Here is a 54375-nt window from a genome sequence, read left to right as displayed (position 1 = left end):
CGAGGTCGCGGTGCGGGGCCCCGACGACGACGAGCGCGCGGACGCCCCGATCCAAGTGAGCGTCGGCCACGGCGGCAAACACGAGTTCGCGACCGCCGTGCGGAGCGTCGCCGACGCAGTCGCCGCCGGTGACCTCGACCCCGACGCCATCGACGAGGACGTGATCGAGTCCGAACTCGTGTTCCCGGCTGAACCGGATCTCGTGATCAAGACCGGCGCCGAACGCCTCTCGGATTTCATGATCTGGCAGTCCGTCTACTCGGAGCTCTACTTCACGGACGTCAACTGGCGGGACTTCCGGAAACGCGACTACCTGCGGGCGGTGCTTGATTACCAGAACCGCCAGCGGCGGTTCGGGCGGTGAAACGTCCCCTCGGCCGCACTCAGTCCGCCGACTGCGTCTCCGCCTCGACATCCTCGGGCGGGTCCGGGAGCGCGCCCTTGAACCGGTCGAGGACTCGGCGCGCCTCACCCACCTCACTGCCGAGCGCGCGAACCAGTGCGAGCGCGCGTTTCGCTCTGGTCTGCCGCCAGGACGCCGCCCGGGATTCGTACGTGCGGATCGCGCGCAGCAGATCGACTTTCGAGAACTCCGGCCAGTACGGCGTACAGAAGAAGACGGCGGCCTCGCTGCCGTTGGCGTGCCACGGCAGGAAATTCGACGTGCGCTCGTCGCCGCCGGTGCGAATGATGAGGTCGACATCCCGGACGGGACTGGTGTGCAGCCGGGATTCGATGGCCTGGGCGTCGATGTCCGCGGGGTCGAGGTCGCCGGCGGCGACCGCGTCGGCGACACCGCGGGCGGCGGTGAGCAGCTCGTCGCGGCCGCCGTACGCCAGCGCGACGTTCAGCGTGAACCCGTCGTAGCCCGCCGTCCGGGATTCCGCGTACGTGATGGCGTCCCGGACGCGCTGGGGGAGGCGACCGGTGTCGCCGATGGCACGGATCCGCACGCGGTCGGCGTGGACGCGGTCGGCGTCCGCGAACTCCCGGAGCTTCGATTCGAGCAGGTCGAACAGGTGTTGTTGCTGGTCGGGCGGGCGCTCGAAGTTCTCCGTGGAGAACGCGTACAGCGTGAGCTCCTCGACGCCCAGGTCCGAACACCACTCCAGGACGCGCTCGGTCGTCCGCGCGCCCGACTGGTAGCCGTCGGTCGGGTCGTCGCCGTGCTCGCGGGCGTACCGCCGGTTCCCGTCCTGGATGACCGCGACGTGGGCCGGCGCGCCGTCGATCTCTCTGGTCAGGAGGCGCTCGTAGACGGCGCTGGCGGCGTCCCACAGCCGAGTTCGCATTACCAGGAGACGACAGCACTCTCACGTATGAGCCTTCTGTTCGCTGCGCCACACGCCCGGGCGTGGCGTCGCCCGACGACCACGGCGCGCGCCGGCAACCGCCACACGTAAGCCCGAGACACGGCACACGTGTGGTATGAGCGAGACGGCGAACGCAGACCTCTACCGCGACACCGTCGCGTTGCTGCAGCCCGGCGACGTGACGCTTGCAGGGGCAGTCATCCACACCACGTACGACAACGACGAGGAGAGCAAGCTCCACCAGCTCACGCTCGACGCCGGCCAGGTCGTCGCCGACCACGTCGCGGACGGCGACACGTACGTGTACTCGGGCAACGACGACAGCGACTTCGGCGTCAACCAACACCAGGGCCGCATCCTCGACGACGACGCGTTCGTCTGGGAGTGCCAGCAACTCCTCCGGGACGGGGCGTTCGCCGTCGTGTTGTACTGGGAGGCCACCGACGACCACGCTGCCATCCTGGACGGCATCCGTGACTGCGACGGCGTGACGTCCGTCGTCGCCGTCACCGAGGACGGCTTCGAGGCGTAGCCGATTCCAGCGATCCGGGATGGAGTCGGGCTGTTTATTTACCGCGACTCCTGACGTATGGGCATGGATATCGGGGATTTGGACGACCGGGATCGCGCCGTCCTGAACGCGTTTCAGGGGGGGTTCCCGGTCGTGCAGCGCCCGTTCGAACCCGCGGCCGAGGCGCTCCGGTCCCGGGGGGTTGAGTTCTCCGCGACGGAGCTCCGCGACCGGGTTCGGACACTCGACGAGAACGGGGTATTGACGCGGTTCGGCGCGCTCATCAACGCCGAGGAGATCGGCGGCGCGGCCTCGCTTGTGGCGATGCACGCGCCCGAGCACCGCTTCGACGAGATCGCGGACACCGTCAACGACATCCAGGCGGTGGCGCACAACTACGAGCGCGAACACCCGCACCTGAACATGTGGTTCGTGGTGTCGGTCGCCGACCGCGAGGTCGCGGACGTGCTCGCGGAGATCGAAGCCGAAACCGGCCAGGAGACGTACAACCTCCCGAAACAACAGGAGTTCCGCGTGGAAGCCAAGTTCCTCGTCGACGGCCCCATCCCGGACGGCGATATCGATCTCTCGCATCTCGGCACGACCTCCGAGCCGACCGGCCGGGACACGCTCACCCCCGCCGAGCGCGACCTCGTGGTGGCCGTTCAGGACGGGCTGCCGGTCGTGGAGACGCCGTACTGTGCGGTCGCCGACGACATCGGCCGCGACCCCGAGTGGGTGGTGGCGACGCTGCGCCGGTTCAACGAATCCGGGATGGTGCGCCGCGTCGGCGTGATCCCCAACCACTACGCGCTGGGGTACACGGAAAACGGCATGACCGTCTGGAACGTGCCCGATGACGCCGTCGACGACGTCGGGCCGGCGGTCGCGGGGCTGGACTTCGTGACCCACTGCTACCAGCGCCCCCGCCACGACGGCGTCTGGGAGTACAACTTCTTCGCGATGACACACGGCCGCAGCGAGGCCGAAAGCGAGGCGCGCGTCGAGCGTGTCCGGTCGGTGATGGACGACCACTGGGACGTCACTGACGACGACTGGGACACCCTCTTTTCGACGCGCATCCTGAAGAAAACCGGCATCCGGCTGGACGAGCGCGCGGACGCGAACACGGAGTGACCGCGCCATGATCCCGCTACTACACGACTTCCACGGGGCGTCGGTCCTGGTGGTCGGCGGCGGAGCCGTCGGCGCCCGGAAGGCCCGGCGGTTCGCCGCCGAAGCCGACCGGGTCGTGGTGGTGTCGCCGGCGTTCGGCGACCGCGAGTTCGGGGACGCCGACCGCATCCGGGCCGCCCCCGACCCCGATGGGGCGGCCGACTGGGTGGCCCGCGTCGACCCGGCGCTGGTGGTCGCGGCGACCAGCGACAGTGACGTGAACGCGGCGTTCGCGGCCGCGGCCCGCGACGCGGGCGCGCTCGTGAACCGCGCCGACGTCGCCGGGGATCGGGACCACAGCGGCGACGTGGTCGTCCCGGCGACGGCCGGCGATCCGCCGGTGACGATCGCCGTGTCGACCGGCGGGCGCAGCCCCGCGCTGTCCAAGCACCTGCGGGAGCGCATCGACGAGGAGTTCGCGGGGGCCGGCGGGATGGCGGTGTTGACCGGGCGCATCCGGGAGGACCTTCGGTCGACAGGGTTATCACCCGCTGAGCGACGGGACGCAGTGCGCGCCGTCGTCCGCTCGACGCCGGTTTGGAAGGCTTTACGTACGGGAGATGCCAACCCTCGAGTGAGAGCCGAGGCCGCCGTTGCGCGAGCCGTCGGCGACGTAGATTGGTCGACATGAATGGGAACACTGGTGTCGTCTCTGGCGTTCGCGTCTCGCACGAGACGGCCTCACTAGATGAACTGGCTGCCGCCAGCGCCGCGTCCACGGAGGCGGCGTTGGACGCGCTGCTGGAGCAGCCACCAGTCGAGGAAGCGTTCGTGCTCCAGACGTGCCACCGCGTGGAAGCGTACGTCGTCACCGCCGATCAGGCGTCGGGTCGCCGTGCGCTCGGTGGGGCCGGATTCAACCCCGCGGGGGGCGGGGCGATCTCGATGGGGCATGAGGACAGCCTCCGCCACCTGCTTCGCGTGGCGGCGGGTCTCGAATCGCTCGTGGTCGGGGAGGACCAGATCCTGGGACAGCTCCGAGACGCCTACGACGCCGCCAAAGACGCGGGCGGCATCGACCACGTGCTCCGGGAAGCCGTGACCAAGGCGATGCACGTCGGGGAGCGCGCGCGCACCGAAACCGCGATCAACGAGGGCGCGACCTCGCTCGGCACGGCGGCCGTGCGCCTCGCCGAGCGGAAGACGCAGCTGGCCGACGCCCGGGCTGTCGTCGTCGGTGCCGGCGAGATGGGCGCGCTCGCCGCGAAGGCGTTCGCGAGCGCGACCGTCGCGGAGATCGTGATCGCCAACCGCACGCCGGCCCGCGCCGTCCGGGTCGCGGACATGGTGTCGGTGCCCGCCGAAGCCACGACGCTGGCCGACGCCCGCGGGCGTCTCGACGCCGCGGACGTCGTGGTCACCGCCACCGGCAGCCCCGAGCACGTGCTCCCCGCCAGCGCGTTCGCGGACGCCGGTGACACCGTGGTGGTCGATCTCGCACAGCCCCGCGATGTCGCGCCGGGCGCTGGCGGCCACGACGGCGTTGCCGTCCACGACCTCGACGACCTGGAGGCGGTGACGGCGGCGACCCGCGAGCGCCGCGAGGACGCCGCCCGCGAGGTCGAGGCGATGATCGAAACCGAGTTCGAGCGGCTGCTCACCCAGTACAAGCGCAAGCGCGCCGACGAAGTGATCGCGCGCATGTACGAGAGCGCTGACCGCCTCAAAAGCCGGGAGGTACAGACCGCGGTCCACCGCCTGGAAGCCGAATCCGGGTCGCTGTCCGCCGACGAGCGCGAGGTCGTGGAGTCGATGGCGGACGCGCTGGTGAGCCAGCTGCTTGCGGCCCCGACGAAGAGCCTCCGGGACGCCGCCGCCGAGGACGACTGGTCGACGATCGCGACCGCGCTCGAACTGTTCAACCCCGAGTTCGAGGACGGCATGCCGTTCGACGCGTCGCGCGGCGGGGACGCGGCGTCCGCCGAATCCGAGGACTGACACTGTCTGGTGGGTCTCCTGTCCGCGTAGGATTATAGGGCTGGCTGGCGTTCGTCGATCCGTATGTCCGACCGACTCGACGACGACACGATCAGCGACCGGCTGCCGGACGACTGGACCCACGATGGCGACGCGATCACCCGCACGTACACGTTCGAGGAGTACCTGGACGGCGTGGCGTTCGCATCAGACGTCGGCGACCTCGCCGACGAGGCGTTCCACCACCCCGAGATCACGATCCGGTACGACGAGGTCGAAGTGCGGTTCACCGACCACGAGGCCGGCGGGGTCACGAGCCAGGACATCGAGTTGGCGCGCCGAACCGACGACCGCCGGTAGCCACAGCCGGCCCCGGAACGCTCTTCGGGCGTGGGTCCATACCCCCGGCTCCGATGGCACCGCCAGTCGACGATTACGACGTGTGGCTGTTCGATCTCGATGGGACGCTCGTCGACACGGAGTGGTCGTACACCCGGTCCGTGTTCGATCAGGTCGGCGACCGACTGGGCGTCGAGTTCACCGACCAGCACGCCGAACGCCTCTGGCACGGGATCGGCGGCACCCGCGACCACTACCTCCGGGCGTGGGGGATCGACCCCGAGGCGTTCTGGCCGGCGTTCCACGCCGTCGAGGACCCGATGGCGCGCGCCGAAGCCACGTACCTCTACGACGACGCACGCCCGCTTGGCGGCCTCGATGCGCCGACCGGCGTGGTGACCCACTGCCAGTCGTTTCTCACCGACCCCGTTCTCGATCACCTCGACATCGCGGACTGGTTCGACGTGGTGGTGAGTTGTACCGACGACACCGGCTGGAAGCCGGACCCACAGCCGCTCCGGGTAGCGCTTGGCGGCCTCGACGCGCAGCCCGACGCGGCCGGCGTGTACGCCGGTGACGCCGTCAGCGACGTTGGCGCGGCGAAAAACGCCGGCCTGGACGCGGTTCACGTCGAACGTCACTCCCCCGGGAAGCGCGGTCACTGCGTGCTCGGCGATCACCGCGTGTCGTCGTTCGCGGACGTGTTCCCGTCCGGCGATGGGGACGCCTGAGCGCCCTGCCTGGGTGGCGCGCGCACCCGCCGATACCACCGGGTTTAACGCTTCGCCGTTCTAACCGTCTGGCATGTCCCGCTTGCGCGACGCGCTGGGGAACTTGCCTGACGCCGTGTTCGTCGACGTGCACGAGGGCGCCGACGCGTACCGTTACGTCGTCGACGTTGCCGGTGTGACACCGTCGACCGTCGATGTGAGTGTGGCCGGGCGCACCGTCTCTATCGAGGCCCACCGCCGCAAATCGGTGCCGGCGGCGTTCGAGTACCGCCGCGAGGACCGGTCGCTGTTCGTCGACGCGGAGCTCCCCCTGCCGTCGGACACGACCGCCGACGGCGCAACGGCAACCGTCTCGAACGGCGTGCTCACCGTGTCGCTGCCCAAGCGCTCGTCGTCGGACCACCACGTTCCAGTCGAGGGGTGACCGGTGGCGGTACTCAGGTCCTATCGACGGTTCGTTGTCGTGGTCTGGCAGTTCCTCCCCCTGCTGTGGGGGTGGCTGCGCGACCGACGGCGGTTCGTCGCCTTCGGCGGGAGCCGCCGCGTCACCGCCGAGATGCGCCGCGAGCGCGCCCGGATCCTGCTCGACGCGCTGTTGACGCTCGGCCCGACGTTCATCAAGCTCGGGCAGCTGTTGTCGACGCGCCCGGACGTGTTGCCCACCGAGTACATCGAGGAACTCGCGGAGCTGCAGGACCGCGTGCCGCCGGCCGACTGGGCGGAGGCCCAGCGCGTCATCGAGGACGAACTCGGCCCCGTCGACGACGTCTTCGACGCGTTCAACCGGGAGTCGATCAGCGGCGCGAGCCTCGGGCAGGTGTACACCGCCGACGTGGACGACCAGCAGGTCGCGGTGAAGGTCCGCCGCCCCGGGATCGAATCGCTCGTCGAAGCCGACTTGCGCGCCATCCGGTGGTCGATCCCGATCGTCGTGCGGTTCGTCGGCCAAGGCCAGGCGTTCAGCCTGGAGAACCTAGCCGACGAGTTCGCGAAAACCATCCGCGAGGAGATGGATTACAGCCGCGAGGGCCGCATGCTCACGGAGATCCGCGCGAACTTCGCGGACGAGCCCGACATCGTGATCCCGACCGTCTACGAGGAGTACTCAAGCGACCGCGTGTTGACGATGCAGTACATCGAGGGGACGAAGATCTCGGACGTAGACACGCTTGAGCGCCGCGGCGTCGACCGCTCGCAGGTCTCGGAAACGCTCGAACGCGCGTACCTCCAGATGATCATCGAGGACGGCGTGTTCCACGCCGACCCCCACCCCGGGAACCTCGCGGTCCAGGACGACGGCAGCATCGTGTTCTACGACTTCGGGATGAGCGGGCGCGTCGACTCGTTCATCCAGGACAAGATCGTGGAGTTCTACGTGGGCGTTGCGAACCAGGACATCGACGCCATCCTGGACGCGCTCATCGACATGGGCACGCTGTCCCCGGAGGCCGACCGTGCGGTGATGGCTGATGTCATGGAGTTGGCCATCCAGGACGCCCGCGGGGAGAACATCGAGACCTACCGCGTCCAGCAGATCGTCGGGAAAGTCGAGGACACCATCTACGAGTTCCCACTGCGGCTGCCGCCGAACCTCGCGCTCGTGCTCCGTGTTGCGACCGTCGTCGAGGGCGTGTGCGTCACGCTCGACCCGGAGTTCGACTTCATCACCGTCGCCACCGACTACCTCGCCGAACAGGGCTACCGGGAGGAGTCCATCAGGCAGTTCGCCGCGGGCACCGTCGAGGAGTTCCAGGCGGCGGCCACGTCGGTGCTGCGAGTGCCCCCGAAGCTGGAGCGCGCACTCGACAAGGTCGAACGCGAAGACCTCTACGTGCGCGCCGACCTCGAGGACAGCAACCGCGTCATCGACGCGCTGGCGCGGCGGGTCGTGCTCGGACTCGTGTTGGCGACCAGCGTCCCCACGACGGCGTTTCTCTACGTGACGGCGGACGTGACCGCCGCCGCCATCTCGGGGGCGTTCACCGCCGCCGTCGGGGCCGCACTCTACAAGACGTTCCGGCGACGCAACGGCCTGCAGGCCAGCCCGCAGTTCACCCGCCAGAACCTCCGGGAGCGCGACGGCGACGGCGACGACGGCGGGACGGCGCTGGCGCGCAGCGGCAGTCAGATCGAGGCCGACGACGCCGGCACAGCGACGAACGGCGACTGATCGCCGGGAGCGCTGGATACTTGCTTCCAGCGAGCCCCGAACAACGTGTGTACCTTGCTGATGCGGCGTGGCCCGAGCTCGGTGACTACTTCGACGCGGAATCGCTGGCGCTCGTGCCCCTGGGTTCGACCGAACAGCACGGCCCCCACCTGCCGGAGTCCACCGACCACCGGATCGCGGAGGCGTTCGCCCGCACGGTCGCCGACCGCACTGGCGTTCTCTGCACGCCACCCGTGAACGTCGGGGTCAGCCCCCATCACCGACAGTTCCCGGGAACGATGTGGGTCGAGCCACCGGTGTTCCGGGACTACGTGGCGTCGTTCACGCGCAACCTGGCGTTCCACGGCATCGACCGCGTCGTTTTCGTGAACGCCCACGGTGGGAACGTCTCGCACCTCCGCGAGGTCGGTCGCCGGCTGCGCGACGAGGGCACCCTCTACGCAGTCGAGTGGATGTGGGACGAATCCATCCCCGAGCTCGTCGACGAGGTCTTCGACCAGAACGGCCCCCACGGCGGCCCCAAGGAGACGGCGCTGATGCAGTACCTCGACGGCGAGCACGTCCACGACGACCGCCTCGAAGACGCCCGGGACGGCGGCGTCGCCAGCGTCGCCGACGCCGACACGATCAAGCACGGCTCCCGGACGTTCTACGACGCCATCGACAACACCGACAACGGCGTGCTCGGCGACCAGACGGACGCCACCGCCGAGACCGGCGAACGCCTGTTCGAGGCCGCAAGCGACCAGCTCGTCCAGCTCTGCGAGTGGCTGGACGCACAGGCGTTCGCGGACCTGCTGCCCGAGCCTCACGTTTCGACGTGACCGCGGCCGGCCACCGAATCGCGTGTACCGCCTGGTAGCCGCCCGCTCCGTCGCCAGTCCGTTCCAAGAGGTTTATACTACGTAGGCGAGAATCCCGGGGCATGGCGAAAGAGCAGAAGGAAGTGCGTGACCTGCAGGAAGGCAACTACGTGATGATGGAGGACGCCGCCTGCCAGATCAACGCGTACAGCACCGCGAAACCCGGCAAGCACGGCAGCGCGAAAGCCCGCATCGAAGCCGAGGGCGTCTTCGACGGCAAGAAGCGATCGCTCAGCCAGCCCGTCGACGCGAAGATCTGGGTGCCGATCGTCAACCGAAAGCAGGGCCAGATCGTCTCCAAGGAGTCCGACACCGTCGCGCAGGTCATGGACCTCGAAACCTACGAGACGGTGACCATGCAGATCCCCGGTGAGCTCGACATTCAGGCCGACGAGAACATCGAATACCTCGAATTCGAGGGGCAGCGCAAGATCCTCCAGGAGTAGCGCATGTTCCCTGGCGCCAGCACCGCCGACGAGTCGAACCCCGGAGCCGACGCCGACTACGTCGTCGTTGGGGCGCCCCTCGACGTGTCGACGTCGTTCCAGCCGGGCACCCGTTTCGGCCCCGGTGAACTCCGGACGTACGCCGCGACCTTCGAGGACTACCACCACCGGACGGGCACGCACTTCTCCGCCCTCTCGGTCACTGACTACGGCGACGTGCGCGCGTGGAACGACGTGCCGGCGTACCTCGAATACCTCAACGGCGTCGTCACCGACATCTCGTGGAACGACGCCACGCCGCTGCTCGTCGGCGGCGAGCACACGGTGACCGTGGCGGCGGTTCGCGCCCTGAACCCGGACGTGTTCGTGGCCCTGGACGCCCACCTCGATCTGCGCGCTGCCCTCGACGGTGATCCGCTGAGCCACTCGACGGTGACGCGCCACGCCCTCGACGTGGCCGACGAAGCGATCGTCGTGGGCGCACGCGCCGGCTCCGAGGAGGAGTGGGAGCGCGCCGCCGACTCTGACGTGACCGTGATCGAGCCGAGCGCCGTCGCCGACTGGACGCCGGCGTTCGGCGACGCGGACGTGTACCTGAGCGTGGACATCGACGCCGCCGATCCGGGGTACGCGCCGGGCACCGGGACGCCGGAGCCGTTCGGGATGTCGCCACGGGAGCTCCGGGCGGCCGTGCGCGCAGTCGCCCCGCACGCTGTCGGGTTCGATGTCGTGGAGGTCAACGACCGGGACGACGGCCAGGCCCCCACCCTCGGCGCGAAGCTGCTGCGCGAGTTCGTGCACACGCACCACGCCGACGGGTAAAAGACCCCGGCGGCCGGTTGGGTTCGCATGGACGTTTCCGACGTCACCAGCCGATACAACGACCGACTGCGCGTCACCGACTACGCCGACGCCGCGACCAACGGCCTCCAGGTCGGCCCCGAGGATCGCAGTGTCGAGCGCATCGCGTTCGCCGTCGACGCCGCCGCTGCCACGATCAGCGACGCCGTCGAGTGGGGGGCGGACCTCCTGGTGGTCCACCACGGCGTCGCTTGGGGCGGCCTGGACGCGGTGACGGGCCGCGAGTACGACCGGATCGCTGCGCTCGTCGACGGCGAGTGCGCGCTGTACGCCGCCCACCTCCCCCTCGACGGACACCCGGAACTCGGGAACGCAGCCCACGTGGCCGACGTGCTCGGCCTCACACAGCGCTCGCCGTTCGGCGACCACAGCGGCGAGCAGATCGGTCTCCAGGGCCAGCTCCCGGACCCGACGAGCGCGGCCGCGCTCTCCGAGTCGCTCGCCGCAGCGCTGCCCACGGGCGACCAGCCGGTACAGGTGCTTGACGTCGGGCCGGCGGAGTTGACCGACGTGGCAGTCGTCACCGGCAGCGGCGCGGACTGGCTGCGGGAGGCCGAGGCCAACGGGATGGACGCGCTCGTCACCGGCGAGGGGAAAGGAAAACTCTACCACGAGGCCCGCGAAGCCGGCGTGTCAGTGTTCCTGGCGGGCCATTACGCGACCGAAACGGGAGGGGTGCGTGCGCTCGAAGCGGTCGCCGACGACTGGGGAGTCGAGACCCGGTTCATCAGTCACCCCACGGGCCTGTAGCCATCGCGGCGAGTATTGCCGGCTGTGGCAGCTGAGACGACACACGAAGTGTAAACGCTTTTTGCCACTATACACCTAATACCCAGTACATGGGGTCCGGATTAGTCGCACGAATCAGGGGGAGCTACGGCACGAAGCTCACCCTCGCGCTGGTCGTCGTTGTTGTGCTCTCTGTTGGGGTGGGGACGTTCGTCTACCAGCAGACGACAACGCAACTCGAAACCGACGTTCGGGCCGACCTCACCGGGTCGGCAGACGCCCGCGCCGATCACCTCGACGCGTGGCTGTCGAACGCCCGCGGGCAGACCCAACTGGCATCACGCCATCCCGTGCTCGCATCCGGCAACGACACGGCCATCACACGCTATCTCGAAGGGCTTGCGGCAAGCGACGAACGCCCCGATGGCGTCGTCGCCGCCCACGTCTACAACACCTCGACGACAACCATCGAGGCCAGCTCCGCCGACGCGTTCACCGGCGTGAACCCCCGCGAGCAGGGCGCGCCGTTCGCCACCGACCCGCCGTCGTTTGCGACCACCAGCGACGTTGTCGTCGCAGCACCGTTCACCGTTCCGGCGGCCGACTTCCCCGTGCTCTCGGTGCTCTCGCCGATCCCTGGCACCACGGATAAGGCCCTCATCTACATGGTGAACGTGAACACGCTCACCGACGACTTCGGGCAGAACGTCGCGGGAAGCACCACCACCGTCGTTTCCGCCGACGGCACGTACGTCTCACACCCCGACCAGGACCGCGTTCTCACCGGCCACGACGGCCCATCGCGGCTCCTCGACCAGTCGCGCACACAGCCCGCCTACATCGACGCCAACGGCACCGTGACGGCCGCCGCCCCCGTCGACGGCGCGCCCTGGTCGGTGCTAGTGCGCGCTCCACACGACCGCGCGTTCGCGCTCGGTGACTTCGTGGCGTCCAGCCTCGTCGGTCTCGTGCTCATCACGATCGTGAGCCTCTCACTGATCGGTGTCACTGTCGGCTCGACCACGGTCACCGCGCTCCGGCAGTTCTCCCACCGTGCCGACGAAATGGCCGCCGGCGACCTCGACACCGACATCGACACCAGCCGCAACGACGAGTTCGGAACCCTCGCGGAGTCGTTCCGATCCATGCGGGACTCCCTGTCGGAATCCCTGACCGACGCCGAACGCGCGACGGCACGCGCCGAGGACGCCCGTGAGGACGCCGAACAGCAGCGCGCCGACGCCGAAGCCGCCCGGGAAGACGCCGAAGCCGCCCGCAAGGACGCCCAAGAAACCGCTCGCGCCCTCGAATCCGCGGCCGCCGACTACGAGGCCGCGCTCACGGCGGTCGCCGACGGCGACCTCACGCGCCGCGTCGACGCCAGCCGCGACCACGACGCAATGGCGCGCATCGGCCACGCCCTCAACGACATGCTCGACGACATCGAAACCAGCGTCGCCGCCGCAACGGCGTTCTCGGATCACGTCTCGGACGCCGCCCAACGGGTCGAAGCCGACGCCGGCGACGCCATCGACGCCGGAACGGACGTCTCGACCGCCGTCGACGAGATCTCCGACGGCGCAACCGAGCAGACCGACCGCCTCCACGAGGTCGCGGGTGAAGTCGATGACCTCTCGGCCAGCGCCGAAGAAGTCGCCGAAACGGTCGCCTCACTGGCCGACACCGCCGGACAGGCCGCCAGCGCGGTCGACGACGGCCGCCAGGCCACGGAGGACGCCGTCGAGACGATGGACGACGTCGCCGACGACGCCGAAGCCGCCGCCGACGCGATGGACGCCCTCGACAGCGAGATGGCCGACATCGGGGAGATCGTCGATGTCATCGCCGACATCGCCGACCAGACCAACATGCTGGCGTTGAACGCCTCCATCGAGGCCGCCCGCACCGGCGCTGACGGCGACGGGTTCGCGGTGGTCGCCGACGAGGTCAAAACGCTCGCCGAGGAATCCCGGGACGCCGCCGAAGACATCGAATCACGGCTCCTCGCGCTCCAAGGCCAAGTCAGCGACGTCGCCGACGAGATGCGCGCCACAAGCGACACCGTCTCCGACGGCCGAGCGACGGTCGGCGACGCCGCAACCGCGCTCGACGACGTCGTCTCGTTCGTCGCCGACACGGACACCGCCGCCGGCGAAATCCGAGCCGCCACCGACCGCCAAGCACACGCCGCCTCCCGCGTCGCAAGCGCCGTCGACGAGGTCGCCGGCATCAGCCAGGAAACCGCCGCCCAGGCCACTGCGGTCGCCGACTCGGCCGCCACCCAAACCGACACCCTGTCGTCGGTCGACGACGCCGCCGCCGACCTCGCGGACCGCGCCGCAGCCCTCGACGACCTGCTCGCCGAGTTCGACGCCCACGACGACACCGAACCGGAGGACTACTGATATGGCACTCACGACATGGTTTTGGGTCGGCGCTGTCGGCATGCTCGCTGGCACCGTCCTCCCGATCCGGGACTGCATCCGACACCCATCGCATCGCCGCTACGACCTCGTACTCGCCGGCATCACCGGACTGGCCGCCATCGCGTACACCACGATGGGGCTGGGCATCACCGCAACCACCGTCGGCGACCGCACCGTCTACCTCGCGCGGTACATCGACTGGCTGGTCACAACCCCGTTGATCGTGTTGTACCTCGCGATGCTCGCCCGCCCCGGCCACCGCACGTCCGCCTGGCTGCTCGCCGCCGACGTGTTCGTCATCGCCGCCGGGATCGCCGCCGCGCTCACCACGGGCGTGCAGCGCTGGCTGTTTTTCGCCGTCGGCGCTGCCGGCTACGCCGCGCTCCTGTACGGCCTCCTGGGGACGCTGCCGCGCGCGCTCGGCGACGACCCCCGCGTGCGCTCGCTGTTCGTCACGCTTCGCAACATCACGGTCGTCCTCTGGACGCTGTATCCGGTGGTCTGGCTGCTGTCCCCGGCCGGCATCGGCATCCTCCAAACCGAGATGTACACCATCGTCGTGGTCTACCTGGATTTCATCTCGAAGGTCGCGTTCGTGGCGTTCGCCGTGCTCGGTGCCGACGCCATCAGCCGCCTGGTCGCCGCCGACGCCGCCGCGCCGGCCACCACGGAACCAACGCCGGACGGCGACTAACAGCGGGTCCAGACCAGCAACGTCTTTCCGCTGTCCGCCGTGCTATCGACTGGCCGATGACGACACCACCGGGCCGACCCGGGGTGGCTCCCGTGGGACGACGAGCCCTATGAGTGCCGAGGCCAGCTTTCTATCCATACATTTCGGGAAAGGAGTGAACGAACGTCATAGAATCTTGTCTGCTGCCTTCTGAGAAAGGACAGTCGTCATTAGAGGTCGAAGAGTGAGGACGAGCGAATTGAGGATATAGATCTTCCTGGTGTTTATACAAAAGCCATGAGATTGTGCCGACATGTCTGACAATCCGGTGAATGGAATAGAGATTCCTGAGCCAGATTACGAGAGTATCGCTGGTTCGCTTCCATCGCAAGAGACTATCGACTCTGCTACCGATGCAATACAAAAGGCCAAGAAGCGTTTTGAACGAGCCCGAAAAGGGGCAGAGAAACATATCAATATTGGCCCGCCATGGGACTACGACCCGAGCGACTATTCCCCATCAGATGAAGCATCCTATCACGCCTTCAGGTGGGCACACGAAGGTCAAATCTCGTTACAAGAGACGGGAGACTCTGAACTAGAGACCATTGCAGAACAGATAGAGTATGGCTCTAAGATGCTTGCCGAAGATTCTAGCAATGACGATATTCAGGGTTTCAATTCAGGAATATTGGCCCTCATATCTGCATTAGATGGTCTAATCATCTGGCTATGCGAGTACGACTCGAATACTCCCGCTGACAGAACCAATGCCAATGGAGAAGATATCTATCACAGCGGAAGCAAAAAAGATGTTTTGAAGAGAATGTACGACCAGCACTCTGTTTTTGGCGTCGAGAATGGCCAAGGAAGTGAGTTCAAAAACAAGTGGGTCGACTTCTGGGAACACCGTCATCGCATAATGCACGGTGAGCCGGACGCATATTACGACGACAATGTTGGAGTCGCGACCCTGTTCTTTGTAGGCCTAACAGCTTATGTGGTTAAGGAACAGTACGAAGCGTTGAACCCGTGACAATCAACATATAGGTATGAACGAAGGGGAAGTGCGACAAGTGGTATCGGTTGCTCTTGAGAAGGTCAAGGACAAGGATACAGGGTTACTGAGGCTCGATGTCAACGAGAGGAGCATCACCCATCGTCTCGGGATGTAGCTTCAAGTTGCAGTCAGTGACCCTTGGGACGTAGATGTCGAGTACAACCGAATAAGCGAGGATCATGATGTGACTAAGCGGCTCCCAGAGAAGATGCTACATGAGCAGCCAATCCGCTGGCTGTCCATGCCTGTCATCCTCTGCCGAACTTATTGTGCGCGCTAACTGTTGTATCGTATGTGAGTATCACCGTTGATACTATCGCCAATGGACTTTTGACACAGTCCGGCTAGGGCCAGACATGATGGACACACCAGAACACGCCAGCACCAGCAGCCGACGGCGGCTGCTCGGGATGCTGGCGGCAGGGGGGACGACCGCAGTCGCTGGCTGTACCACGATCACCGGGGGTGGTGACACCACATCCACCGGCGGCGGCGACAGTGGCTCGTCGTCGATCGTTGTCGGCTCGAAGGGGTACGCCGAGCAGGTGACGCTCGGATACGTCGCCTATGAGCTCCTGGCAAACACCACGAACGCGACCCTCGTCGACGAAACCGGCTTCGGGGGGAACGCAGCCATCTCCGAGGCGTACCGGACCGGGAACGTCCACGCCTACTACGACTACATGGGGTCGCTGTGGTCGTCGCACCCGCCGAAACACGACAGCGCCGACTTCGACACGCCGGACGCCCAGTACGACGCGCTGAAATCGGAGATGGAATCCGAACACCCGATTCGCATCCTGGATCGCGCGGACTGGCAGAACACGTGGGCGGTGTTCGTCGCCGAGCGCGCCGTCGAGGGCACGGGCATCCAGTCGATCAGCGACCTCGCGGCGCACGTCAACAGCCGAAACTACGACATCAGGCCCGCGTTCGGCGACGGGTTCCGCTCCCGGAGTGACGGCCTGGACGCGCTGCTCGACTACTACGAGTTCGACCCCGAGCGCGTGACCGCGTGGGCGTCCGAGCGCGAGTTCCTGGAGACCGCGTCCGCACAGGCCGCGGGCACTGCGGTCGACGAAGGGTACGCCGATCTGGGGTTCGGGTACAGCACCAGCGCCTGGCTCACCGACGTCGACAACGTTCGTGTGCTCGACGACGACCGGAACTTCTGGCCGTTCTTCCATCCCGTCGGCGTCGTTCACGAGGACGTTGCCACCGACGCGGTGGTGGCGGCGCTGAACACGATGCCCGACGCGATCCCCGACGCGGAGACGATGCAGGCGTTGAACAGTCGCGCCGCTGCGAGCGGGAACCAGCAGGCGGCCGCCGACCACTTGCAGAACAACGACTTCATCTGACCCCATGTCCGAACCCACGGCCGACGCCGGCGACAACTCGCCGTCGTCCACAGACACGGCCCCGCTGGATCGCGTGAAAGCCATCGCCTTGCTGCCGCTGCGGTCGTACCTGGTGAAGTTCGCGGTCGCGTTGCTGGTGATCCTCGTGATCATCGCGGCCGGCGGATTCTGGGTGCAAGCCGACGCCACCGCCACGCTGGAGGCGAACACCGAACAACAACTCGAGCAGGAGGCCGTCTCCGATGCGACCGTGATCGGCGACTGGCTGGAACGCAACGAGCAGTCCGTGCTCATCGCGTCGAACAACCCGCGGCTCGGGTTCAACACCACGGCCGCCGACAAACAGGCGTACGTGACACAGCTCGTGGCGGCCGAACTGGACGCCGATCGGATCGCCGACGTCCACGTCGCTGACCCCACCGTCGGCGGGGCGAGCGACGCGCGCATCGTTGCAAGCACCGACGAGGACGCCCGTGGCACGCGCGTATCGGCGGACACCCACCCGTGGGTGGACCGCACGCGATCCATCGGCCGCGACACCGTGGTGTCCACGAACCCCTACCGGACCGCCGGCGGCCAGCGGGTCGTCAGCTCGATGAGCGTCGCAGCGGACCTGACACACGTTCTCGTCGTGGAGTACACCGCGGGGGATCTCAGCGACCAGTTCGGTGCCGGCATCGACGGCACGTTCACGCAGGTCGTGCGTCCGACCTCGGACGCGACGGCGGTGTTGTTCTCGGACGCCGGAACTGACGCCGTCGGGCAGCCCTACATCCCGGACCGGTCGCAGTCCGAGATCCCGGCGCTCGACTCGGCCACTGAGCGGGGACAGTTCACGAACACCCCGACGAAAGACAGCGTGCTCGACCGTGAGTACGTCGCCGCGTACACGACCGTGCCCGGGAAGAACTGGGTGGTCGTCAAGCACGCACCCTCCGAGAGCGCGTTCGCGTTGAGCAACCAGATCCGCACCGGGATCCTCGGGTTCATTCTGGTCGCGCTCGTGGGCGTGGTCCTGGTCGGTGGCACCATCGGGCGCAACACCGCGGCCGCGGTGCAGTCCCTCTCGGCGGCCGCAGCGGAGATCGAGGCCGGGAACTACGACGTGGACGTGGCGAGCTCTCGCCGGGACGAGATCGGGCAACTGTTCGCGTCCATCGGGAGCATGCGCGACGCGTTGGTCACCCAGATCGACGAGGCCGAGGCCGCCCGCGAACAGGCCACGGAGGCCCAGCAGGACGCGGAAGCGGAGCGCGAGCGCGCCGAGGACGCCCGGGAGCGCGCCGAGGACGCGAAAGCCGACGCGGAAGCGTTGGCGGCCGAACTCGAAGCGCAGGCCGAGCGGTACAGCGACGTGATGGCGGCGTGCGCCGACGGCGACCTCACCCGCCGCATGCCCGCCGACGACACGGACAACGAGGCGATGGCGGCGATCGCGGCGTCGTTCAACGAGATGCTCGCGCAGTGGGAGCACACCATCATCGACATCCAGGAGTTCGCCGACGCGGTCGCCACCGCCAGCGAGGAGGCCGAAGTCGGAGCCGCCGACGCCGAGCGCGCCAGCGGCCAGGTCAGCGAATCCGTCCAGGAGATCGCCGGCGCGGCCGACGAGCAGCGCAACATGCTGGACACGGTGTCCGGGGAGATGACCGACCTGTCGGCGGCCATCGAGGAGGTGGCGGCGTCCGCCGATTCGGTCGCCGAGCACTCCCATCAGACCGCCGAGATCGCGCGCGACGGCGAGCAGACCGCCGAGGACGCCATCGAGCGCTCGCTGACGGTGCAGGAGGCAATCGACGCGACCGTGCAGAACGTCGAGGCCCTCGACGACCAGATGGCGGAGATCAGCGAGATCGTGGACTTGATCTCGGACATCGCCGAGCAGACGAACATGCTGGCGCTGAACGCCAACATCGAGGCCGCCCGCGCCGACAAGAGCGGCGACGGCTTCGCGGTCGTTGCTGACGAGGTCAAGGACCTCGCCGAGGAAACCCAGGAGTCAGCCGGCGACATCGAGCGCCGCATCACCGAGGTGCAGTCCCAGACGACCGCCACTGTCGCCGAAGCCAGGGCCGCCGAGGAGTCCATGGACGCGGGGATCGACGCGGTCGAGGAGGTCGTGGACGCGTTCACCGCAGTGTCCGACCACGCCGACGAGACCGACACGGGCGTCCAGGAGATCAGCGACACCACCGACGATCAGGCCGCCAGCACCGAGGAGGCGGTGTCGATGACCGAGGAGGTCGCGGATCTCAGTGACTCCACTGCTGGGGAGGCACAGAGCGTCTCCGCCGCTGCAGAGGAGCAGGCCGCGTCGATGTCCGAGATCAGCGACAGCGTCGAGTCGCTCAGCGGCCAGGCCGAACAGCTCAAAGCGCTGCTGTCGGAGTTCGAGGTCGATGCCGACCGGGACGTCACGCCCACGCAGACCGACTGACCAGACCGCAGCCGGTCAGTCCGACTGTCCGGCGGGCGCGTCGGTTGCTTCGCCGTGTGCCGTGCCGGTGGTCTCGGTCCGGAACTCGTTCAACCGGTCTTCGAGGGTGTCCGCCTGCGCGGCCAGTGACTGCAGGCTACTGGTCACCTCGGTGATCGATGCGGTCTGTTCTTCGGAGGCTGCGGACACGTTCTCGGCGCGATCGGCTGTTGCCTGGCTGATCGTGGCGATGTCGTCGACGCTGGAAACGACGCGTTCGGAGCGCTGGGCCTGTTCGTCCATCGCCTGACTGATCTCCTGGACGCCGTCGGTCGTCTCCTGGATGTTCTCGGTCACCGCCCCGAACGCGTCGACGGTCTCCTCGACGGCCGCCGCCCCGTCGTTGACGCGCTGCTCGGCGACCCGGATCTCCTCGACCGTCGTGGCCGTCTGTGACTGCACTTCCTCGATGAGCTCCGCGATGTCCTTGGCCGAGCGCTGGCTCTCGGTGGCCAGCTCTTTGACCTCGTCGGCGACCACGGCGAAGCCGTCCCCGTTGCTACCGCCGCCCGATCCCGCACGAGCGGCTTCGATGTTGGCGTTCAACGCCAGCATGTTCGTCTGCTCGGCGATGTCGCTGATGAGCTCCGCGATGTCGTCGATCTCGGTCGTGAGCTCTTCGAGCGCGTCGACGTTGGCGACCGTCGTCTGCATGGTCTCCTGGACGGCGTCGATCGCGTCGATGGCGTCCTCGGCGGTCTGTTTGCCCGCCGTCGCGACGTCCGTGGTGTCGGCCGCGGTGTCCGCGACGCTCTGTGCGGTCGCCGCCACCTCCTCGACGGTCGCGGAGTACGAATCCATCTCCTCGGCGACCGACTCCAGTTGCTCGCGTTGGTCGTCGGTGCCGGCGGCGATCTCCTGGACGGACTCGCTGACCGTCTGGCTGGCGTCCTGGATCTCCTTCGCGCCGGCGGTGGCTTCCCGGCTGGCCGTCGTGACGTTCGTCGAGAACCCCTGGATCTCGTCGATCGTGCGCTCCATCGTCGTCAGCATGTCGTTGACGACGGCTGCCACTTCGGCGATCTCCGCGTTGTCGGTCGTGGCGTCCACCCTGGCGGTCAGATCCCCGTCCGCCGCCGCTTCCAGCGTCGCTCCGACTTCGGTCGCCTGGGATTCGAGGTCCGCCGCCAACTGCTCGATCTCCGCGCTGCGTTCCCGTGCGTCCTGTTTGGCCGATTCGGCCTCGGCCGTTTGCCGCTCGGCTTCGGCCTGCTTCTGTTCGGCTTTCTCGCGGGCGCGCTCCGCTTCGGCGCGCTCTTCCTCGGCCTCCTGGCGGCGCTGGGCGCGCTCCTCGACCAGCGCCTCCATGTCCTCGACGATGGCCAGCGTCGCAGTCCCGCCGATCGCGAACACCGCCACCGTCGTCGCCATCAGCGGCCCCGTCGCGAGGTTGAAGATCTGCGTGGCGACACCGGCTTTCTCCAGCATGAGCGACACCGTCCACGTCACGCCGAGCAGTGAGGCGAACGTGAACGCCATCCAGAACGCCGCTTCGGCGTCCGTGTCCCGGTAGTTCCGGTAGCCGAGCGCGGCCGCGGCACCGAACCCGATCGCGCCGACCGCGTCGCCGAGGGGCGCAACGACCGCGTCAACGAAGACGGCAGCCCCACTCATGCCGTGTCCTCCGTTGCCGTCATCCCTTGCCGGCGCTGGTAGGCCGCGAACAGGAACGTCACGCCCGCGAGCCCGATGCCGACGACGTGCTCAGTGGCGTTCAACACGACCGGCAGAACCACGGCTTCGAGGTTGGTCGCCACCATCCCGACCACGAGCAGGAGGTAGCCGACCGTGAACAGCTTCGTGCTCTCCTTGTACTGGCTCACCACCGGGAACAACCCCAGAACGGCCACGATCAATCCCACGACTTCCAGAACACCGAACGCCCCAATTGCTGCCATTGCACACACTTACTTCCCGAGAACGTAGGAATGTTACCCGAACGGTACTCTCTCACACACGTTCCGGTGAAAGATTTTGCGTCCGGACGCGTGCACGGGATCAGGTGACATCGACTGGCATGCAGTGCGGACTCTCCGATCGCGCGACGAGAAGCACAGCTATGCGGGGCGAGAAGCGGTCGCGGCGCGGCCTGCTGTGGGCGCGGTTATTCGATGTGGCCTTCTTCGCGGAGCTGATCGGCGTCCTGGTCGGAGTACCGCCACTCGACGTTCGCCTTCTCGTCCTGCCAGTCCCACGGCTCGGCGAGCACGACGTCGCCCTCGTTGATCCACGTCCGGTACTTCATGCGGCCGGGAATGCGTCCCATCCGCTCTTTGCCGTCCTCGCACTGCAGCGTCACGTGGTTCCCGCCGTCGTGTCGCTTGACGACCGCAAACACTTCGTCGTCGTTGGGCATTCGGAGGTTCCGCCGCCCTGACTCATCGCTCACACGCTGCCTACGCGCCCGCCACAGTAAAAGGGCGCGGTCCCCCGCGATGCCCCATCAGTCACAACCCGGCTTTTTGTTGCCGGCGATCCAACACCACTCCATGCAGGGGAGCCTACCCGGTGAGCGTGACGTGACTGTCGTGGGCGGCGGCTTCGGCGGGCTCGCCGCGGCGGCCTACCTCGCCCGCGCCGGTGCCAGCGTCACACTACTCGAACAACACGACACCGTCGGCGGCCGCGCCGGCGTCCTCGAACGCGACGGGTTCCGGTTCGACACCGGCCCGTCCTGGTATCTGATGCCCGACGTCTTCGAGCGGTTCTTCGACCACTTCGACCACGACCCACACGACTTCTACGAGCTCACCCGCCTCGACCCCCAGTACCGGGTGTTCTGGACGGACGGCGACAGCGCGACGATCGAACCCAACCGGCGCAACGCCCACGAGCTGTTCGAGTCCTACGAAGAGGGCGCCGGCGACGCGCTCGCGACGTACCTCGACCGCGCCGCCACCAACTACGATCTCGCGATGAACCGCGTCGTCTACCCCGACCGGACGGCGTTCCGGGATTACGCGAGCACCGACATGCTCCCGCTGGCGTCCCGGCTGCGGCTGTTCGGGAACATGGACGACTACGTCTCGCGGTTCTTCGACCACCCCAAGCTCCGCCAGCTCCTCGAATACACGCTGGTGTTCCTGGGTGGTGCACCGCACAACACGCCCGCGCTGTACTCCATCATGAGCCACGTCGACCTCAACGGCAACGTCTTCTACCCCGAGGGCGGCATCGCCGGGGTCGTCGACGCGCTCGCCGAGCTCGCCGTCGAGCAGGGCGCAACGATCGAAACCGGGGTCGGCGTCAACGCCATCAGCGGCCGCCGCGGCGAGTTCACGCTCGCCACCGACGACGGCACACGAACCACGGACCTCGTGGTGAACAACGCCAACCCCGCGTACGCCGAGCGCGAACTCCTCGACACCGGCGGCCGCGACCACGCCCCCGACTACTGGGACGACCAGACGTACGCGCCGTCGGCGCTCATGTTCTACCTCGGCGTCGAGGGCGACGTGGGGCCACTCGCGCACCACTCGCTGGTGTTGCCCCCGGACTGGGACGGCCACTTCGCCCGGCTCTTCGACGACCCGGGGTGGCCCGATGATCCGGCGTTCTACCTCTCGGTGGCGTCGAAGACCGACGACACCGTCGCGCCCGACGGCCACGAAGCGGTGGTCATCCTGCTCCCGATCGCGCCCGGCCTCGACGACACCCCCGAGATCCGGGCGCAGTACCGCGACCGCCTGCTGGGGACGCTGGCGGCCCAGACCGGCGTCGACCTCCGGGACCGCATCGTCGTCGAGGAGTCCGCCTGCGTCTCGGAGTTCAGCGAGCAGTTCGGCGACCCCGGCGGGACGGCGCTTGGCCTGGCGCACACGCTGTTCCAAACCGGGCCGTTGCGCCCGGGGAAGCGCGACGGCCCCGACGGCCACTACTACGTCGGCGCGTACACGAACCCCGGGATCGGCATGCCCATGTGTCTCATCAGCGGCGAGCACGTCACCAAAGCCGTCATCGACGACGATCCCGCGGCGTCGGGCTCGACCGACCCGCTGGCCGTCCCCGGGGAGTTCAACTTCGACACGCCGACCACGGCCGACTGACCATGCACCTGTACTGGCACCAACGCGACCTCCGCGTTCCCGACAACCGCGGCCTCCACGCCGCCACCGACGGCGACACCGTCGTGCCCGTCTACGTCTTCGACGACACCGTGCTCTCCCAGGTGGGCCGCCCCAAGCGCGCGTTCCTCGCCGCCGGCGTGCGCGCACTGCGGGCGGCGTACCGCGAGCGCGGCAGCGACCTCCTCGTCCGCGAGGGCGACGCCGAATCCGTGCTGCCGGCGCTGGCCGACGAGTTCGACGCCGACACCGTGTTCCACGCCGCCCACTACGACGCCGCGCGGCGGAACCGCCGCACGCGGGTCGCGGACGCACTCGCCGCCGCGGGCGTCGACACCGCGGGCCACGTCGACCACACGCTCGTCGACCCCGCGACCCTCGACGACGCCTACCCCTCTCACAGCCAGTTCTACGACGACTGGCAGCAGGCACCGAAACCCGACCCGGTGCCCGCGCCGGACGCCGACGCGCTGGCCGACGTCCACGACGACCACACGCTCTCGGTCCCGGCCCCCGAGCCGCCGCTCCCGGATGCGGGACACGCGGCCGCCACCGACCGCCTCGCGGCGTTCCTCGACGACGGCATCGCGTCGTACAACGACACCCGGGACGACCTCGCGGCGGCGGTCGACGCCCCTACCAGCGCCGTCTCCCGGCTGTCGCCGTATCTCGCGGCCGGCAACATCGGCGTCCGCGAGGTGTGGGCGGCCGTCGCCGACGCCTACGACGACGCCACCGGGGACGCGGCGCGGAACATCGGGAAATACCGCTACGAGCTGTCCTGGCGCGAGCAGAACTACCACCTGCTGTACCACACCCCCCGCCTCCAGACGGAGAACTACGTCAGCTTCGACGCCCCGATCGCGTGGCAGAACAGCGACGACCACTTCGAGGCGTGGACCCGGGGGGAGACCGGCTACCCGCTGGTGGACGCCGGCATGCGCCAGCTCCGCGCGGAGGGGTACGTCCACAACCGCCCCCGGCAGGTGGTCGCCAGCTTCCTCACGAAACACCTCCTGGTGGACTGGCGGCGCGGCGAGCGCCACTTCGCCGACCGGCTGGTGGATTACGACCCCGCGAACAACGCCGCGAACTGGCAGTGGACCGCCTCCACCGGCACGGACACGGTCGCCGTCCGCATCTTCGATCCGGTCAGCCAGATGGCGAAATACGATTCCGATGCGGCGTTCGTCACCGAGTACGTCCCCGAGCTGCGCGGCGTCGACCCCGAGACCATCGTGGACTGGCCGACGCTGCGCCACTCCCAGCGCGAACGCCTCGCGCCCGACTACCACCACCCGATCGTCGACCGCGACCACGCCTACGAGCGCGCCCAGCGCGTCTTCGAAGCGGCCCTGGACGGGGACGCGTGACCCGGGCCGCGGCCACACGCTGATTCCGCGGCGGTTTTACCGCGTGTCCCCGTAGCGCCAGCCATGTACGACCGGATCCTGCTCCCGGTGGACGACAGTGACTCGATGGACCGCGTTGTTGAGCACGCCGCCGACGTGGCCGGCCGCCGGGACGCCACCGTTGACGTGCTGTACGTCCTCGACGATCGGGCGTTCCTCACGCTCGACGACGGCATGCAGGACGAAGCCACGGCGCAGCTCCGCACGCAGGGCGAGCGCGCCGTCGAACACGCCGCCGACCGCCTCTCGGAGGCGGGGGTTGACACCGAAACGTACGTCCGCGACGGTGACCCCGCGGATGAAATCCTCGCGGTACTCGCCGAGGACGGCGCGGACCTCGTCGTGATGGGGACGCGGCGCGGCGACTTCGAGCAGTCCATGCTCGGCAGCGTCTCCCGGGACGTCGTCGAGTCGACCGAAACACCCGTGTTGACCGTCCCGGTCACCGAGGACTGAGTACCGCGGCGTCGGGGCCAACGTATTTGTGGCTCGTCGGTGTGGCCCGAGACATGGATCCCCGCACAGACGAGTTGGACGAACGACAGGCTGTGACGGACGCGATCAACGTGACGTACGTCCTCGGCAGCGGCGGCGGGGCCGGCGAGCGCACCGCGGCCCGCCTCGAACGCGTTGCCGGCGACGTCCCGATCGCCGTCACACCCACGACCGACCCGATGTCGGTCTCCGACGACGCCGGCTGTGTCGTCGCCGAAACCGGTCTCCACGGCGTTGACATCGTCTCCGTGGTGGCGCGGCTCGCGGACGCCGACGTTCCCGTGGTGGTGGTCGACGACCCCGACGGCAGTGTTGCTGCCGGATCGGCCATCGACGCCGGGGCGACGGCCCACGTGCGTGCCCGGCCGGACGGGGACACAGCCCGGGTGCTCGCGAACCGCGTTCGGACCGCCGTCGAGCGGCGCCGCGACCGCGAGTCGATGTCACACACCGAGCGCCGGCTCCGGCGGGTGATCGACTCGCTGCCACAGTGCGTCCTCGAAAAGACACTCGACGGCGAGTACCTCCTCGTCAACGACTCGGGGGCGTCGAACTACGGGCTGGACCCCGACGCCGTCGAAGGGCACCGCGAGGACGAGTTCCTCCCACCGGACCTCGTGGAACGCTTCCACCGCGAGGACGAACAGGTCATCGCCGACGACGAGGCGCTGCACATCCCCGAACAGCACGTCGACGACCGCGTCATCGGCGACGATCGCGTCGAGGAAGTCTACAAGCTCCCGTTCGACGACCCGGACACGGACGCCGACACCGTGTTGACCGTGGTTGCGGACGTCACCACGGCCTACGAGCGCCGCCACCGACTCGCCGGCGCGGCCACCCACATCGAAGACGCCATCTCCCAGATGGCGTCGGCGGACCCCGACCACGATCGCATCCGGTCGCTGCTCGACGCAGCCCACGAGTACGCCGTCGGCGACTCCGAGCGCGCCGTCGGCCCGCAGTAGCCGCCGGCGTCGGTCAGTTCGTCGAGATGATCTCGATGACCGCCCGCGAGTCGAGGTCCTGGTCGGCGGCGATCTGGCGGTTCGCCCGGCAGTCAACGGCGTGCAGGAAGCCGTCACCGACATCGGAGTGAACGGCGTACGCGAAGTCCTCGGCGGTCGCGTCGGGCTCAAGCAAGAACACGTCGGGCAGCACGCGCCCGTCGGCGGTGCCCAGGCCGTTCGCCGACCCGGGGAAGACGGGCTTGACGCCGAGCGCGTCGAACAGCGCCGCCTCGATCGCGGACTGCACGCCGGTGCCGGCGTACTCGGTGACGAACTCCCGGATCGACTCCAGGCCAGCGCGCTGGTCGTCGCTTGGCTCGCCGACGATCGTGAACGCGTCGTCGCCCGACCGGTAGTCGACCACGCCGCCCTGGTCGGCCTGCGTGAGCGCCTGCTCGGCGTGCGCGCTCACGGGCACGAACTCCAAGTGGTCGTACTCGTCGTCGTCGGTGATCGCCGCCCAGTTGGCTTGGGCTTCCGGGGTGTCCATCTTGTTCGCCGCGACCACCATGGGCTTGGTGCGGGTGCGCATCTCGCGGGCGAGTTCGAGGCGGTCGGCGTCGTCCCAGGTGTCCGGGTCGAACGCCAGATCCAGGGCCAACAGCACCTGCTTGACCTCCTCGGGGCTCGTGCGGAACGCGCTCATCTGCTCGGCCAACTCGACTTCGAGGGTGGCGTCCGCCATGTGCTGGCCCTCGTAGCGCTCGATGCCCTTCTCTAGGACGTCGAGGTACCACTGATCGAGCTCCGTTTCGAGGAAGTCGATGTCCTCGCGGGGGTCGTGGCCCTCGGTCGCCTCGCCCTCGATGTCCGTCGTGCCGGAGAAATCGACCACGTGGATGAGCACGTCCGCCTCGTTGAGGTCCGTGAGGAACTGGTTGCCGAGACCCGCGCCCTCGTGAGCGCCCGGGATGAGGCCCGCGACGTCCACGAGCTTCGTCGGGACGAACCGCGTGCCGTCCTCGCAGAACCCCGTTGCGGGCGTGCACTCCTCGCCGAACTCGGGGGCGGCACACTCCACACGAACGTACGCTTCGCCGACCGCGGGGTCGATGGTGGTGAACGGGTACGCGCCCTCCGGCACGTCGTTGTTCGTCGCTGCGTTGAAAAACGTGGACTTGCCCACCGAGGGCTTGCCCACCAGGCCGACGCGATAGCTCATTGGTCACCGGCAGGGGGTTCTCGCCTAAACGGATTGCTACCTGCGGCCCGTATGCGAACCCGGGACAGACCCACCGCTGTGGCACCGGCGCTTTTACGCTGGCGGCGCTCCACGGTGGCGTATGAGCGAGACAGTCGTCGTGACTGGGGCGGCCGGCGGTATCGGAAGCGAAGCAGCCCACGCGTTCGCCGACGACGGCGCCACCGTCGTGCTCGGCGGCCGGAACCGGGACGCCATCGAAACGCTCGCCGCGGAGATCGGCGCGGAGTGGCTGCGGGCCGACGCGCGCGACGAGTTCGACGCCGAGCGACTGATGGAGACGGCCTCCCGGGCGGGTGATTCCTCCGGCATCGACGTGGTCGTTCCGTGCGCCGCCGTCTACCACGGCGACGCCGGACACACGCCGCTCGGGGAAACGGGCTACAGCACGTTCGACGACACCATCCGGACGAACGTGCGCGGGGTGTTCGCGACCGTGCGCGAGGCGCTCCCGCACATGGACAGCGACGGCCGCGTGCTCGTCCCAACCGGCAGCGTCGCCACCGACCCGAAACCCGGCTTCGGCGCGTACGCCGTGTCGAAAGCCGCTGCGGAGGGGGTTGCGAGGCAGTTCGCGGTCGACTGCGAGCCGGCTGTCGGCTGCGTCGATCCCGGCGCGGTCGACACCGAACTCCACGGCATGGGGGGCCGCGATCCGGCCGACGTCGGGGGGTTGTTCACGTGGGCGGCGTCGGTCCCCGACACCCTCGATGGCGGCGTGGTCGGGCTGAAAGACTGGAAGCAGGCGACCCGGTGATCAGACCACCGTGGGCAGCCCAGCGGTGACATCGACGCCAGGACTGTAGGCGATGTGGGGGCTGCCGGCGGGCTGCTCGAACCCGTTGGCGGTGAAGAGGTCGTTCCGGCGGACGTCCAGGGTGGCGTCGGCGAGCTGCCAGGGGTCGTGGTCGACCGCTCCCTGGTAGACGGTGCCGTCCTCGCTGGCGACGAAAAACCGATACCGCTCCAGGAGGAACGCGGTCAGCGATCCGGGGGTGGCGCGCGAGCACGCGCCCGCTTGCTCGTACGTCGCGTCGAAGGCAAGCGACGGCTGGCCGGCGTGCGTGCGGGTGCTGCGAACCGCGAGCGCGCCGCCCGCGCGGCGTTCGATCCGCATGTCCGCGGTGTAGTACGGCAGCCCGAACAGCCGGCGGGCGACCCGGACCCCCAGGGCGTCGGTGGCGTCCAGGTTGAAGAAGTAGATGCCGGGACGGCCGTCCACCGTGACGTACGTGCGGAGGTTCAGCTCCCCGAAGGTGCGGCCGACACCCGACGGGAGACCGCGGGGGCGGATGTTCTCCATCACGAACGGGACCACCGAGAGGTACGCGTCGCCGTCGTGGGTGTCGACGTCGACGCCGTCGGGGAGTCGGTCGGCGACGACCTCGGGGTCGACCGGCCAGCTCGCCACCAAGACGTCGGCCCACCGCATGGATAGCACGTCCATACCAGCGGGTTCGTGCGCCGGCAGCTTGGCGCTGTCGCCAACCGACAGGTTGTTAATACTGGGTATAGATTTAATAATCGAATGTCGGTTTCACACTCCACGTCGAGCGCACGCGCCCGCACGATCCGGCTCGGCGCAGCCAGCGCCATCGCCTTCCTCGCCCTCTCAGCGTACGTCTCCCGCACCGGAGACGCCCCCAAACTGGTGGGCATCTCCTGGGTGGCGTTCACCGCGATGGCCGGCGCCGCCGCGCTCGGCGGCCACACCACCGCCGACCACCCCCGTGGACTCGTCTGGGGGTACGGCCTCGCCAGCGGCGCAATGATCGCCAGCGCCGCCGCCTTCCTCCTCCCGCAGGCCATCGGCTACGCCGCCAAACCGGGCGGGTTCGGCGTCGCGGCCGGCATCCTCACCGGGTTCGGCGCGCACACCATCGGCCACCGGCTCTCGCACCTCGACCTCCCGCTGGACCGCACCACCGCCGAACTCTCCGCGCACTCGCTGGCCGCCGGCTCCATCATCGGCGTCGTCTACACCGCCATGCCCGGCCTCGGCCCCCTCCTCGGTCTCGCCATCGTCTCGCACAAAGGCCCCGCCGGCTACGCCGCCGCCCGCCGCCTCGCCCGCACCGACCGCTCCCCGGCGATGCTGCTGTTGCCCGCCGCCGGCGTCGGCATCGCCGCGCTCGCCGTCACCGTCGTTTCGTTCCCCACTGCCCCGGTCTTCCGAGCGGTCGTCTTCGGGTTCGCCGCGGGCATCTTCCTGCACGTCGCGATGGACTTCCTGCCGCACTGCGAGACCGGCAGCGACGTCCACGACGCGGTCACGCGCTCCGCCCACGACCACGACCACGCCCTGCTCGACCGCCTGCGCCTCCACGCCGTCGCCTCCACCGGCCTCGGTGCCGCCGTGGTCGCCGCGGCCTGGGTTCTCCTGCGGTAAACGCGCTGCTCCTCAACGGCTCGCTTCGACCGCGTCCGCGTACTCCCTGACCTGCTCGGGCACGTCCTTGTGGTCGGCCAATTCGTCGTACCCAAGCCAGAACACGTCGGCCACCTCCTCGGGCTCCCGGACCTCCGGCTCGCCCGACTCGTACTCGCAGTGCACCACGACGTTCAGGCACTCCGTACTCTCGTTCGCGGTGAAGGGGCTGCCCGTCACGTACTCGACGACCCCCGTTTCGACGCCGACCTCATCGTGGTCCTCTCGCCGCGCCGTCTCTCGGATGGCGTCCCCCAACGCGTCTGAGTCGACTTTTCGGCCGGGGAACGAGAGCGTGCCCGCCGCGTGCTCTTCCTCGCTGCTGCGCTTGACCACGAGGTAGTCGTCGCCGCGAACGACAGCGGCGTCGACGTTCAGGACCAGGGCGTAGTCGTCTATAGTAGTTCAGTTGATGGGGTCATAGTGCAACCTCTGATTCCCCATTACTGCCACAGCATATTTTCCTTACACACTGTTTGCATTGGCAAAACGATTAAGTAACTACACGCCTATTGATATAGGTATGATGTCATCCAACTCACGACGTTACATTGAAGTCGGCCAATACGGCGTCAAATTCATCGTGGAACAAGAGTCTATCATGGGTAACGAGACTGTCCCGACGCCTATTGACGAGATTCCACTGGACGAGCTCCCTATTTCGGACATTAAAATTGACGGAATCACTCGCATTGAGGCCGTAGAGAAGGATGACGGACAAGTACTTCGAATGGAGTTTGATGAAGCCGAGTATCAGGGTGAAACCTCTGACAATGGAGCAGATAAAAAGTCACCAGGCGACTTCTTTGAGCGGTTAGAGAACAAAACTGGAATTACGCACGATGGAGGAGAATTCAATTTCAACTCAGCTCGCTCCGACAAAGGGAACTTCATCGACTTCATCGATTTCCTCTTCGAAGACGGCCACATCTCGAAAGACGACCTGCCCTATTCGACGAAGTACGCACACAAGGCGTACCTGCTCAATACGGAGCCAATCGATCAGGAAGGTGAGCAGATGAAGCGCTCTGAACAGCCTGTAGAAGGCGTTTACGTTCCGACGTACTATGGCAAACAGCAAAAGAAGGAGTACATGGAAACTCTAGTCAACGACTTCGTGAAGGGACAGCACATCGACTGACGATTAAACAGGCGGGATTGCGGTATATGGCACAAATGTGGAGAATGCTAATTCTGTTAGGTATCTCACGTCACTAAACAGATTGCAAGCGCACAAATAAATGCCAATTTAGCTATAATCTCGCCACCGGTTGCCGCAGTCCTGGCACTTGAAAAATCGCGTTGGCGGCTCGTCGGCGCTTCCGGTCTGCTTGATCGTGTACCACGCCTCGCCGTGGCCACACTCCGGACACGTCTCCTCGGCGGTCGGCTTCCCCTCGGAGGCCGCGTCCTCGCTGGTCTCGATGACATCGCTGGTGTCCTGGCTGGCGGTCTCCACGAACCCCTCGCTGCCCTCGCTGTCGGCGCTCGCGCCACAGGACGCACACACCATCTCGCCGTCCTGTTTGTGCATCATCGAGCCACACTCGTCGCAGAACTGCATACCTCGATTACTCGTGGTCGGCGGAAAAATCACTCGGGTCGTCTCCCGCCCGCCGGGCGACGATCGGACAGTCAACCACCCGGAAATGATCCACGTCCACCATCGCCGCGATCGTCGTGCCCTCGTGGGTGCAGCCCATCTCCGGCGGCGCGGCGAAGTGCGGACAGCCATGACAGAGACTCGACTCCACGACGGTCGTCTCCCCGTCGTCGGCCGCCGCGCTGTCGGTCGCGGCTGCACTCGACGGTGCCGCCGCCGCGCTGTCGGCGTCCGTCGCGAGCGCCGTCCACACCGCGTCCTCGTCGATCTCGGCGACCGACATCTCCTCGAACAACGCCGCGACATCGGCTCCGCCGTCGTCGTCGTGGTCGCGGCGCTCGTCGATCCGTCGGCGTACGTCGGCCAGCGGCTCGTCGGTCTCGTCGTCGCTCACGCCCCACCACCGTCGTTGCCGGCGTCCTCGGCGTCGGCGTCGAGCACCTCGGACGGCTCCATCGGCCCGTCGCCGTCCCCGCGGGAATCACCCGCGGACGCCATCCGCTCCAGTGTCTCCGTCTCCGCCCCGAGCCACGACTGATCGGAGTCTTCCCCCTCGCCGTTGCCCTGCGGGCCGCCGGCCGCAAGCGCCGGCGTCTCGCCGGTTTCCAGCGTGTGATTGCTGAACCAGCCTGGGTCCGGTGATACGTCCGCGAACGCCGCGCCACAGAACGGACACTCCGGGGCCGTCAGCAGCGCGACGTCCACGGCCTGCTCACATCCCTCGCAGTCCGCCGTCCGCACGCCCGCGACGTTCGCCGCACGCTTCAGGGCGTCCACCCGCGCCCGCCGGGCTTCGGCCGCGCCGACGCTCCGCACGGCCTCCCGCATCGACACCACCGCCTGCGCGAGCGTCGACACCTTCTCCGAGAGCCCCGCTGCCTCCTCGTCTAGGGACTCGGCCACCGCCTCGAAGTTCTCGAAGCCCGCGTCGACGCGCTCGGTCACCGCGGTCACGTCCTCCGCCACCGCGTCCACGGTCCCCTCGGCGTGCTCGGCGGCCGCCAGCGCCGCCTCGACGTCGGCCGCCAACTCGGGGTGGCCGTGGCCGGCGTCGGCTTTCCCGTCGGTCTCGCGTTTCACCTGCACCACGCGCTCCCGGATGTCCTCCACCAACTCGTCGACTGTCGCCTCGTGGTCGTCGAGTTGCGCCTCCAGTTCATCGACGCGGCTCGTCACCTCCGTCAGCCGGTCACCGACCCCCTCGTCGGCTGCCAGCTCGCCGTCTTCGACGCTCCGATAGGCGGCCACCACGCGTTTCAGAAACGCGTCCTCCTCGTGGCCCAGCTCCTCGGCGCGCGCGGCCAACCAGGCGGCGGCCGGCCCCTCCAGAGTCACGCTCTCGACGCCATCCGACGTGCCGTCGGGCATTCGTTCGAACTTACTGTGCGGTGGTCTTAACGGTTCGGGGCAGCCTACCTGATCTTCCGCACGTCGCTGATGTCGAAGCCGCTGTCACGGATCTCGGTCTCGAACTGCACGATGTCGTCCTCTTCGAGGCGCCCGAGCACGCCACGGAACTCCCGCACGAACATCGTTCGAACCCGCTCGTTGCCGCCGCTCTCCCACGCGAACTGCACCGTGCCGTCCACCGACGACATCAGGCTCCCGAACTCCTCGCTGCGCACCGCATCCCGCGTCAGATGCAACAGGATCAGGCCGCTCCAGTCCCGCGCGGCCTTCCGCAGTCCCTTCAGCGTCATCACCACGTCGGAGAACGCCATGTCAGAGGACCGCCGCCCGATCAGATCGTTCAGCGAATCCACCACCACGAGGCTGCCGCTGGCGTGTTCGTCGAGGTAGTCGGCGAACCGCTCCAGTACGTCCCGCGTGTCCTCGCCGGTGTTCCCGAGATCGCGCACGGTCTGGTGTTTGTCGGCGTACCACGACCGCGGCACCGGGCTCAACTGGAAGTACTCCGGTGACAGGTCGGCGAACGTCACGGCGTCCGCGCCAGCCGCCACGATCTCCTCGTCCATCGTGAACGCGATCTCGCGCTGTAACTCCGCCTCGTTCGCGGTGAACGACACGTAATGGATCTCCTCGGGCTGTCGAGCGCTCCCGTGAGGGCTGCCGTAATGCAGGTCGAACAGCTCTGGGTCCGCGGTCGCAACCGCGTTCATCATCGCCGCCGTGTACAGGAACTCCCGCGCCCCCGCGCCGGCCTCCCCGGACAGCAACACGACACTGCCCTCCGGTGCCCCACCCCCGATGCGGCTGTCCAGCCGCGAGATCCCGAACGGTATCGTCGCCATACCACGCCCCTCGCACGGTCTGCGCTTACGTCTTTTGCCACGCCGCACGGTCTCCCATGACCCGATCCGCAACCACGGGCGCGCCGTTGGGGAACGACGGCGCCGCCGGCGGCTGGGCGACCGCAGCCACGGCCTCGTCGGGCGTCGTGGCGACGGCGAACCCATCACTTGCAGCGAGGAACTCCGCGACGCCGCGTTGCTCGCTGGTGAACGGATACACCACACACGGCGTGCCCGCCACGGCGGCCTCCATCACCGTCGAATAGCCCGGACAGACGACAACGCTCGCCTCGCGCAACACCGGCAGCATCGACCGAACAGTCGTCCAGTCGTCGCCGCCCACGACGGTCACGCTGCGCCCCCGCTCGCGCAGCCGCCCGGCGACCGCGCCGAGATCGTCGGAGTAGGTGCTCGGTGAGACCAACACGTCGACGTCCGGCACAGCACCGTCCAGGGGGACGTCCAACGCCAGCGGCGGCACGCGCTCGACACCGCGCGGATCCCCAGCACGTGCCGGCCAGACCGCCGGATAGAAGAACGTGCGGCTGGCGGTGACCTGCTGGCGGGTCAGAAGCGCGGCCCCCGCGCGCTCCGCGCGGTCGTCGTAGTAGCCCGGCGTGTTGTGCGTGCAGACGTACTGGGGAACACGCGCCAGCAGCGCCGCCACCGACGCGAACATGTCATCGGTAACCACGCAGTCGGCGTCCACTCGCCCCAGCCACCGGGCGACATCACGCACCCGACGGACGGCATCCGGCACGCTTCCCGTGAGCACGTCCGCCAGCGAGCCGTCCGCGCCCTGGTAATCGCCGATGAAGTCCACGGCCGTCGGCACGAACTCCTCGTAGCCGAGCAACGCCGCGAAGCGCTCGCCCGGCCCGCCGCCCGCCACCTCCACGGTCGCCCCCCGGGACTGGAGTTCGCGGGCGATCGCCAGCATCCGCGTGGCGTGGCCGGCCCCTTCCGGGTAATGCACGACGGCGACGGTCGCGTCCATGCCGGAGGGTGCTTGCGGGGCACGCAAGCCGGTTTCGGTCGCCGCTCCCGGCGCGCTCACGCCGCCTCGTCGAGAACGGCAACGCCGTCACCGACTGCGAGCGTCTCTCCCCCCGAGATGTCGGGGGCCCGCGCCAGGATCATCGCAGCGTACTCGTGGTCGAACGCGTCGCCGTCGGCCCACTCGGGGAACGTCCGCTCGCGGTTCGCACAGAACGTCTTCTGGAACTCGGGTAGCGGCTCACCCGTGTCCGGGTCCCGTGATGGAACCACGCACCGATTACACGGGGTCACGCCCTCGAAGCGAACACCGCCCACCTCGAACGCCGGCGCACCATCGCCCACGAACCGGTCCTCCCAGAACGCCGGCACGCCCTCGATCTCGATGTTCGCCCGCAGCCGTCGCCGCGCGCCGGCCACGGTCATCGAGTCGAACCAGTCCGCGATGGCGTCCAGTGTGGCCGTGCTGACCACTGCCGGCCCCATGTCTGCCCGATCCACGAACCCAGTGGGATCGCTGCGCATCGACACTGAGACTGCCAGCCGGCTGTCGAACCAGTCGCCGGCCGCCGACAGCCCCTCGTCGTCGCCAAGCGAGAACGACGCCCGCTGGCCGTCGGGGTCCGTCACAGTCAGTGTTCCCGTTTCGGGCTCGTAGTCGGTGCGGAACGCGTGCAACGCGGGGCGGCGTTTCGCGGTCACGATCGACCCCGTGTCGGAGTCCACCAGCGTGAACGTCCGGTCGTGGTGTAGTTGCCCGTGGGTTCGCAGTGTTACGGTCGATCGGTGCTCGCTGTCGAGGCCTTTGATCGGATACACGTACAGTCCCGCGATGGCTGCCATCTCCTTGCGCCACGCCTGGCACCGTGATAACTGTTGGGTGGGCTCCGACGCACCAACCCATTTTTCCACCACGAGCGCCTGTCAGAGCGATTGTATTGCCTGATGTGTACGGCCGACACACTATTCACTGACATCACATAATACTGCGTTCATGATGGGCATCCTGGAGGTGCTTGATCCGCCGAAGGCTGTGCTCCCACTCATCGCACTCATCGGACTCGTTCCCGTTGTGGCGCGATACCGGACCGAATCACGGTGGTTCGTCGTCGGATACGGCCTGCTGGCCGTTGCGACGCTCGCAACCAACCTCGAAAACATCGTGCTCGGGGACGTGCTCAACGGCACCGAACACGCCCTCGGACTCATGGGCTCCGGGATCGCGTTCCTCGTCGCGGGCTACTACCGCCGCCAGACCATCCTCGACCCCCAGTCCGACGACGCAGCCACCGGCGACGCCGCCCCGGCCGCCGAGGGTGACGACCAATGAACCACCTCATCGTGCTGTTCGACGTCATCGCCGTCGCCGCCTACGTCGCCGCCGTCGGCGTCGGCATCCAGACCTACCGCGACACCACTGACATCGCGGGCTTCTGGGTGAACTACACGTACATCTGCGGGCTCGGCTTCCTCTGGACGGGGGTCGTCGCGCTCGAATGGATCGGCGTCGCCGGGCCCGTCATGGACGCGTTCAGCACGTCCCTGCTGGCCGTACTCATCGGCGTCGTCGCCATCTCGTCCACCGGCACGATCTCGATCGTTGAAGACCTGAAAACGTCGAACGCACGCGCCCACCGCCGCCGCAAGGACGCCGAACAAGCCAAACGCCGCGCCGACGAGCAACGCGCGCAGGCACAGGAAGCCAAAGCCGAAGCCCAAGACGCCCGTGAGGAAGCCGAGACGCTGGCCGCCAAGCTCCAAGAGCGCGCCGCCGAACGCGACGCACAGCTCTCGAAGAAAGCCTCCGAATACAGTTCGGTCATGGAGAAAGCAGCCAGCGGCGACCTCACGGTGCGCGCGAACTCCAGCAGCGACAGCGACGCGATGACCGAAGTCGGGCAGGCGTTCAACGAGATGATCGCCGCCTTCGAGGAGATGGTTGCGCGCACCCGCGAGTTCGCCGGCGACGTCGCCGACAACAGCCGCGACATACACGCCAGCGTCGACGAAATCGAAGCCGCAAGCGAACAGGTCGCCGAATCCGTCCAGGAGATCTCGGCCGGCACCGACCGCGAACACACCCGCCTCGCGGACGCAACGGACGAACTCCAATCGCTGTCCGGCGCCGTCGAAGAAGTCGCCGCCTCGGCCAGCCAGGTCGCCGACGTTTCCGACCAAGCCGCCGACCGCGGCCGCCAGGGCAGCGACGACGCCGCCGCGGCGGTCACACAGATGACCGACATCCAATCCGAGACCGAGGCCGTCGTCTCGGAGGCCAACGCGCTTGCCGCCGAAGCCCAGGAGATCCGCCGCGTGGTCGATCTCATCAACGACATCACCGACCAAACCCACCTGCTGGCGCTGAACGCCAGCATCGAAGCGGCGCGCGCCGACCAGGACGGCGACGGGTTCGCCGTCGTCGCCGCGGAGGTCAAGGAACTCGCCGAGGAGACCAACGAGGCGACCGACGAGATCGAGACGCTCGTGGACAACCTCCTGTCGTCCACGCAGTCGGTCGTCGACGACTCCGAGCAGATGGCCGCCACCGTCTCCTCGGGCACCGAAACCGTCGAAAACGCGCTGACCGCGCTCGAAGAGATCGGCGACCACGTCACCGATGTCAACGAAGCCGTCCAACAGATCGACGACGCGACCGACGCACAGGCGGCGTCCGCCGACACCACCGTCTCGATGATCGAGGAGATCGAGGACATCAGCGAGCAGAACAGCTCCGAGGCCGCCAGCGTCTCCGCCGCCGCCCAACAGCAGACCGCGTCACTGTCGGATGTCACCGACGGCGTCACGCGCCTCGTTGACCGCGCGGACACCCTCCAGGACGTCCTCACTGGCTTCACCGTCGACAGCGACGACTACGAACTGGACGTCGACACGTCACGACCCGCCACGACGAACCCGGAACTGGAAGCCGACGACTGACGCCCCTAGCGCTATTTCTTCATTCAGACGACTCCTTGAAGCTGAAACGGCCGAATTGATACGGACAGAGGACACACTCGGTACGCGAAGCGGTCGCAAAATCTCTTCGCTTCAACTAGAATTCAGATAGGCGCTTCTGAGGATATATCCACTTGTCTTGAGGGAACATCGTTATGGAGCACTGCTACAACGATCCGGCAGTTGGATGAAAGAAGCGAGCTGGTGCAGCTACACACTCAATCCGAAAACCTGGGAGAGCGAATACAATGCAGAGTGCCAGGTCGACCCAGAGGATGACGCCGAGATTTTGGAGGAGATCGACGGCCAGACGGTGTGGCGCTGCCCTCACGAGGCCGTTGAGGAACACGACGGAGAAGATAGGTGCATCTTTCATCTCCCGAAAGAGAAACGGCCGAATGGAATCAACCCCGTTGAGGAGTTCATCGCCATCGTTCAGGGTGAGCGCGAGGTAGTTGAGAGTAAAGGACGACGACCGGCGCGGTTCATCGACGCGACGTTCGAGAATCTCAATCTGGACCGGGAACAGATTGGAGACGGTGCGGCCATCGATCTGCGACACGCCCGGATTGGAGAGATGAAGTGGGATATCCGGGAGGTAGACGCGCAGCTTGACGCGGCTGGGGCCGTGGTTGAAGGTGACTGTGACGTAGCGGCCGTCTCTTTTCGAGACCGGGTCCGGTTTCGAGAGATGCGATTTCGGAGCGAGGTGAACTTCTCGGATGTGACCTTCGAGGACTTTGCGGACTTCCCGGATGTGACCTTCGAGGACTTCGTGAACTTCCCGGACGCGACCTTCGAGGACTTCGCGGGCTTCTTGGATGCGACCTTCGAGGACTTTGCGGGCTTCCCGGGCGCGACCTTCGAGGACTTCGCGGACTTCTTGGATGCGACCTTTGAGGACAGCGCGGGCTTCTCGGATGCGACCTTTGAGGACTTCGCGAGCTTCTCGGATGCGACTTTCGAGGACTTCGCGAACTTCTCGGATGCGACCTTCGAGGACTTCGCGGGCTTCCCGGGCGCGACCTTCGAGGACAGCACGAACTTCCCGGACGCGACCTTCGAGGACAGCGCGAACTTCGAGGGTATCGAGCTCAATGGCGCAATTTTCCGAGACGCCGTATTCTCGAACGGGAATTTGAAAAACGCTGAACTTGAGGGCGCGGACCTCCGGGACGCAGACCTTACTGGCGCGGACCTCCGGGACGCAGATCTCAGTGGTGCGGACCTCGAAAATGCTGTCCTCACCCGTACCCAGCTCTACGGAGCGGACTTCAGAGACGCCCGGCTTCATGGGACACTGTTCGGGGACGCCCACATCAGCCACGCCACCACGTTTGTCGAACGAGGTAACAGGTGGGCACCTCACCGACAAGTGGTCGGATATCTCAACAGGCTACCGAAGGTGGATTTTGCTGAACCACAGACCGTCATCTACGACCCTCGTACCGACCCAGTCTGTGAAACGGACGAGGACGAAATCAGCAATGTCACCCGTGCCGCCACGGTGTACCAGAAGCTCGAATCGCTTGCCGAAGATAATGCCGCCTCGTCGCTCGCAAGCACCTGTTTCACGTGGCGCAAGGACATGGAGCGAAAGCGCCTCTCAAGCGGCGAAGGCGAGGGGAACAGTCGGCAACCCGTCTCGTGGGCACTTTCATGGCTGTCGAATCTCGTCACCCGCTACGGGGAGAGCCCGTACCGTGTTCTCGCCACGGTTGCGCTTATCGTGCTTTCCTGTGGCGGCCTCTACTACTGGTTCGACTTAATTCAGCCGGACCTTCCGGCTCAAGCTCCGATTGAGTCGTTGCCACCGGTTTCGCTCTTCGACGCGATGTACTTCTCGACCATGACGTTCACAACGCTCGGGTACGGCGACTTTCGGCCAGCGAGCCAAGTCGGACAGATTCTCGCCATTTCCGAGACCTCTGCTGGCGTGGTTCTCCTCGCCCTGCTAGTGTTCGTGTTCGGGCGACGAGCGACACGATGATGGTCGCCGTTTGTACGAAGCGTTACCCCTGGGTTTGGTGTTCGCGGCTTCGTTGACTGCTTCCGAGGCGTAGGAAGGGACACAGAACTATTCGATCAAGTAGATCGTTCTGTGAGATCCGAACTCGTTGGAGAAAGTTCTCTTGTGGTGGCGAACTATTCGAGAACAGCGTAAGATTTTGAGGACAGTAGAATTCCAGCGTAAAACTTCTCTCTCACTGATTGAGAGGGATTGAGACGAGACAGCCCGTCATCAGGGCTGGCACCTCTCGTTGTCGAGGGCGGGGTAGCGTTTGTCTTCGCGGTCGATGTGGAACCCGCAGTATTCACAGACTCCTCTGATATATGAGGTGTCTGCGGTGGGGGCGCTCACGCCGACCACCCCGTTGATAAAGACACGACTTGTGTACCGTCGTAGCTACGCGAAAACTAAACTGCGGACCCGGTAAGAACGCCGGTACCGGAATCCGGCCAGAATTGGAGTGGGACCGTCGAGATTCGAACTCGAGTCCGACGCACCCCATGCGCCGAGGATACCGCTACCCCACGGTCCCGTATCTGGGTGGAGGCGCGGTCCACCATTAAGACCTTCGTTTCGGCGGCGGGCTACACGAGCACGCGTTCGAGGGCAACGACCACGCCGGCGTCCGCGTCCGGATCGCCGACCAGCCGACCGAGGCAGACCGCCGTCCCGCCTGCGGTGTAACACGCCACCAGCGCCCCATCCGCCGGCGGTGTCGGCAGGGCCGTGGTGTCGATGACGCCCGGCGCGTACACCGGTGCACCCGTGGCGACCTCGTGGGCTGCCGAGTCGGCGATGGTGAGCCGCGGCAGGTGCGTGAGCGCGCGCTCGGCGGGCTGGACCGCTGCGCGCAGCGCGTCCGCGGGTGCGTCCGGCGGCTCGGTGCCGTCGGTGTCGCGCAGCCACGCCACCGCGTCCGCGAGGTCGTGCAGCGTGACGAGGTCGGTGTCGTCGAACGGCGTGGTGGCGCTGCGGCGCAGATGCCCCATGTGGGCGTTCGTGCCGAGCGCGCGGCCGATGTCGTGGCAGAGCTTCCGGATGTACGTGCCCGACTCACACCGGATCCGGAGCAGGACCTGGCGGCCGTCCACGTCGAGCACGTCGAGGTCGTAGACCGTGCGGGTGCGCAGGCGGCGCGCGACCGCGGATTTCTTCGGCGGCTTCTGGTAGATCTCGCCGGTGAACGCCTCGATCACGTCCGGGAGGGTGCGCGGCGGGTCGTCGTGCAGCTCCAGGACGGCGACGTACTCCTTGAACCCCTCCAGGAGCGCGGGTGCGATCCGGGTTGCGGTCCCGGTCAACACGGGCAGACAGCCCGTGACCTTCGGATCGAGCGTGCCGGCGTGTGCGGCCTTCTCCACGCCCACGAGGTCTCGAATCCACGCCGACACCTGGTGGGCCGACGGCCCCGGTGGCTTGTCCAGGTTCACGACGCCAAACGACAGCACTGCCGCCGGGCTGCGCTCGCCGGGTGGCGGTCGAATCCCCATGTTAGAACTGATAGCGGACGTTCTCAATGGGTGTTGGGCCTTCGTCGCGCTCGGCCTGGTAGGCGTCGACGGCGTCCAAAACGATGTCCGTGACGGCGTCGGGCCCCCAGCGGGCGGTGTTCACCGACAGGTCGTAGATGGTGATGTCGTCGAAGTCGATGGCGTAATACTCCTCGTAGCGCTGGGTCTCGGATTCCTCGCGGGCCTCCGTCTCGGCGCGGGCCGCCGCCGGCGTCTTGTCCTCGCGCTCGGCGATGCGGCGCGCCCGCACGCTCATCGGGGCGTCCAGCCAGATCTTGATGTCGGCGTACTCGCCGGCCATCCAGCCGGCCAGCCGGGACTCCAGGACGATGTCGTCGCGCCCGCGGGCGGTCTCCCGGAGGCGGCGGTCCAGGTCCTTATCGATCTGGGGGTCCTCCTCGGCGAGCTCGTTGAACTCCGCGAGCGTCAGGTCCCGGTCCTCCGCGAGCCCGCGAAAGATGTCACCACCGGAGATGTGTTCGTAACTGAGGTGATCGGCGAGCGTCGACGCGACGGTGCTTTTCCCGCTCCCCGGCGGTCCGGAGATTGTGACCAACATATCCGACCTGGGGGTGGCCGGGACAAAGAGGTTTTGAACCGCGGCTGCCGGCGCGCTACGTGGGCGTCGTCTGGATGTTCAGCGCCTTCCGGATGATGTTCGAGAAGCTGAACGAGCACATCATATACCAGAGGATCCACGCCGGGAACACGAGCACGCGGCCGCCGTTGAGATCGATCTCACCCAGCAACGGCAACACCATGTTGAGCTCGCTTTGCGGGATCGTGCCCGTGCCCAGCTTCCAGTACATCCAGAGGAACACCGGGATCGTCAGCAGCATGATCCACACCATGGGGCGGAACTGCTCTTTCATCATGCTGGCCTGATCGCCGAACGCCTCCATCTGTTCCTCGCGGAGGCGTTCGACCGCGGCGTCGTCGCCGCGCTCTTTCGCCGCGGACATCTTGTCCTGGAGCTCCTGGGCTTGCTCCTGGTATTTCGACATCTTCTCCATGTCCGTGAGGTTCGCCTGGAGGATCGTCGTGTACAACCCAGTCAGCACCGCCAACACCAGGATCACGACGTAGAACGGCATGATCGAGTCCAGGGGCCCCAACACGACGTTGATCGTGCCGCCGATCGCGTTCTTGATCGGCGAGTAACTGTACCCGATCATCGCGCCGACGGCCCCGACGCCCGCGAGCTTGTCGTACGTCGACCACGACGTGCCCTCGGGGCTGTCGTCGTCGCCGTCGTCGTCGGGTGCAAGCCCTTCCTCGACGCCGTCGGGGTCACCGACTTCGAACCCCGTGTCGCCCTCGACGAGGATGTCTTTCTCCAGGAGGCGGCCCCACTGGCCGCTCGAAACGTCGTCGCTGACGTCCTGCCACTGGAGGTCGCCGTCATGGTCCAGGAGGTCTTCGAGGATCGTCGCCATCTCGGGGTCCTCGCGAACCAACGACTGTACTTTCTCCGCGGTTCGTGCCATCGTGTGGCCGTGTTAGCGACGGCGGCTTGAATCGCTTACGGAACGCCGGCCCAGGCGCCGACGCTACGCCGTGCGCTCGTCGACGGCGGCCGCCACGTCAGTCCAGACCTCGTCGGGTGTCCGTTCACCGTCGACCTCCGCCAGCACGCCCTGTTCGCGGAAGTACTCCACGACCGGTGCCGTGTTCTCCTCGTAGACCGTGATGCGCTCGCGGGCCGTCTCCTCGGTGTCGTCCTCGCGCTGGTAGAGGCTGCCGCCACACGCGTCACACACGCCCTCGGTCTCGGGCTGGTTGAACGACACGTGGAACGTCGCCCCGCAGTCCTCACAGACCCGTCGCCCCGTCAGCCGGCCCACGAGCTCGTCCTCGTCGACGTCGAGGTACAACACCACGTCCAGATCCGTGATCGAGTCCAGATACTCCGTCTGGCTCTCGTTGCGCGGGTAGCCGTCGAGGACGTACCCGTCGGCGTCGTCCAAGGCGGTCTTGACGATCTCGTTGACGACCGCGTCGGGCACGAGTTCGCCGGCGTCCATGTACGCGCCCGGGGTGTCGTACTCCACGTCGAGGTGGGTGATGTCCTTCGTCTTGTTCGCGCGCAGCGCGTCCCCGGTGGTCACGTGTTCGACGCCGAACTCGTCGACCAGTCGACGGCTCTGCGTGCCTTTTCCAGCGCCCGGTGCACCCAACAGCAGTACGTTCGGATGGCTCATAGCGTTCTTTCACCGGCCCCGATTAAGGGCGTGTCGTTCCCGGTTGCCACACCCCGCCTGCTTTGTGGGTGCGCCCGCAAACACCACCATGACTCGATTCGACGCCGACACCGAAGCCGCCCGCATCGAACTCGTCGCCGACACGGTTGCCGCACACCGCGACCGCGACAGCCAGTTTTGCACCCTCGAAGCCGCGGCCGACGCCAGCGACACCCCCGAATCCCTCCCGCCGTGGGTGCAGTTCGCCGACGGCACGCTGAACCTCGACTGCACGGACGGCGAACTGGAGGCGCTGCACACGACGCTCAGCCGGTACGGCGCGTTCACCATCGCCGACCGAACCACCGTGGAGCCCGACACCGCCGAGGAATCACCCGGCACGAACGTCCGCATCGACGCGCGCGCCGACGACGATCGCGTCGGGCAGTTCGTCGACACCGTCTTCCAAGCGGTCTACGGACTGCCCGCCGACTTCGAGCTCTGGGCCGTCGAAATCTGAGCCACACTCCGCCAACGCCCGCCGCCACCGCAAGCGGGGCACTTTTCCATCCGCGCTGTCGACATACGCCACGATCCGCACCGCGGTGCCATCCCACAACGCATGTCACGCGCGAACGCCAACCGCAGACGCGACCTCGCCACCATCGCCAGAGACGTCGGCGGCCTCGTTCTCATCGCCGCGGGCCTGATGTCCGCGAGCGTGCTCGTCGCCGCCGGCTTCCAGGAGTGGTACGCCGCCCTCGGGTTCCTGCTTGCAGGCGGCCTGAGCGCGACCGTTGGCGGGCTCGCGCGCCGCCGGTTCGCGGACGCTCCCGCGCCCAAGATGAAACACGGCATGGTGATCGCGGCCGGCGGCTGGTTCGCGATCGCGGTCGTCGGCGCGCTCCCGTTCCTCTTTACCGCGTGGCTGACGCCGCCAGCAGCCATGGCGCGGTTCGTGCCCGCCGACGCCACCTGGACGGCCGTCAGCGTCGGCAACACCACCACCCTGTCGAGTCTGGCGTACTTCCGCCAGCCGCTGCACGCGCTCTTCGAGAGCATGAGCGGGTGGACCGGCAGCGGGCTCACGATGGCGATCCACGAGCCGTCCCTGCCCCGCAGCATCCAGTGGTGGCGGTCGCTCACCCAGTGGGTGGGCGGCGTCGGCGTCGTCGTGCTCACCGTCTCCATCCTCGCGCGGCCCGGATCCGGCAGCTACGCGCTCTACCGCAGCGAAGCCCGCGAGAAGAAGATCCATCCCAGCGTGGTGTCCACCGTCCGCACTGTCTGGAAGCTCGTCGTCGGATACACCGTCGTGGGCGTGGCCGTGCTGTTCGTCGCGATCCGCGCCAGCGACTACGGCGCGGCGCTTCCGGTGTGGGACGCCGCCTGGCAGGCGCTCAACCACACCATGACCGGGCTCACAACCGGCGGGTTCAGCGTCACCGACAACTCCATTGCGACCTACGACGCCCCCGTGATCGAGGCGGCACTGCTGCCCATCATGGTCGCCGGCGCGATCGCGTTCCCCATCCATTACCGGCTGCTCGCCGACCGCGACCACGGTGTGCTCCGGGGGGACCTCCAGACGCGGTGGCTGTTCGTGCTCCTCGGCGGCGGCGTCGTCGTGCTCGCCGCACAGAACGTTGCCGCCGTGCCCGTGACGCCCGACGCGGTCACGCAGTGGACGCCCGCGATCGGTGACGTTCCGGTGTTGTCCCCCGCACAGGCCGACGCCGCCCGCGACGCGACCTTCCAGTGGGTGAGCGCACTCACCTGCACGGGCTTTCAGTCGGCTCCCATCGGCAACTGGATCGCCGGCGGGAAGATCCTCGTTGTCGGCGCGATGACGATCGGCGGTGCCGCCGGCTCGACGGTCGGCGGCATCAAGATCATCCGCGCGTACACCGCCGTTCGCGGGTTCATCTGGCAGTTCTCCCGGGTGTTCCTGCCGTCGAACGCGGTCGTCACGGCGCGCATCGACGGCCGCACGCTCGATCGGGACGCCATGGAACAGGAGTTCAGCGAAGCCGCCATCGTGGCGCTGCTGTGGGTGGTGTTGCTGTTCGCCACCAGCCTCGTGTTGGTGAACCTCGCGGGGCCGTCGTTCAGCTACGCGGACGCCCTGTTCGAGGTCGCCAGCGCCCAGGGTAACGTCGGGCTGTCCTCGGGCATCACCGGCCCGGACATGTCACCGATCGCAGAAGCCATGTTCCTGTTCAACATGTGGATCGGGCGCCTCGAAATCATTCCCGTGTTGGTGTTCGCGCGCGCCGCGATCTCCGGCCTCGACCCCTAATCCCGCCAGTACGACCCCGTGAACAACACGAGCACGGGCAGCATCTCCAACCGCCCCACCCACATCAACCCCACCAGCACCAGCTTCGAGACGCTCGTGAACACGCCCACGACGCCCGCGTAAACCCTGAACTCGTCGTCTCCGGTGAGCGCCTGCCAGACGAGCGCGAAGTTCGTCCCCGCGGGACCCACGCCCGGCTACTGGGCGTCTCCAGTGACGATGGCGGCGACCCGGCTGCGGTCGAACAGCCGCTCGGACGCCGGCAGCGCGGGATACGACCCGCCGTCCTCGAACCCCGGCCACGCACCGAAGACATCCGGATACAGCTGTTTGGCGGTCATCTCCAGTTGGAAGAGGTTCATGATCGGGCCCTGATACCGCATGCCCGACGCGTACACGCGGTTGTTCGCTACGGCGGACAGCCGCCCGCCGACCGCGTCACCCCGGAGGCGGCTGCGGACGGCGTCCATCTCGTAGTTCGGCGTCGCCCCCCAGAGATGCAGGATCACGTCCGGATCGGCGTCCAGCATCGTCTCGTAGCCGACGGTCCCCCAGAGGCTCGCCCAGTCCGCGTCGGCGAACGCGTCCCGCGCGCCCAGCGGCCGGGTGTCCGCCAGCCAATACCCCGGCTCGTTGAGGTGGTAGGTGTAAAACGATCCCTCGTCGTAGGTCACACGCACGGCCGTCGGCCGGTCCCGCTCCGGCGGGAGGCGGTCGGCGATGGTCGCCACGAGGCTCTCGTGGACGCGACGTAACGCCTCGAACCTGGCGCGCTCCTGGAACACGTCCGCGACCCGCCCGAACAACTCCCACAGCGTGTAGTAGTCGTATCCGTCCCGGTAGCCCTGTGGTGGGTCGGCACGCGTCCCGCTGTAGAAGTTCCCGAACCAGGGGCCGACGTCGGACGCAATGGCCTCGATGTCGCGCGCGTCCCAGGCGTCCTGTGTGCTGACGTACGCCGGGTCGACGAAATGCACGTCGCTGTCGAGGGCGTAACACTCCTCGGGCGTGAAGCCGTCGGTGAGCGGATCGGGAAGCCCACTGTAGTCGAAGTCAACGCCGTCAAGCCGGTCGTAGTAGGCGTTCATCGTGGGGCCGCTCATCTCGGGGACGTAGATGGCGTTGACGGCATCGCCGTGGCCGAGCGCCACGGCCATGTCGGCGTACTGTGGGAACACCACGAACGCGCGGTCGGGTACTCCAGTGAGGGTGAGATCCCCGACCGGAGCCACTGCCGCGTGGTGGCTCGCGGGCGGTTCGGTTGACGTGCTGGTGTCGCTGTGGCTGGTGCAGCCGGCCAGAAGTGCGGCTCCAGCCGCGACGTGCCCCAAGCAGCGGCGTCTGGTTGCTTCCCCGGCCATGGGTTTAGGCTAGCCTAAAAATGGATAAGCGTTCGGATCCAACGCCGCCGAAGAAAAACGGGTCGTGAAACGGCGTTAATCGCCGCCGCCGAACATCTCGCGCATCATCGGATGCATCTCCATCATCTGCTCTTCGGCGATCTCCTCGTAGAGCTTGTAGGTGATCGAGATCGTCAGCAGCAGCCCGGTTCCGGAGACGTTTCCGATCGTCCCGAGCATGTTCGCCATCACGGCGAGCAGCCCGACAAGCGCCCCACCGATCACGGTGACCTGCGGAATGTACCGCTCCATCACCTTCTCGATGACGCCCTGGTTCTTCCGGAACCCCGGGATCTGCATCCCCGAGTTCTGGATCTGGCGGGCGGTCGCGTCCGGCCCCATGTCCGCGGTCTCGACCCAGAAGATCGCGAAGATGGCGCCGCCGACGATCATGAACGACAGGTCGATCGCGATCCGGATCAGGACCTGCCACGGCTCGGCGGTCGCGCCGCTCGTCCACCACATCCACGCGCTCGGACTGTAGATGGGCGCGAGGTAGTAGAACAGCCCACCCGTGACTTGGCCGTTCCCGCCATAGACGCCCAGCCACGTCGGCATCGACGCCAACGTCGAGTTCAGGATCTGGCCGAGGAACTGGATGTTCGCCTGCAACGCGCGCACCAGGATCATCGGCAGGACGCTGGCGTAAATGAGCTTTACCGGGAAGCGACCACGCGCGCCTTTCACACGCGCGTGGCTCAGCGGGATCTCGACGCGCACGCTCTCGGCGTACACGACCACGACGTAGATGAACAACGTCGTTAGCAGTCCCAGGATGCCCGCCTGCATCAACAGGAACTCGATCCCGCCGCCGGACAGCAGCGGCGGCATGTTCGAGACGTTGCCGACGATGATGTCGAACCACGTCGGGAGCAGCCCCTGGCTTCCAACACCGCCTTCCCAGAAGACCAGCCCGCCGACGAGGCTCTGGCTCACACCGGCAACGATGAACAGCCCGATCCCGGAGCCGACGCCCCACTTCGAGATCACCTCGTCCATGAACAGGAGGAGGACGCCGCCGGCCGCGATCTGGGCGAATATCAGGACTTCGACGCCGAACGCGCCGCCCGGCATCGACTGCGCGAGCTGCTGGCTCGGCTGCAGGAAGTTCCCCAGGAACACCATCGGTGCCCCTGTCAGGACGACCATCACGCCCACGAGGAACTTCTGGAGGCCCTGATAGATCGCCTGGTCACGGGGATCGTTGTCCGTGTCCAGGCCAAGCAGGTTCGCGCCGCCAAGCAACTGCAACACGATACTCGCCGTGACGATGGGCCCAATGCCGAGCTGGAGTACGGTACCCTGACCGCCAGCGAGCAGGCTCCGGAACTGTCCGAAGAAGTCGTTGCCGGCAGTCTGGATTCCCCACAGGGGAACGTTCGTCAGGAAGAAATACAGCACAAGCACGCCGCCTGTCCAGTACATCTTCCGCCGGAACGGCACGTGTCCCTCCGGGCGTTCGACCGCGGGCATCCGCGTGAGAACCGGTGCAGCAGCCTCCTTCCAGCCCATGGGTTACTCCTCGTCGTCCTCGCTTGCGCGCTCGGAGACGACGGCGTCGCCGCCCTCGCCTTCGATGAGTTCGACGGCCGCGTCGCTGAACGCGTCCGCGGTCACTTCGAGCTGCTCGTAGAGCTGGCCGCCACCGAGCACCTTCACCACGTCGGCGTCCCAGCCGTCGTCAACGACGTCCCGTGCGTCGACACGGTAGCCGAACTCGGTTTCTTCGGCGACGCCGGACTCGCTGAGTACGGGGATGTCTTCGTCGAGTTCCTGCACGGAGAGCACCGCCACGTCGCGGTCGGTTTTCTCCGGTCGTTTGAACCCGCTCTTGCCGACGTCCTCGTAGTTGTGTTGCTCGTGTTTCTTGCGGCCCGCGCGGCCACGGCCGCCACGGTTACCGGCGCCGCGGCGGTTCTTGTGCGTACCGCCGCCGTGCGTGCGGGAGCCGCGTTGTCGTCGTTTCTTGTCGGTCATGGTTTCTATCGCATGTCGGTGAGGAGGTGATCGATCTCCTCGGTCGTGTGTTTCCCGAGTTGCCCACCGTCGCTGGCGGGCGTCTTGATGCCGTCGTGGCCGCCCCGTGGCGGATGCAGCCGAATCACCGGCGCGAGGCCGGCGTCCGAAAGCGTCGTCTCCTCGGCGAGCAGCGCGCCCGCCAGGTCGGCGACATCGTCGTACTCGGTGTGCTCGGCGACCCACGCGTCGTCGACGTCGCCCGCCCCGCTGGCGGGCTCGCCGCGACTCTCGATGAGGTCCGCCAGCACGGCCTCGCTCGGCTCGCCGAACGCCACGTAGTCGTTCACCTTCGCAACCATCCCCGAGTACGTGTCGGTCTCGGGGACCAGCGCGCAGTGGTTCACGCTGTGGATGTTCAGCATCTCCAGGGTGTCCTGGATGTCGCGGCTCATGTCTACCGGACCGCGAACCTGAACGAGTGCCTGCATCACTCGATCACCTCGCGTTCCTCGCGTGCGTGCTGTGGCACACGCGCTTCGGAGGTCTCACGCAGCGCGTTGAACGTCGCCTTCGCGAAGTTCACCGTCGTGCGCGTCTTCCCCGAGGACCGCGTCCACACGTCGTCGATGCCAGCGAGCTCGAGCACGTGCTGGACCGTTTCACCGCCCGCGAGCCCGAGGCCGCGGGGTGCCGGCATCAGCTCCACGTCGACGCTGCCCGCCTTGCCGGTGGACTTGAGTGCGACGGTGTGGGGACGCCCACAGCCACACTCCCAGGACCCACAGCCGCGGGAGACGTCGATGATGTTCAGCTTCGCTACCTCGATCGCTTTCTGGATGGCGCCGCCGACCTGATCGTCGCGGCCCTCCGCGTAGCCGACGTAGCCGTCGCGGTTCCCGATCGCAACGACGCATCGGAACTTCACGCGGCGACCGGAGTCGGTCATCCGCTGCACCATATTGATGTCCAGCACTTCGTCGTCCAACCCCGGCAGGAGCTGGTCGACGATCTCTGGCTCCTTCAGGGGCAGCCCGGTGTCGAGGGCCTCCGACATGTCCTCGACCTCCCCGTCCTGCACGAGGCCGCCGAGGCGGGTCTTCGGTTGCCAGGTGTCGTTGTAGCTCATGTGTTAGTCCTCCATGATGGCTTCCCGTGTTTCGTCGAAATGCGCGGGAAGCGCCGTTGCGTCGAAGTCACCGCTGTACAGCGGCTCGTCGAGACTCTCAGCGTACTCCGCGATATGCTCGCCGCGGGTACGACTCCAGTCCGCCAGCACGGAGTCGTTGTGCGGAACGTCCAGGCCGGCATCGATCGCGCCCTCCTGGATGGCGAACACCTTCGAACCCGGGGTGGCCGTGTTCAGGCCGATGTCGAGGACCGCCTCCTCGACGCCCGCGTCCACCGCGCGCTGCCCAGCGAGCAGCCCCGTCAGGTACGCTGCCGGCAGGTTCCCCGTGGGAGCCGCCCAGCCGTACGCGTCGAGGTCACTGGAATGTGCGCTTGCAACTGTCTCGTCGCCGTCCGGGCCGGTCGTGACCAGCTGCGCCGTGACGTGCTTGTTGCTCTTGCGAGCGACAAGCCGGGGTTTCCCCGACTTCAGGAGGCGCAACCTCTGATGGTAGTCCGTCCGGACCTCGCGGCGGCGCCGCATCGGCACCTTGTATCTAGGTCCTGTCGCCATTAGCTATCACCGTAGTTCTCTTCGACGTAGTTCGTCAAGCGCCGAACGCTATCGAACTCGCCGCCGTTTGCCATGTTGTACATCTCGCGGTACTGCGCGGGGGACAGCGTCCCGTCGTCGCGCAGCTCCCGGAGCTGCTGTCGCTGGGCACGGATGCCAGCGACGTACTCGCGCTTCTCGTTCTGCCGCGCGCCGGCTTTCCCCTTCCGGGAGCCAGCGCCCTTCTTGTGCCCGTAGGACTCCTTGGCGTCGCGCTCTCGCGCGCGACCCCGAGAGTTGCCCTGGGTGTCCTCGGCGTCGATGGTGCCGTCCGCGACCAGCTCACGGATGTCCTCGCGCGTGATCGCGTCGGCGATCTCGGACTGGGCGTCAGGGTCGAACCACACGCGGTTCTCGCCGACATCCAGCACGTCAGCCGCGAGGCGTTTCTGTGCGCTCAGATCACTCATTGTCCTCGACCTCCACTTCGACGTACGTCGGGTTCAGGACACGAATGCCCTGTGATTCGGCGTGCTCTTCGATTCGCTCGCGCTTGCGAGCACCGACCTTCGAGGCGATCCGCGCCGCCTCGGTGTCGGGGTCCACGCCCGCGAGGTCGTCGGTGTTGTGCACGCGCACTTCCTCGAACCCGCTGGGGTGTTTGCCGCGAACCGCCGTCGGCGTTCGGAACCCGGCTTCGACGGTGTCGCCTTTCCCCTTGATGCCGCGGCGCTGCTTGGACAGCGTGCCCTTCGGTCGCCGCCACGACGTCGGGGTGCGCTTTTTCTTGTGGTAGTCCTGGCGGTTGAACTGCGGCGTGTTGACGCTGCGCCGCTTCTGGAGCAGTCGCTGCTCGTCCTCGCTGAGGTCCGGGGTCTTCTCGGTCAGCCCGCGGGCCCGCAGCTCGGTCTCCACGTCCGCGTCGGTGTCCGCCTCGTCGTCGCCGCCGACCTCCTCGACTTCGGCGTCGGTGTCGGCCTCGACTTCCAGGCCACCAACGTCGGCCTTGATGCGCGCTGCGAGCGCGTTCCCGATTCCGTCGGCCTCGGCGAGCTCGCTCTGGTCGGCCGCCTGCACGTCCGCGACTGACTCGAAGCCGGCCTCCGCAAGCGCCTCGGCCTTCGACGGCCCGACGCCGGAGATATCGGCGAGTTCTTCGGGTGTGTCGTTCTCGTCGCTCATCTATCAGGCACCTCCTTTCGCGGGCTTCTCGACGATGTAGACGCCGTCCTGGAAGACGCGCGTGTCCTTGTCGGTGACCCGCGTTAGCTGTTCGATGTCGGCCGCCGTCTGGCCGACGTCCTCGATACTCGGGCCGCTGAGCGTGACCTCCTCGTCGTCCACGACCACGTCCGTGTCACCACGGATCTGTGTGCGACGGGCTGCCTTCTCGCCGAGGAAGTTCTGAATCACGACTTCCTCGCCCTCCACGTCGACCTGCATCGGGAAGTGGGAGTAATGCACTTCGAGCTTGTACTCCCAGCCCTCGCTAACCCCGTGGAACATGTTCGCCACGTGGCTCTCGAAGGTCCCGACCGTCGAGTCCGTCTTCGCGTCGTCGACCTCGCTGGCGACGACGACAGCGTCGTCCTCGACGGACACGTCAACGTCAGGATACCAGAGGCGCCGTGTTACGGACCCCTCGGGGCCTTCAACGGTGAGATCGAGGTGGTCGACCTCGGCCGTCACGTCATCCGGAATTTCGATTTCGACTCGTGCCATGGTTCAGTATACGTACGCGATGACCTGGCCACCGATGCCGGCCTCGCGGGCCTCGTAGTGGCTCATGATGCCGTGGCTGGTCGTCACAACGAGCGAGCCGTAGTCCCGAGCCGGGAGGTATCGCTTCTCCCACTGCTCGAAGCCGTCCGCCCCCACGGAGTAGCGTGGGTTCACCGGACCGCACTCGTTGATGGCACCTTTCAGTTCGACCTCGAATCGGCCGGCTTTCCCGTTGTCGACGAACTCGAAGCCGTCGATGTACCCGCGGTCGTAGAAGACCTCGAGGACGGAGCCAACCATGTTCGAGGCGGGCGCTACCGTGTGTGTGAGATGGCCGACGCTCTCGGCGTTATCGATGCCGGAGAGTGCGTCGGACAGTGGATCGTTTGCCGTCATTGTTAGCTGTACTTCTTGAAGCCCATCGAACGGGCGATCTCTCGGAAGCACTGTCGACACAGCCAGATGTCGTACTTGCCGACGAGGCCCTGTTCGCGGCCACAGCGTCGGCACTCGTGTGTCTGACCCGTCTCTTCGGCTTCGCCGTCCGTCTCGCTCATTCGTTGACCTCCACGTCGAAGTTGGATACGAGGAACGACACCGCGTCCTCGGAGTTGAGTCGGTGATTCGACGGAATCTGTCGCGTACCCTGGTCGCGCTTCGCAACCCGGTAGCCGGGACGCGTGAGGTTCACCGTCACGTCCATCCCGTAGATTCCGATGTTCGGGTCGTACTCCTGGCTGGGGAAGTCAGTGTGCTCTTCGATGCCGAAGCTCACGTTCCCCGTGTTGTCGAACTGCCGGCGGTCGAGATCAGCGGCCGGCAGCGCGCGCTCCAGGAAATCCACTGCGGTGTCGTCGCGCAGCGTGACCTTCGCGCCGATCGGGTCGCCCTGCCGCAGCCCGAACTCGGGCTCCGGGCTTTTGGCCTTCGTACGAACCGTCTGCTGGCCGGTGATCGCTTCGAGGATCGTCTCGGCGTTCTGGAGCTCGACCCCACCCTGGCCGACGCCCATGTGGACGACGACCTTCTCGATGCGGGGCTCCCGCATCTCGTGGAAGTCAGTGCTGTCAGCCTCGCTCATTCGTCATCCTCCTCCACGAAGTTCTCGTCGATGACGACGACGTACTCCGCGATCGTCTCGAAGCCGCCGTTCTCGTCGTCCACCCGGACGGTGTTGCTCGCGCTGCCCGGCTGCACGTTGATCTCGGCGATCTCACCGATGTCGCCGGCGTGCTGGCCGGCAACCGCGGTGACCAGCGCGCCCTCCTCGTACTGGAAGTGCGCGACGATCTCGTTGGTGTCGGTGTCGACGACGACCGAGTCCCCGCCCGCGTACGCGTCCTCATCGAGGGCGAGGTTCGAGCCGTCGTGGAAGTTCAACTGTGTGCGACCGCCCGACACGGTCGTCTTGTCAGTGACTTTGTTCAGCTTGCTGCCGGCCGCGTCCGCGTCGATCTCCGTGAGGCCGAGTCGACCGCCCTCGTCGGGGAACACGCGGTAATACTCGTCGCGGTCCGGGAACGCCAGGATGTCGAACATCCCGATCGGACGGTTGACGTCGCCGACCGAGTCGCCGTTGACGAGCACGCCGTCCGTGTTGATGGCGTACTGCGCCTCGCTCGTGTCGTCGACGTACTCCAGGACGTCCCGAAGCACAACGACCAGTGGCACGCCGGATTCGCCGTGCGGGCCGGCCCCGGCCTTCGCGGTGAACGTCTCCGTCTTCCGCTCGACGGGCCAGGATTTCGGTACCGAAAGTCGCTTCTGGTGATTCGTCATTCGTTGTCACCTTCCAGTCGCTCGACGCGCATGTCGTCATCGAGATCGAGGTCGGTCACGCGGAGGTTACTCGACTCCACCGGCCGCGGCGTCTCCTCGCCGTCGGCGGCCTCCACCGTGACACCCTCAACGAAGACCTCGGCGTCCCGCAGGTCGACGTCGGTGACTTCGCCGTCCTCACCGGCGTCGTCGCCACGCATGACCTCGACGGTGTCGCCGACGTTCACGCGGACGTTGCGCTGGCCGTACTCCTCGCGGAGCTCCTCGGACAGCGTTGCCCGCACTTGGTCTTGCTTCTCGTGCAGCGACGCGCGCTTCGTGCGAGTTCGCTGTTTGTGTGGTTGCTCGCTCATGGTTCTATACGATCATCGTCGCGGTACTCGCGA

The 54375-nt window shown here is 67.1% G+C and carries 64 protein-coding genes and 1 tRNA gene (2 of these 65 only partly in view); 31 read left to right on the top strand and 34 right to left on the bottom strand.

Annotated features, from left to right (window positions below):
* Nucleotides 1-364 carry the 3' portion of an undecaprenyl diphosphate synthase family protein gene (locus JT689_RS08520; protein ID WP_012289377.1) on the top strand. 245 nt of this gene lie to the left of the window's left edge, so the window shows 364 of its 609 coding nt (coding positions 246-609); the start codon falls outside the window, past its left edge; its stop codon occupies nt 362-364.
* Between the two features lie 19 nt (nt 365-383).
* On the opposite strand, the gene uppS is transcribed toward JT689_RS08520, so the two are convergent.
* The gene (uppS, locus tag JT689_RS08515) at nt 384-1292 is read right to left on the bottom strand and encodes a polyprenyl diphosphate synthase (protein WP_010903300.1); all 909 of its coding nucleotides are present in this window, start codon (nt 1290-1292) and stop codon (nt 384-386) included.
* A 136-nt stretch (nt 1293-1428) separates the two neighbouring features.
* On the opposite strand from uppS, the gene JT689_RS08510 reads away from it, so the two are divergent.
* The 18 genes from JT689_RS08510 to cosT all read left to right on the top strand — a co-directional run bounded on the left by JT689_RS08510 (nt 1429) and on the right by cosT (nt 19013).
* Nucleotides 1429-1845 carry a DUF5778 family protein gene (locus JT689_RS08510; RefSeq protein WP_010903299.1) on the top strand — a complete coding sequence of 139 codons (417 nt, stop codon included), beginning with the start codon at nt 1429-1431 and terminating at the stop codon, nt 1843-1845.
* 57 nt (nt 1846-1902) lie between these two features.
* Nucleotides 1903-2961, top strand: coding sequence for an Lrp/AsnC family transcriptional regulator (locus tag JT689_RS08505; protein ID WP_205250952.1), 1059 nt, complete (start codon nt 1903-1905; stop codon nt 2959-2961).
* 7 nt (nt 2962-2968) lie between these two features.
* On the top strand, nt 2969-3631 hold the full coding sequence (locus JT689_RS08500) for a bifunctional precorrin-2 dehydrogenase/sirohydrochlorin ferrochelatase (RefSeq protein WP_205250951.1): 663 nt from the start codon (nt 2969-2971) through the stop codon (nt 3629-3631).
* Entirely contained in the window at nt 3628-4938 is a 1311-nt protein-coding gene (gene hemA / locus JT689_RS08495) for a glutamyl-tRNA reductase (protein WP_010903296.1), read from the top strand. Before JT689_RS08500 ends, hemA begins: the two co-directional genes overlap by 4 nt.
* Nucleotides 4939-5001: 63 nt before the next feature.
* Entirely contained in the window at nt 5002-5277 is a 276-nt protein-coding gene (locus JT689_RS08490) for a 4a-hydroxytetrahydrobiopterin dehydratase (protein WP_205250950.1), read from the top strand.
* Between the two features lie 53 nt (nt 5278-5330).
* Nucleotides 5331-5987, top strand: a complete 657-nt coding sequence (locus tag JT689_RS08485; RefSeq protein ID WP_205250949.1) for an HAD family hydrolase — start codon at nt 5331-5333, stop codon at nt 5985-5987.
* A 73-nt stretch (nt 5988-6060) separates the two neighbouring features.
* Entirely contained in the window at nt 6061-6411 is a 351-nt protein-coding gene (locus JT689_RS08480) for an Hsp20/alpha crystallin family protein (RefSeq protein ID WP_205250948.1), read from the top strand.
* 3 nt (nt 6412-6414) lie between these two features.
* A complete protein-coding gene (locus JT689_RS08475; RefSeq protein WP_205250947.1) occupies nt 6415-8157 on the top strand; it encodes an AarF/ABC1/UbiB kinase family protein in 1743 nt (580 codons plus the stop codon).
* A 47-nt stretch (nt 8158-8204) separates the two neighbouring features.
* Nucleotides 8205-8981, top strand: coding sequence for a creatininase family protein (locus JT689_RS08470; protein ID WP_205250946.1), 777 nt, complete (start codon nt 8205-8207; stop codon nt 8979-8981).
* A gap of 101 nt (nt 8982-9082) precedes the next feature.
* Nucleotides 9083-9466, top strand: coding sequence for a translation initiation factor IF-5A (locus JT689_RS08465; protein WP_010903290.1), 384 nt, complete (start codon nt 9083-9085; stop codon nt 9464-9466).
* A 3-nt stretch (nt 9467-9469) separates the two neighbouring features.
* Nucleotides 9470-10288, top strand: a complete 819-nt coding sequence (speB, locus tag JT689_RS08460) for an agmatinase (protein WP_010903289.1) — start codon at nt 9470-9472, stop codon at nt 10286-10288.
* Nucleotides 10289-10315: 27 nt separating this feature from the next.
* Entirely contained in the window at nt 10316-11077 is a 762-nt protein-coding gene (locus JT689_RS08455) for a Nif3-like dinuclear metal center hexameric protein (protein WP_205250945.1), read from the top strand.
* A gap of 89 nt (nt 11078-11166) precedes the next feature.
* Entirely contained in the window at nt 11167-13461 is a 2295-nt protein-coding gene (gene htr2, locus JT689_RS08450) for a sensory rhodopsin II transducer Htr2 (protein ID WP_205250944.1), read from the top strand.
* Between the two features lies 1 nt (nt 13462).
* Nucleotides 13463-14176: a sensory rhodopsin II gene (gene sop2 / locus JT689_RS08445; RefSeq protein ID WP_205250943.1), complete on the top strand. Its 714-nt coding sequence runs from the start codon at nt 13463-13465 to the stop codon at nt 14174-14176.
* A gap of 292 nt (nt 14177-14468) precedes the next feature.
* A complete protein-coding gene (locus JT689_RS08440; protein WP_205250942.1) occupies nt 14469-15191 on the top strand; it encodes a hypothetical protein in 723 nt (240 codons plus the stop codon).
* A gap of 16 nt (nt 15192-15207) precedes the next feature.
* On the top strand, nt 15208-15330 hold the full coding sequence (locus JT689_RS12440; protein ID WP_267875136.1) for a hypothetical protein: 123 nt from the start codon (nt 15208-15210) through the stop codon (nt 15328-15330).
* A gap of 241 nt (nt 15331-15571) precedes the next feature.
* Nucleotides 15572-16576 (top strand): glycine betaine ABC transporter substrate-binding protein, encoded by a 1005-nt coding sequence (locus JT689_RS08435; RefSeq protein WP_229373355.1) that lies wholly within the window; start codon nt 15572-15574, stop codon nt 16574-16576.
* 4 nt (nt 16577-16580) lie between these two features.
* A complete protein-coding gene (gene cosT, locus JT689_RS08430) occupies nt 16581-19013 on the top strand; it encodes a chemotaxis signal transducer protein CosT (RefSeq protein WP_205250941.1) in 2433 nt (810 codons plus the stop codon).
* Nucleotides 19014-19028: 15 nt separating this feature from the next.
* Here the strand turns inward: cosT and htr7 are convergent, their stop codons facing one another.
* The 3 genes from htr7 to JT689_RS08415 all read right to left on the bottom strand — a co-directional run bounded on the left by htr7 (nt 19029) and on the right by JT689_RS08415 (nt 21441).
* Complete coding sequence (htr7, locus tag JT689_RS08425; protein WP_205250940.1) at nt 19029-20666, bottom strand: chemotaxis signal transducer protein Htr7; 1638 nt, start codon at nt 20664-20666, stop codon at nt 19029-19031.
* Entirely contained in the window at nt 20663-20950 is a 288-nt protein-coding gene (locus tag JT689_RS08420) for a hypothetical protein (protein ID WP_010903282.1), read from the bottom strand. The genes htr7 and JT689_RS08420 overlap by 4 nt, the downstream gene beginning before the upstream one ends.
* 206 nt (nt 20951-21156) lie before the next feature.
* On the bottom strand, nt 21157-21441 hold the full coding sequence (locus JT689_RS08415) for a translation initiation factor eIF-1A (RefSeq protein ID WP_049892515.1): 285 nt from the start codon (nt 21439-21441) through the stop codon (nt 21157-21159).
* Between the two features lie 100 nt (nt 21442-21541).
* Here JT689_RS08415 and crtI point away from each other — a divergent pair, with 100 nt between their 5' ends.
* From crtI to JT689_RS08395, 4 genes are all read left to right on the top strand, one after another.
* Entirely contained in the window at nt 21542-23098 is a 1557-nt protein-coding gene (crtI, locus tag JT689_RS08410; protein WP_205250939.1) for a phytoene desaturase family protein, read from the top strand.
* A 2-nt stretch (nt 23099-23100) separates the two neighbouring features.
* Nucleotides 23101-24489 (top strand): deoxyribodipyrimidine photo-lyase, encoded by a 1389-nt coding sequence (locus tag JT689_RS08405; RefSeq protein WP_205250938.1) that lies wholly within the window; start codon nt 23101-23103, stop codon nt 24487-24489.
* A 63-nt stretch (nt 24490-24552) separates the two neighbouring features.
* Nucleotides 24553-24984, top strand: a complete 432-nt coding sequence (locus JT689_RS08400; protein WP_010903278.1) for a universal stress protein — start codon at nt 24553-24555, stop codon at nt 24982-24984.
* A 53-nt stretch (nt 24985-25037) separates the two neighbouring features.
* Complete coding sequence (locus JT689_RS08395; RefSeq protein WP_205250937.1) at nt 25038-25991, top strand: PAS domain-containing protein; 954 nt, start codon at nt 25038-25040, stop codon at nt 25989-25991.
* Between the two features lie 13 nt (nt 25992-26004).
* Here JT689_RS08395 and JT689_RS08390 read toward each other — a convergent pair whose 3' ends face one another.
* Complete coding sequence (locus JT689_RS08390; RefSeq protein ID WP_205250936.1) at nt 26005-27195, bottom strand: redox-regulated ATPase YchF; 1191 nt, start codon at nt 27193-27195, stop codon at nt 26005-26007.
* Between the two features lie 121 nt (nt 27196-27316).
* Between JT689_RS08390 and JT689_RS08385 the strand changes: the two genes are divergently transcribed.
* On the top strand, nt 27317-27991 hold the full coding sequence (locus JT689_RS08385) for an SDR family oxidoreductase (RefSeq protein ID WP_010903275.1): 675 nt from the start codon (nt 27317-27319) through the stop codon (nt 27989-27991).
* On the opposite strand, the gene JT689_RS08380 is transcribed toward JT689_RS08385, so the two are convergent.
* Nucleotides 27992-28681 (bottom strand): DUF2071 domain-containing protein, encoded by a 690-nt coding sequence (locus JT689_RS08380; RefSeq protein WP_010903274.1) that lies wholly within the window; start codon nt 28679-28681, stop codon nt 27992-27994.
* 81 nt (nt 28682-28762) lie between these two features.
* On the opposite strand from JT689_RS08380, the gene JT689_RS08375 reads away from it, so the two are divergent.
* Complete coding sequence (locus JT689_RS08375; RefSeq protein ID WP_205250935.1) at nt 28763-29623, top strand: ZIP family metal transporter; 861 nt, start codon at nt 28763-28765, stop codon at nt 29621-29623.
* 12 nt (nt 29624-29635) lie between these two features.
* Here the strand turns inward: JT689_RS08375 and JT689_RS08370 are convergent, their stop codons facing one another.
* On the bottom strand, nt 29636-30040 hold the full coding sequence (locus JT689_RS08370) for an NUDIX domain-containing protein (RefSeq protein WP_267875145.1): 405 nt from the start codon (nt 30038-30040) through the stop codon (nt 29636-29638).
* Nucleotides 30041-30185: 145 nt separating this feature from the next.
* On the opposite strand from JT689_RS08370, the gene JT689_RS08365 reads away from it, so the two are divergent.
* Nucleotides 30186-30803: a hypothetical protein gene (locus JT689_RS08365; protein ID WP_205250934.1), complete on the top strand. Its 618-nt coding sequence runs from the start codon at nt 30186-30188 to the stop codon at nt 30801-30803.
* Between the two features lie 108 nt (nt 30804-30911).
* Here JT689_RS08365 and JT689_RS08360 read toward each other — a convergent pair whose 3' ends face one another.
* Genes JT689_RS08360 through JT689_RS08335 form a run of 6 tightly spaced genes read right to left on the bottom strand, consistent with a single transcriptional unit; the run spans nt 30912 to nt 35356 of the window.
* A complete protein-coding gene (locus tag JT689_RS08360; protein WP_205250933.1) occupies nt 30912-31226 on the bottom strand; it encodes a transcription factor S in 315 nt (104 codons plus the stop codon).
* A 7-nt stretch (nt 31227-31233) separates the two neighbouring features.
* Nucleotides 31234-31659 carry a hypothetical protein gene (locus tag JT689_RS08355; protein ID WP_205250932.1) on the bottom strand — a complete coding sequence of 142 codons (426 nt, stop codon included), beginning with the start codon at nt 31657-31659 and terminating at the stop codon, nt 31234-31236.
* Entirely contained in the window at nt 31656-32633 is a 978-nt protein-coding gene (locus tag JT689_RS08350) for a hypothetical protein (protein ID WP_205250931.1), read from the bottom strand. Before JT689_RS08350 ends, JT689_RS08355 begins: the two co-directional genes overlap by 4 nt.
* A 44-nt stretch (nt 32634-32677) precedes the next feature.
* The gene (locus JT689_RS08345; RefSeq protein WP_010903270.1) at nt 32678-33517 is read right to left on the bottom strand and encodes an HtlC; all 840 of its coding nucleotides are present in this window, start codon (nt 33515-33517) and stop codon (nt 32678-32680) included.
* A 25-nt stretch (nt 33518-33542) separates the two neighbouring features.
* The gene (locus tag JT689_RS08340; RefSeq protein WP_205250930.1) at nt 33543-34514 is read right to left on the bottom strand and encodes a hypothetical protein; all 972 of its coding nucleotides are present in this window, start codon (nt 34512-34514) and stop codon (nt 33543-33545) included.
* A gap of 56 nt (nt 34515-34570) precedes the next feature.
* Entirely contained in the window at nt 34571-35356 is a 786-nt protein-coding gene (locus JT689_RS08335; RefSeq protein WP_205250929.1) for an MOSC domain-containing protein, read from the bottom strand.
* A 151-nt stretch (nt 35357-35507) separates the two neighbouring features.
* On the opposite strand from JT689_RS08335, the gene JT689_RS08330 reads away from it, so the two are divergent.
* The 3 genes from JT689_RS08330 (at nt 35508) to JT689_RS08320 (ending at nt 39458) form a co-directional block, all read left to right on the top strand.
* On the top strand, nt 35508-35843 hold the full coding sequence (locus JT689_RS08330) for a hypothetical protein (protein ID WP_010903267.1): 336 nt from the start codon (nt 35508-35510) through the stop codon (nt 35841-35843).
* The gene (locus JT689_RS08325) at nt 35840-37450 is read left to right on the top strand and encodes a methyl-accepting chemotaxis protein (RefSeq protein WP_205250928.1); all 1611 of its coding nucleotides are present in this window, start codon (nt 35840-35842) and stop codon (nt 37448-37450) included. Before JT689_RS08330 ends, JT689_RS08325 begins: the two co-directional genes overlap by 4 nt.
* A 205-nt stretch (nt 37451-37655) precedes the next feature.
* On the top strand, nt 37656-39458 hold the full coding sequence (locus JT689_RS08320) for a pentapeptide repeat-containing protein (protein WP_205250927.1): 1803 nt from the start codon (nt 37656-37658) through the stop codon (nt 39456-39458).
* 482 nt (nt 39459-39940) lie between these two features.
* Here the strand turns inward: JT689_RS08320 and JT689_RS08315 are convergent.
* From JT689_RS08315 to JT689_RS08295, 5 genes are all read right to left on the bottom strand, one after another.
* A tRNA-Pro gene (locus JT689_RS08315) sits at nt 39941-40011 on the bottom strand.
* Between the two features lie 52 nt (nt 40012-40063).
* On the bottom strand, nt 40064-40969 hold the full coding sequence (locus JT689_RS08310; protein ID WP_205250926.1) for an RNA-guided pseudouridylation complex pseudouridine synthase subunit Cbf5: 906 nt from the start codon (nt 40967-40969) through the stop codon (nt 40064-40066).
* A 1-nt stretch (nt 40970) separates the two neighbouring features.
* Entirely contained in the window at nt 40971-41549 is a 579-nt protein-coding gene (gene cmk / locus JT689_RS08305) for a (d)CMP kinase (protein WP_010903263.1), read from the bottom strand.
* Nucleotides 41550-41604: 55 nt separating this feature from the next.
* A complete protein-coding gene (locus JT689_RS08300; RefSeq protein ID WP_010903262.1) occupies nt 41605-42477 on the bottom strand; it encodes an EMC3/TMCO1 family protein in 873 nt (290 codons plus the stop codon).
* A 63-nt stretch (nt 42478-42540) separates the two neighbouring features.
* The gene (locus JT689_RS08295; RefSeq protein ID WP_010903261.1) at nt 42541-43191 is read right to left on the bottom strand and encodes an adenylate kinase; all 651 of its coding nucleotides are present in this window, start codon (nt 43189-43191) and stop codon (nt 42541-42543) included.
* 88 nt (nt 43192-43279) lie between these two features.
* Between JT689_RS08295 and JT689_RS08290 the strand changes: the two genes are divergently transcribed.
* Together JT689_RS08290 and JT689_RS08285 are read left to right on the top strand one after the other, a co-directional pair.
* Nucleotides 43280-43690, top strand: a complete 411-nt coding sequence (locus tag JT689_RS08290) for a hypothetical protein (RefSeq protein WP_010903260.1) — start codon at nt 43280-43282, stop codon at nt 43688-43690.
* A gap of 102 nt (nt 43691-43792) precedes the next feature.
* A complete protein-coding gene (locus JT689_RS08285; protein WP_205250925.1) occupies nt 43793-45469 on the top strand; it encodes a potassium transporter TrkG in 1677 nt (558 codons plus the stop codon).
* Here JT689_RS08285 and JT689_RS12500 read toward each other — a convergent pair.
* From JT689_RS12500 to JT689_RS08205, 16 genes are all read right to left on the bottom strand, one after another.
* Nucleotides 45466-45660 carry a potassium transporter TrkG gene (locus tag JT689_RS12500; protein WP_205250924.1) on the bottom strand — a complete coding sequence of 65 codons (195 nt, stop codon included), beginning with the start codon at nt 45658-45660 and terminating at the stop codon, nt 45466-45468. The two genes, JT689_RS08285 and JT689_RS12500, sit on opposite strands and share 4 nt — an antisense overlap.
* A 6-nt stretch (nt 45661-45666) precedes the next feature.
* The gene (locus JT689_RS08275; RefSeq protein ID WP_205250923.1) at nt 45667-46830 is read right to left on the bottom strand and encodes an ABC transporter substrate-binding protein; all 1164 of its coding nucleotides are present in this window, start codon (nt 46828-46830) and stop codon (nt 45667-45669) included.
* Nucleotides 46831-46905: 75 nt separating this feature from the next.
* Entirely contained in the window at nt 46906-48381 is a 1476-nt protein-coding gene (secY, locus tag JT689_RS08270; protein WP_205250922.1) for a preprotein translocase subunit SecY, read from the bottom strand.
* Between the two features lie 3 nt (nt 48382-48384).
* Nucleotides 48385-48846, bottom strand: a complete 462-nt coding sequence (locus JT689_RS08265; RefSeq protein WP_010903256.1) for an uL15m family ribosomal protein — start codon at nt 48844-48846, stop codon at nt 48385-48387.
* Between the two features lie 5 nt (nt 48847-48851).
* The gene (rpmD, locus tag JT689_RS08260) at nt 48852-49316 is read right to left on the bottom strand and encodes a 50S ribosomal protein L30 (protein ID WP_205250921.1); all 465 of its coding nucleotides are present in this window, start codon (nt 49314-49316) and stop codon (nt 48852-48854) included.
* On the bottom strand, nt 49316-49954 hold the full coding sequence (locus tag JT689_RS08255; RefSeq protein ID WP_010903254.1) for a 30S ribosomal protein S5: 639 nt from the start codon (nt 49952-49954) through the stop codon (nt 49316-49318). Before JT689_RS08255 ends, rpmD begins: the two co-directional genes overlap by 1 nt.
* A 3-nt stretch (nt 49955-49957) precedes the next feature.
* Nucleotides 49958-50509, bottom strand: a complete 552-nt coding sequence (locus tag JT689_RS08250; RefSeq protein ID WP_010903253.1) for a 50S ribosomal protein L18 — start codon at nt 50507-50509, stop codon at nt 49958-49960.
* Nucleotides 50509-50958, bottom strand: a complete 450-nt coding sequence (locus JT689_RS08245) for a 50S ribosomal protein L19e (protein WP_010903252.1) — start codon at nt 50956-50958, stop codon at nt 50509-50511. Before JT689_RS08245 ends, JT689_RS08250 begins: the two co-directional genes overlap by 1 nt.
* Complete coding sequence (locus JT689_RS08240; protein ID WP_010903251.1) at nt 50951-51670, bottom strand: 50S ribosomal protein L32e; 720 nt, start codon at nt 51668-51670, stop codon at nt 50951-50953. Before JT689_RS08240 ends, JT689_RS08245 begins: the two co-directional genes overlap by 8 nt.
* Nucleotides 51671-51673: 3 nt before the next feature.
* A complete protein-coding gene (locus JT689_RS08235; RefSeq protein ID WP_010903250.1) occupies nt 51674-52210 on the bottom strand; it encodes a 50S ribosomal protein L6 in 537 nt (178 codons plus the stop codon).
* 3 nt (nt 52211-52213) lie between these two features.
* Nucleotides 52214-52606, bottom strand: coding sequence for a 30S ribosomal protein S8 (locus JT689_RS08230; RefSeq protein ID WP_010903249.1), 393 nt, complete (start codon nt 52604-52606; stop codon nt 52214-52216).
* A gap of 2 nt (nt 52607-52608) precedes the next feature.
* Entirely contained in the window at nt 52609-52767 is a 159-nt protein-coding gene (locus JT689_RS08225; protein ID WP_010903248.1) for a 30S ribosomal protein S14, read from the bottom strand.
* Entirely contained in the window at nt 52764-53291 is a 528-nt protein-coding gene (locus JT689_RS08220) for a 50S ribosomal protein L5 (protein ID WP_205250920.1), read from the bottom strand. The genes JT689_RS08225 and JT689_RS08220 overlap by 4 nt, the downstream gene beginning before the upstream one ends.
* Nucleotides 53288-53989 (bottom strand): 30S ribosomal protein S4e, encoded by a 702-nt coding sequence (locus tag JT689_RS08215; RefSeq protein WP_010903246.1) that lies wholly within the window; start codon nt 53987-53989, stop codon nt 53288-53290. The genes JT689_RS08220 and JT689_RS08215 overlap by 4 nt, the downstream gene beginning before the upstream one ends.
* Entirely contained in the window at nt 53986-54342 is a 357-nt protein-coding gene (gene rplX / locus JT689_RS08210) for a 50S ribosomal protein L24 (RefSeq protein WP_010903245.1), read from the bottom strand. The genes JT689_RS08215 and rplX overlap by 4 nt, the downstream gene beginning before the upstream one ends.
* Nucleotides 54343-54346: 4 nt before the next feature.
* On the bottom strand, nt 54347-54375 hold the 3' end of the coding sequence (locus tag JT689_RS08205) for a 50S ribosomal protein L14 (protein ID WP_010903244.1). 370 nt of this gene lie beyond the right edge of the window; only the last 29 of its 399 coding nucleotides appear in the window; its start codon lies off the right edge, out of view — the gene reads right to left on this strand; its stop codon occupies nt 54347-54349.

Source organism: Halobacterium sp. GSL-19 (assembly GCF_016917855.1).
In the GTDB taxonomy this organism is placed as follows: Archaea; Halobacteriota; Halobacteria; order Halobacteriales; family Halobacteriaceae; genus Halobacterium; species Halobacterium salinarum.
This window is presented reverse-complemented; position numbering and strand designations above follow the sequence as displayed.

Excerpts from the sequence above, each read along its gene's own strand:
- JT689_RS08420 (WP_010903282.1), bottom strand. The coding sequence starts at position 20,950 with ATGGCAGCAATTGGGGCGTTCGGTGTTCTGGAAGTCGTGGGATTGATC.
- JT689_RS08325 (WP_205250928.1), top strand. The coding sequence starts at position 35,840 with ATGAACCACCTCATCGTGCTGTTCGACGTCATCGCCGTCGCCGCCTAC.
- JT689_RS08395 (WP_205250937.1), top strand. The coding sequence starts at position 25,038 with ATGGATCCCCGCACAGACGAGTTGGACGAACGACAGGCTGTGACGGAC.
- JT689_RS08310 (WP_205250926.1), bottom strand. The coding sequence starts at position 40,969 with ATGGGGATTCGACCGCCACCCGGCGAGCGCAGCCCGGCGGCAGTGCTG.
- JT689_RS08245 (WP_010903252.1), bottom strand. The coding sequence starts at position 50,958 with ATGAGTGATCTGAGCGCACAGAAACGCCTCGCGGCTGACGTGCTGGAT.
- JT689_RS08345 (WP_010903270.1), bottom strand. The coding sequence starts at position 33,517 with ATGGCGACGATACCGTTCGGGATCTCGCGGCTGGACAGCCGCATCGGG.
- JT689_RS08400 (WP_010903278.1), top strand. The coding sequence starts at position 24,553 with ATGTACGACCGGATCCTGCTCCCGGTGGACGACAGTGACTCGATGGAC.
- JT689_RS08225 (WP_010903248.1), bottom strand. The coding sequence starts at position 52,767 with ATGAGCGAGACGGACGGCGAAGCCGAAGAGACGGGTCAGACACACGAG.
- JT689_RS08440 (WP_205250942.1), top strand. The coding sequence starts at position 14,469 with ATGTCTGACAATCCGGTGAATGGAATAGAGATTCCTGAGCCAGATTAC.
- JT689_RS08480 (WP_205250948.1), top strand. The coding sequence starts at position 6,061 with ATGTCCCGCTTGCGCGACGCGCTGGGGAACTTGCCTGACGCCGTGTTC.
- JT689_RS08385 (WP_010903275.1), top strand. The coding sequence starts at position 27,317 with ATGAGCGAGACAGTCGTCGTGACTGGGGCGGCCGGCGGTATCGGAAGC.
- JT689_RS08510 (WP_010903299.1), top strand. The coding sequence starts at position 1,429 with ATGAGCGAGACGGCGAACGCAGACCTCTACCGCGACACCGTCGCGTTG.
- JT689_RS08485 (WP_205250949.1), top strand. The coding sequence starts at position 5,331 with ATGGCACCGCCAGTCGACGATTACGACGTGTGGCTGTTCGATCTCGAT.
- JT689_RS08465 (WP_010903290.1), top strand. The coding sequence starts at position 9,083 with ATGGCGAAAGAGCAGAAGGAAGTGCGTGACCTGCAGGAAGGCAACTAC.
- JT689_RS08215 (WP_010903246.1), bottom strand. The coding sequence starts at position 53,989 with ATGACGAATCACCAGAAGCGACTTTCGGTACCGAAATCCTGGCCCGTC.
- JT689_RS08240 (WP_010903251.1), bottom strand. The coding sequence starts at position 51,670 with ATGAGCGACGAGAACGACACACCCGAAGAACTCGCCGATATCTCCGGC.
- JT689_RS08405 (WP_205250938.1), top strand. The coding sequence starts at position 23,101 with ATGCACCTGTACTGGCACCAACGCGACCTCCGCGTTCCCGACAACCGC.
- JT689_RS08455 (WP_205250945.1), top strand. The coding sequence starts at position 10,316 with ATGGACGTTTCCGACGTCACCAGCCGATACAACGACCGACTGCGCGTC.
- secY (WP_205250922.1), bottom strand. The coding sequence starts at position 48,381 with ATGGGCTGGAAGGAGGCTGCTGCACCGGTTCTCACGCGGATGCCCGCG.
- rplX (WP_010903245.1), bottom strand. The coding sequence starts at position 54,342 with ATGAGCGAGCAACCACACAAACAGCGAACTCGCACGAAGCGCGCGTCG.
- speB (WP_010903289.1), top strand. The coding sequence starts at position 9,470 with ATGTTCCCTGGCGCCAGCACCGCCGACGAGTCGAACCCCGGAGCCGAC.
- cmk (WP_010903263.1), bottom strand. The coding sequence starts at position 41,549 with ATGTTGGTCACAATCTCCGGACCGCCGGGGAGCGGGAAAAGCACCGTC.
- crtI (WP_205250939.1), top strand. The coding sequence starts at position 21,542 with ATGCAGGGGAGCCTACCCGGTGAGCGTGACGTGACTGTCGTGGGCGGC.
- JT689_RS08500 (WP_205250951.1), top strand. The coding sequence starts at position 2,969 with ATGATCCCGCTACTACACGACTTCCACGGGGCGTCGGTCCTGGTGGTC.
- JT689_RS08490 (WP_205250950.1), top strand. The coding sequence starts at position 5,002 with ATGTCCGACCGACTCGACGACGACACGATCAGCGACCGGCTGCCGGAC.
- JT689_RS08340 (WP_205250930.1), bottom strand. The coding sequence starts at position 34,514 with ATGGACGCGACCGTCGCCGTCGTGCATTACCCGGAAGGGGCCGGCCAC.
- JT689_RS08255 (WP_010903254.1), bottom strand. The coding sequence starts at position 49,954 with ATGAGCTACAACGACACCTGGCAACCGAAGACCCGCCTCGGCGGCCTC.
- JT689_RS08505 (WP_205250952.1), top strand. The coding sequence starts at position 1,903 with ATGGGCATGGATATCGGGGATTTGGACGACCGGGATCGCGCCGTCCTG.
- sop2 (WP_205250943.1), top strand. The coding sequence starts at position 13,463 with ATGGCACTCACGACATGGTTTTGGGTCGGCGCTGTCGGCATGCTCGCT.
- JT689_RS08265 (WP_010903256.1), bottom strand. The coding sequence starts at position 48,846 with ATGACCGACAAGAAACGACGACAACGCGGCTCCCGCACGCACGGCGGC.
- JT689_RS08220 (WP_205250920.1), bottom strand. The coding sequence starts at position 53,291 with ATGAGCGAGGCTGACAGCACTGACTTCCACGAGATGCGGGAGCCCCGC.
- JT689_RS08290 (WP_010903260.1), top strand. The coding sequence starts at position 43,280 with ATGACTCGATTCGACGCCGACACCGAAGCCGCCCGCATCGAACTCGTC.
- htr7 (WP_205250940.1), bottom strand. The coding sequence starts at position 20,666 with ATGAGTGGGGCTGCCGTCTTCGTTGACGCGGTCGTTGCGCCCCTCGGC.
- JT689_RS08295 (WP_010903261.1), bottom strand. The coding sequence starts at position 43,191 with ATGAGCCATCCGAACGTACTGCTGTTGGGTGCACCGGGCGCTGGAAAA.
- htr2 (WP_205250944.1), top strand. The coding sequence starts at position 11,167 with ATGGGGTCCGGATTAGTCGCACGAATCAGGGGGAGCTACGGCACGAAG.
- JT689_RS08365 (WP_205250934.1), top strand. The coding sequence starts at position 30,186 with ATGATGTCATCCAACTCACGACGTTACATTGAAGTCGGCCAATACGGC.
- rpmD (WP_205250921.1), bottom strand. The coding sequence starts at position 49,316 with ATGCAGGCACTCGTTCAGGTTCGCGGTCCGGTAGACATGAGCCGCGAC.
- JT689_RS08375 (WP_205250935.1), top strand. The coding sequence starts at position 28,763 with ATGTCGGTTTCACACTCCACGTCGAGCGCACGCGCCCGCACGATCCGG.
- JT689_RS08235 (WP_010903250.1), bottom strand. The coding sequence starts at position 52,210 with ATGGCACGAGTCGAAATCGAAATTCCGGATGACGTGACGGCCGAGGTC.
- JT689_RS08300 (WP_010903262.1), bottom strand. The coding sequence starts at position 42,477 with ATGGCACGAACCGCGGAGAAAGTACAGTCGTTGGTTCGCGAGGACCCC.
- uppS (WP_010903300.1), bottom strand. The coding sequence starts at position 1,292 with ATGCGAACTCGGCTGTGGGACGCCGCCAGCGCCGTCTACGAGCGCCTC.
- cosT (WP_205250941.1), top strand. The coding sequence starts at position 16,581 with ATGTCCGAACCCACGGCCGACGCCGGCGACAACTCGCCGTCGTCCACA.
- JT689_RS08335 (WP_205250929.1), bottom strand. The coding sequence starts at position 35,356 with ATGGCAGCCATCGCGGGACTGTACGTGTATCCGATCAAAGGCCTCGAC.
- JT689_RS08380 (WP_010903274.1), bottom strand. The coding sequence starts at position 28,681 with ATGGACGTGCTATCCATGCGGTGGGCCGACGTCTTGGTGGCGAGCTGG.
- JT689_RS08250 (WP_010903253.1), bottom strand. The coding sequence starts at position 50,509 with ATGGCGACAGGACCTAGATACAAGGTGCCGATGCGGCGCCGCCGCGAG.
- JT689_RS08435 (WP_229373355.1), top strand. The coding sequence starts at position 15,572 with ATGATGGACACACCAGAACACGCCAGCACCAGCAGCCGACGGCGGCTG.
- JT689_RS08275 (WP_205250923.1), bottom strand. The coding sequence starts at position 46,830 with ATGGCCGGGGAAGCAACCAGACGCCGCTGCTTGGGGCACGTCGCGGCT.
- JT689_RS08330 (WP_010903267.1), top strand. The coding sequence starts at position 35,508 with ATGATGGGCATCCTGGAGGTGCTTGATCCGCCGAAGGCTGTGCTCCCA.
- JT689_RS08390 (WP_205250936.1), bottom strand. The coding sequence starts at position 27,195 with ATGAGCTATCGCGTCGGCCTGGTGGGCAAGCCCTCGGTGGGCAAGTCC.
- JT689_RS12440 (WP_267875136.1), top strand. The coding sequence starts at position 15,208 with ATGAACGAAGGGGAAGTGCGACAAGTGGTATCGGTTGCTCTTGAGAAG.
- hemA (WP_010903296.1), top strand. The coding sequence starts at position 3,628 with ATGAATGGGAACACTGGTGTCGTCTCTGGCGTTCGCGTCTCGCACGAG.
- JT689_RS08360 (WP_205250933.1), bottom strand. The coding sequence starts at position 31,226 with ATGCAGTTCTGCGACGAGTGTGGCTCGATGATGCACAAACAGGACGGC.
- JT689_RS08350 (WP_205250931.1), bottom strand. The coding sequence starts at position 32,633 with ATGCCCGACGGCACGTCGGATGGCGTCGAGAGCGTGACTCTGGAGGGG.
- JT689_RS08285 (WP_205250925.1), top strand. The coding sequence starts at position 43,793 with ATGTCACGCGCGAACGCCAACCGCAGACGCGACCTCGCCACCATCGCC.
- JT689_RS08320 (WP_205250927.1), top strand. The coding sequence starts at position 37,656 with ATGAAAGAAGCGAGCTGGTGCAGCTACACACTCAATCCGAAAACCTGG.
- JT689_RS08230 (WP_010903249.1), bottom strand. The coding sequence starts at position 52,606 with ATGACGGCAAACGATCCACTGTCCGACGCACTCTCCGGCATCGATAAC.